Source organism: Saccharopolyspora montiporae (genome assembly GCF_015209505.1).
Taxonomy (GTDB): domain Bacteria; phylum Actinomycetota; class Actinomycetes; order Mycobacteriales; family Pseudonocardiaceae; genus Saccharopolyspora; species Saccharopolyspora montiporae.
On record NZ_JADEYC010000043.1, the window covers coordinates 1 to 57,533 of the forward strand.

A 57,533-nucleotide genomic window follows, 5' to 3' on the forward strand; every position below is an offset into this window, starting at 1 on the left:
CACCATCGGTGTCACCCATCACTGCACCAGCCCCCGGAAACCGAAGTCTCGGTGGTGTAGTAGAGACGGCCCGGCTCCTCAGGGCGGTCAATCGAGGAGAATGATACTCCATCGGCACGCATGCTGCTGCTCGATCACCGGAATCGCAAGTGAATTGCTCGGAATCGACGGGATAATTGAAAGCTGTTGATGGTCGGAGCGTCGGTGTTCACGTCCATGCGGTAGGATTCCGACATGGGCGTGGACACTGATTCCGATTACTCGTGGGATAGCAAATGAGCTGGGCGAACTATACCTTGATTCCTATCGCAGCCTGGTCTATTCTGGCAATGATAGCTTTCTCAATTGTTGAACTCAAAGCGATCATAAAATTGCTGCGAATGGAGCACAACGACGGCGCGAACCGTTCGGGGCGCAGCAGGATAACCAAGGAGGACCCTCGCGGAAGCGGCAAGGATAAGTTGTGGCTATTTCCGTTCGCGGCAGCCTTCCTTGTGGGGCACCTAGGTGGACAGTTGGCCGGAGGTACCGCACTGCCTCTTTTTGACGCCTCCCTCTACCTTGCCATATTCATGTTCGGAGCAATGGGTACGATGATACTGATTCAGGCAATCACCAAAAAGATCGGTAGCCTAGTTTACATTGCGCCCATCATGGGGATTACGCTCGCGTTTTTTGGCGGCCTCAATCTTGCGGCGGCTACTGAGATATTTTAAGAGTAGTGAGGTGATCTCACCCACTTTCACGTCGCGTGTTCGTATTGGGTGAGAGGGCTGGTGAATAACGGTCTTCGTAGTGCACGGGACCTATACGGAGCGCCGCTTTTGATCGCGGGTGCTTGTAGAGCAGCGGCACCAGACACGCCGACGATCATCAACCCGTGATCAGCATGAAGACTTGCCTGCCAACGCATCCGGACCCGGATGAAGGCTCAATGCTATAAAGCAGAAATCGTAATCGTAGAAATCCGGAAAGATGTTAAAACGAATACAGCTGAACGACTCATTCCTAATAAAGAGTGATCTGTGTGGGGCGATCACCGGCACGCTCGTCGGCGCGTTGAATCTAGTGGGCGCCGTGGGTGCATTCATAAGCAGCAACGGGCAAGAAATTGTCGCTTCGAATATTATGCTCGGAATTGTATTCTCTGCTATAGCAGCAGCATACTGGGTGTCGTACATTCGAAGGAAGCGTGATTACAGGAAAGAGTAGGGGTGCTGTGTCGTCGGGGAATCAGAACACCACCCAAGCACTCTTCGGCATCAGCGGCAGCTCCATCGGTGGCTACACCTACCTTCCCTACGGGTGGATCACGGTCATCGGCACGGTGGCCGGGCTGAACCCGTTCCGTTGGATCGGGCGACCGCAATTACCCGCCAGTGACTACTACCTCACCAACCGCTACTACTACCTCGGGCTGCTCCGCTTCACCCAACCCGACCCCAGCGGACAAGAACTCAACCCCTACACCTACGCAACCGGCGACCCCATCAACCGAAGCGATCCCAGCGGGCTCATTGCAGAGTGCACGGCAGCCATCCTCGGCCAGCAAGGCATGATTATTGTGACTGCCGCCGCAGTTGTAGCAGCTATTGCTCCAATAGTGATCGCTGGAGCTTTCATTGGGGTGCTCTCTTGATCGGATCAACTAACATTGACGTACTGAACGAATGCGTCCTAGGGTAGCCGGATGCAAAAACGTCGTTTGGTGATCTCCATTACTATGGTTGCAGCTGGACTCATGTTGATTCCAGTTGTCTATAGATTCGCGAGCAACGACGGACGGGTTTGGGATGTCTTCACGATCGCCGGATTCGCGCTGATTCTCCTTTGTCTGGAGATCGAAAGAAGGCGGATCTAGCAGAAGCGCGCGTGTGGACTGAAAGCCCTGGAGGGGCTGGTGCAGTGTAGGTGACACCGATGGTGGATCCTATCAGTGCATCAGCCCAGCACCTGGACCTCGAAGGGTATACCACGTTTTGCAGACTAAGCTAGTACGAAAGTGACTCATATAGTTATGAAGAAAGAACTTCCGGAGCAACCACGGCGTCGAACGCTGTGGCTATGGATCATTCGAGCATTAGGGTCATTACTTTCCTTATCGATGTACGCTGTTGCCATTTTCTTGGAAGTCTCCTTAGTTGTCAAAATACCCTTGGCAATAGCTATCGGAGCGGCGGCGCTCGCTGCCACCATGTGGTCCGAAAGGAAACTGAGGAAACGGCGACTGCAAGAACTTCAAATGCCCGGATAGTTGCGGAAGGCAGGCCCGCCCTCCGTGTCCTATTGTTGTGATCACGTGGTCGATTCGGTTCGTGCTGCTCACTGAAAGGATTCTCGTATGTTTAACTTGTATAGAGATTGACCGAAGGGGTGTGTGGTGAGCAATCGGATGTCGTCTTTCCGGTGTGGGGTGAGTCGTGCGTGGGAGATGCTGTTTCCCTCTGCTTCTCGCGGGGGTTTGAATATCTCCAGGAAAGCCAGAGTGGCACTGGAGTTACAATTCCGTTTGTGGCATTATTCATATTAAATCGTTTTGGTTATTTCTGGGGGTTGTGTCGGCGGCTGCAATGATATTCTTGGTTGTGGTAGTTGATCATCTGATCTGGGGGGACAGGAACGGCAACGAAAAGGGGCCGCAGGCGGGTTCGGCTGGTGGAAACACGTGACGCGAGGGATCGCTGGGCGTGCCCCGCGACCGGCACCGGTCAGCTGCGGGTGAACGTGCGGTGCAGCAGGTCGGTGAGCCGGTTCGCATCGGCGTCGACGGCCATGTGCGCGTTCGCCGGGCGGGTGCTGTTCGGGCGGTTGTCCACGACCGTGCGGCCGGTGGTGCGCGTGCCCGTCGTCTCCACGGCCACGTACCGCGGGCGGGTGGTGAGCAAGTCGGGCGCGACCAGGTGCGCGGTGCAGACCACGTCGTGCACCGGTGCGGCGTCCGAGCCGGTGATGACCGCGCGGTAGGCGTCGATGCGCCGCTCGACGACGTCGGCGGCCGCGGTGCCCGCCGGGGTCTGCAGCGCGCGCAGGTCGGTGCAGGTCTGCCGGGTGACCAGGGCGCGGTGCGTGGCGTCCAGCGGGACCAGCGTCCGGTGCGCGAAACCGGCGCCGAGCGCCACTTGGGCCGCTTCGGGATCGGCCCACATGTTGAACTCGGCCGCGGCGGTCACGTTGCACACCGCGTCCCCGCCGCCCATGATCACGATCTCGTCGACCGCGTCGACCAGCGCCGGGTTCACGTTCAGCGCGGTGGCGATGTTGCTCAGCGGGCCGACCGGGACCAGGGTGATCGGTTCGGTGGTCGCGCGCAGCGACTCGACGAGGAACTCCACCGCCCCGGTGTCCTGCGGGGCGGTGCTGGCCGGTGGTAGCGGCAGCGTGGTGCCGTGCGGATCGTCGGCGGTGTCCGTGCCGAAATTGCGCTCACCGGGCAGGTCGTCGCGGGCGATCGGCCCGGCCAGGCCCGGGAACACCGGGATGTCGCCGCGGTCGATGTGGTCGAGCACGCGCAGCGTGTTGTCCGTGGTGTGCGCGAGATCGACGTTGCCGCGGACCGTGGTCACCCCCAGCAGGTCGATCTCCGGGTGCAGCGCGGCGAACATGATCGCCACCGCGTCGTCGGTTCCGGTGTCGACGTCCAGGATCACCTTGCGCGGCACGGACTTTCCTCCCGGTCTCACCCTCGGCCCGCCAGCGCGGGACCCCGGCCGCCGTCCGCGCCGAGCGCCTGGAAGTGTGGCAGAGCCTGCGCAGGCCGTCGAGCACCCGGTTGAGCACCGCCACTCCGGCGCCCGCCGGGACGCTGCCGTCGAGCGCGTAGGGACGCACCCGCGCGGCCTGCGGAACGGCTCGTCCCGGGAGGTCCGTCCGGCGAGCGCGCCGGGAAGAGGGAGTGGGCACTGCCCGGGCCCGGTCGTTGCCGAGAGCAGCGTCTCGTGCGCCAGGATGCGTGCCTGCCGTGGATCGCGGTGCCGCGGCGGAAAATCGGTGCTGGTCGCGCGGCGGTTTCCCGGGCAAGCGGGGTCGGCTCGCGACCCGCCGCGCTGCTCTTCCGGCCGGCTCGCCGCGGTGGCGCGGAAACCCGGCGGCAACGTGACGTGCGGCCCACGGCGGTTGACGGTCCACGTATCGGCTGGAACGGTTGATCAAGCTGTTCAGACGACGGACCGCAGGAAGCCGGTGCGCAATCCGGCACGGTCCCGCCACTGTGAGTGGGGAGCCCGCCCCGACGACGCCACTGCCGGAGAACCGGCGGGAAGGCAGGGGAAGGCGACGAACCACGAGTCAGGAGACTGCACCGTCGTGACCGATTCGCACGGGGTCGCGGAGCCCCGGAGGAGGTAGCGGTGCACCACGAGTGCGTCAACCGGCAGCGGAGGTCGGCGCCCGGCGCGACCCCGCCGCACGTCCCGGCGGTTCCACACCCGGCGTGAATCCCCGTGCGCTCGGCCGTTTCCGAGCGCACTGGACGAGATCCTGTCCGATTCCTTCCATCCACGGGGAGATAGGTGTGTCTTCGTCATCTGCAATCCCGGCCGCGCGCCCGACCACCGCGCTGGACCGGCTGACCGCCCGCGTCCGCGACGAGGGCGACGCGCAGCAGAGCACCGCCTCGGTCGCGTTCCTGACCGTCCAGGGCTCCCAGCACGCCGGGCGGCGCACCGGCTACGTGAACACCGTGCTGAGCGTGCGCGTCGGCGCCGCCGTCGGATCCTGCGCCGTCGAACCCGGTGAGCTGCGCGACGATCACGTGCGCGAGATCGTCGGCGGGAACGTCGCCGACCTGCTCGCGCACCCGCATCCCGCGGTCCGGGTCGCGGTGCTGGACGCCTTCCTGGCCGATAGCGCCCCGCACGCCGCGGATCCGCGGGCGCGCACCGTGCGAGTGCCGGGCGGCAGTTCGCTGGACAAGTCCACCGCTCGCGCCCGCGCCGTCGTCGACCTGGTGCCGGGAACCGGCCCGGTGGCGGTCATCGGCGTGGTCAACTCGCTGCTCGTGCAGCTGCGCGAACGCGGTCTGGACTACTTGCCCTGCGATTTCAAGGGCGGTAGCACCGAGTGGGACGAACCGGTGCTCACCGACCACGAGCAGGCCATCGCCGGCGCCGGCAGCGTGCTGGCGTCCGGAATGGTGCTCGGCAACGGCAGTTTCGACCGGATCGCCCAGCTGTGCGCCGAACGCGGGCTGCCGCTGGTGATGTTCGCGCAGACGGGCAGCGCGGTGCTGCGCGAACTGCTCGGTGCCGAGGTCAGCGCGTTGTCGGCCGAGCCGTACCCGTTCTTCTGGCTGACCGGGGACGCCACCGATATCCACTGCTACCCGGGGGGCGTGTCGTGACCGTGGCGCGGCCCGTGCGCGCGCCCGGCGGGGCCGTGTGCGCGAGCCTGCTGGACCTCGTCGGCGATACCCCGTTGCTGCGCGTGGACACCCCGCTGCCGCACCGGCACCCGGGATTCTGGGCCAAGCTGGAGGGACTCTCGCCGGGCACGATGAAAGCCCGTGCGGCACTGTCCATGATCCGCGGTGCCCGCGAGCGCGGCGAACTGCACCCCGGCGGCACGATCGTCGAGTCCAGCAGCGGAACGCTGGCCGTGGGACTGGCTTTCGTCGGGGCCGCTCTCGGCCACCCGGTGGTGATCGTGGCTGACGACGAGCTGGACACCATGACGTACCGGCTGCTGCTGTCGCACCACGCGCGGGTGGAGATCGTGTCCCGCCCGCACCCGGTCGGCGGGTGGCAGCGCGCGCGGCTGGAGCGGGTGCACGAGCTCATCGCCGCGATTCCCGGCGTGTATTGGCCCGACCAGTACAACAACCCGGACAACCCCGCCGGGTACCACGATCTCGGCCGCGAACTGCTGGCGCAGTGCGCCGAGCTGGACGTCGTGGTGTGCAGTGTCGGCACCGGCGGGCACAGCGCGGGTATCGCGCGGGTGCTGCGTGAACAGCGGCCAGGCGTGCGCATCATCGGCGTCGACGCCACCGGGTCCAGCGTGTTCGGCCAACCCGCCCGCAAGCGGATCATGCGCGGGCTGGGCAGCAGCATCCACCCGGCCAACATCGCCTACACCGGATTCGACGAGGTGCACTGGGTCCCGCCCGCCGAAGCCGCCGACGCCTGCCGCAGGCTGGCCGCCGGCAGTTTCATCAGCGGCGGCTGGAGCACCGGGGCCGCGGCGCTGGTCGCCGCGTGGAGCGCCCGCGAGCTCGGCACCGACCGGGTCGCGGCCGTCTTCCCGGACGGCCCGCAGCGCTATTGGGAAACGATCTACGACGACGGGTTCTGCCGCGACCACGGACTCGTCCCGACATGTGCGGAACCGACCGAAGTCACCAGTCCCGCGGAAGCTCCCGCGGACCGGTGGAGCCGGTGCGCGGGGGTCGCGGACCCGTGCGGCCGGCGCACGAGCCCGGAGGGGCAGTGCGGCGTGTGCGGGGAGGGCGCCACCAAGTGATGAGCAAGAACTCTTTCGGGCAGTTGTCCGGACCGGCGAAACTGCTGGTGATCAACCAGTTCGGCATCAACATCGGCTTCTACATGCTGCTGCCGTTCCTGGCTTCCTACATGACATCGCTCGGCTACGGCGCCGCCGTGATCGGCCTGGTGCTCGGGGTGCGCAACCTCAGCCAGCAGGGCATGTTCCTCATCGGCGGCACCGCTGCCGACCGGATCGGCTGCCGCCCGATGATCATCCTGGGCTGCGCGCTGCGCGTGGTGGCCTTCGGGCTGTTCACCGTGCTGACCTCGTTGCCCGGGCTCGTGGTGGCGGTGGTGTTGACCGGTCTGGCCGGGGCGTTCTTCAACCCCGCGGTGCGCACCTACCTCATGCACGAGGCCGGGGACCGCCGGGCCGAGGTCTTCGCGGTGTTCAACCAGTTCTCGCACGCGGGAACCCTGGTCGGCCCGCTGGTCGGCGCGGCGCTGCTCACCGTCGACTTCCGGCTCGTGGCGCTGGTGGCCTGCATCGCCTTCGCCGTGCTGACCGCGGCGCAGATCGCGGTGCTGCCGCGCCGGGAAGTCGAGCCGCAGCAGCAGAGCGTGCTCGGCAGTTGGCGCGAGGTGGTCACCAACCGCCGGTTCGTGGTGTTCACCCTGGCGCTGTCGGCCTACTTCGGCCTGTACAACCAGCTCTACCTGACCCTGCCGCTGGAGGCCGAACGGGTTTCCGGGCTGTCCGGGGCGATCGCCGTGGTGTTCATCGTCTCCACCGGCATCGGCGTGTTCGGGCAGGTGCGCATCACCGGATGGTGCCGCAGGCGGTTCAGCGCGGGGCGGTCTGTGGTGATCGGGCTGGCCTGCATGGGCCTGTCGTTCGTGCCGGTGATGCTGTTCGGCCCGCTGCTGGACACGCGCACCGAACCGGGCGGGCAGTGGCTGACGATCGCGGTCGCGTGCCTGCCGATCGTGCTCACCACCGCGCTGTTCACGGTGGGCCAGGCGATCACCAACCCGTTCGCGATGGAGCTGCTGCCGGTGGTCGGCAGCGAGCGGTTGGCCGGCACCTACTACGGCTTCTACTACCTGGTGTCCAGCCTGGTGGCGGCCGGGGTCGGCTGGGTCGTGGGTGCGCTGCTGGACAGCGCCGCCGATCCGGTCTGGCGGTGGTTGCCGTGGCTGGCGCTGCTGCTGGTGGGCGTGGCCGGATCGGCCACCGCCGCGGTCATGGAACGCCGCGGTCTGCTGGCGCCGCGCGCCGAGGGCGAGCCCGAGCAGCAGGCCGCCCGCGCCTGACTCCGCGTCCGGGCGGTGCTGTCGTGCCGCCCGGACGCACTGATGCGGAAATCCCCGGACAGCGGGGATTTCCGCACAGGGTTCTCCCGTGCCCGGTCGCTCGCCCGTCAACCGCGGTCCGGGTGTGACGAAGACCGCAGTGCGGGTTCGGCGGGAACAGAAGTTGATCAACTCGGGTTGTGCCGTGCGGCTGCGACATCCACCTGTCGAGAGGAACCGCATGACATCCACCCCGGCCGAACGCGTCGCGCAGGCCGTCGACCGCCCGCTGCAGATCAACGGGATGCGCGTGCGCAACCGCACGGCCATGGCCCCGATGACCAGGCGTTTCTCCCCGGCGGGCATTCCGGGTGAGGACGTGGCCGACTACTACGAGCGCCGCGCGGCCGGCGGGGTCGGCCTGATCATCACCGAAGGCACCTACGTCGAGCGCGACGCGGCCGGGGCCGAGCCCGACGTGCCGTGCTTCTACGGCCCGCGGGCGCTGGCCGGCTGGGCCCGGGTGGCCGACCAGGTGCACAGCGCGGGCGGGCGGATCGTCCCGCAGCTCTGGCACGTGGGCGTCCAACGCCCGGCGGACAGCGCCTTCGCGCCCGGTGCGCCCGCCGAGGGCCCGTCCGGCGTCGGCCTGGACGGTTCGCCCAGCGGCCGGGAGATGACCGGCAGCGACATCGACGAGACCGTGCGCGCGTTCGCCGAGGCCGCGGCCGCCGCGCAGCAGAACGGGTTCGACGGCGTCGAGCTGCACGGGGCGCACGGCTACCTCATCGACGATTTCCTGTGGCACAGCACGAATCGGCGCACCGACGGCTACGGCGGTGACCACGCCTCCCGCACCCGGTTCGCCGCCGAGATCGTGGCGGCGGTGCGCGCCGCGGTGACCCCGGAGTTCCCGGTGCTGTTCCGGTTCTCGCAGTGGAAGGCCGACCACTACGGCGCACGCATCGCCGAGAGCCCGCAGGAACTGGAGGAGGTGCTCACCCCGCTGGCCGAGGCCGGTGTGGACGCGTTCCACGCCTCGACCCGCCGCTACTGGCTGCCCGAGTTCGACGACAGCGACCTCAACCTCGCCGGGTGGACGAAGAAGATCACCGGCCGCACCACGCTCACGGTCGGTTCCGTCGGGTTGGACAAGGAGTTCAACGGTCCGCAGGGCTTCACCCCGCAGGCCGGGGTCGCCGGCATCGACCTGCTGCTGGATCGGCTGGAGCGCGACGAGTTCGACGCCGTGGCCATCGGACGGGCGCTGCTGGCCGACCCGGACTGGGTGCGCAAGGCGCTGGCCGGGAAGCTCGACCAGGTCAAGCCCTACGACGCGGCCGAAGCGCTGCACGTGCTCAGCTGAGCCGCGCGGTGCGCATCGCCTGCGAGGAGTGGACGGAGCGCGGGCCGGGAACTCCCGGGAGCGGTGGGCGCGCGGCCCGCTTCGAACCGGGGGTGAGGTGAGGATGACCAGGACCGACTCCGCTGCCGAATCCGGTGCGCGCACGCGGCCCGGGCTGGCGCTGTTGGCGCTGGCGCTGGGCGGATTCGGCATCGGCACCACCGAGTTCGTCATCATGGGGCTGCTGCCGGAAGTCGCGGGCGGACTGGGGGTGGACATCCCCTCCGCCGGCCACCTGATCTCCTCCTACGCGCTGGGCGTGGTGATCGGTGCTCCGCTGCTGACCGCGCTGACCGTGCGGCTGCGCAGGCAGCCCGTGCTGGTGGGGCTGATGGTGCTGTTCGCCGCGGGCAACCTCGCCTCGGCGCTGGCACCCGGCTACGGGATGGTGATGATCGCGCGCTTCGTCTCCGGCATGCCGCACGGCACGTTCTTCGGCATCGGCGCCGTGGTCGCCTCCAGCGTGGTGGCCCCGGGGTATCGGGCGCGCGCGGTGTCCATGATGTTCCTGGGGCTGACCGTGGCCAATGTGGTCGGTGTGCCCGCGGGTACCGCGATCGGGCAGCTGGTGGGCTGGCGCTGGACGTTCGCGCTGGTCGCCGGACTGGGTGCGCTGGCCGCGGTGGCCGCTGCGGTGCTCATCCCGCGGGATGCGGGGGTCGCGGCCACGTCCAGTTCGCTGCGCCGCGAGTTCTCCGTGCTGCGGCGGCCGCAGGTGCTGTTGTCGCTGGGCGCCATCGTGCTCGGCTTCGGCGGCCTGTTCGCCTGCTACAGCTACGTGGCACCGATGATGACCCAGCTCGGCGGGTTCTCCCCGGCGATGATCACCCCGCTGCTCGTGGTCGTCGGCCTGGGCATGACGGTGGGCTCGCTGCTCGGCGGGCACTTCGCCGATCGCAACCCGCTGCTGACCATCCTGACCTGCATGTCCGGCGTCACGGTGGCGCTGGTCGCGCTGGCGATGTTCGTCCCGGTCCCGTGGCTGGCGATACCGCTGCTGTTCGCGGTCGGCATGTTCAGCCTCGCGCTGGGTCCGGCGGTGCAGACGCGGCTGCTCGACCAGGCCGGCGACGCCCCGTCCCTGGTCTCGGCCGGTCTGCAATCGGGCAGCAACCTCGCCAACTCCATCGGTGCCTGGCTGGGTGGGCTGGTCATCGCCGCCGGCTTCGGCTTCGCCGCCCCCAACCTCGTCGGCGCCGCGCTGGCCGCCGCGGGTGTGCTGCTCGTGCTCGCCTCGGCGGCCGTGGAACGGCGCGGCCCCGGTCGATCCCGAACATCGTCCTGACGCCGCGCAGCGCCAGATCTGACGGCAGGATGGCGAACCCGCGGGCGTGGGGGACGGGCACGTGCGCGTTGCCGTGAGCGGTCGGGTCCGTCGCTGATCAGCAACCAGCCGATGGTGACGGTGAAACCGGTTTCTCGACGCCCTGCGGCCCGTCCTTTGAAGCGGCAGCGCCCACCGGCCCCTGGAGGATTTCGCTGTGAGAACAAGGCATTCGCGGCAGTTCGACCAGTGTCCGGAGGTGGACACCGGACACTGGTCGATAGCGGGGGCGTGGACGCCCGACGCCGGTGCCGTTCGAGGTGATCCCGTGGTCGACGGACATCCGGTGGGCGATCGGCGGAGGTGAGAATGGACATCAGACCAGCGCACGTCAGGGATGCAGCGCGCATCGAGTCGATCTACCGGCATTATGCGCTGCATTCCGTGCTCACGGCCGATGTTGACGACTCGCCGACCGCGCGGGAGTGGGAGCTGCGCCTGGAACAGTTGGCTGCGTCGGGCTACCCCACCTTGGTCGCCGCGGCGGACCGCGATGTCGTGGGTTACGCCTTGCTCATGCCGTGGCTGGCCAAGCCCGCTTTCGCCCACACCGCGGAAAACTCGATCTACCTCGACCCGAACGCCGTTGGTGCCGGCATAGGCCGCCAACTTCTCGACCGACTTCTCGATGATGCGCGGGCCTGCGGTATCCGCGAGGTTATAGCCCTCGTGGCCGACGGCGAGCACGAAGGCCGTGCGTCCCGAGCGCTGCACCTCGGAGCGGGTTATCGACATGTGGGGCGGCTGCAGCGGGTGGGGAGCAAGCGCGGACGCATCACCGACGTCGAGCTCCTGCAACGTTCGCTGCAGCCCAGCGACTGACCCGTCATCGGCGTTGCCGCGGTTGTTCGGTGAGGTCCGCGATGCCGGACCCGAGCCCGAGGTGGCACAGATCGTCGTGTCGGCCATCGGGGACCAACGCGGTCGCCGAGGAGCTGGTGCCGCCCGACGCGCACGCGTCGTCGGTCGAGTCCCACCGGATCGAGCGCCCACCTCTACACCGACCGGCCGCGCGCAACTCCCGTGCCGAGGTGTGCGCCGCGGGGCATTCCGCATCGCCTGGTCGCGGCCGGACGCGGTGGCCCGGGGCGATCCGGGGCGTGTTGCCCGCGCTGAACCAGCGCCCCGGTTCCGGTGCCGCGTCGATGGAGCTGACGCCGGGCGAGCCGCCTATGCTCGGCGTGTGCAGGCACGCCCGGGCATCCAGTTGCTGCCGCCGGTGGCCGACGCCGCCATCGCGGTGGTCGTCGCGGGCGCGGTGCTGGTGGGCACGGTCATGGCCGGACGCGTGCAGGACGCCCATCCGGTGGACGTGCTGGGAGCCGTTCTCATCGTGGCGACGGGGTTGTCCCTGGCGTGGCGGCGTCGCGCCCCGGTGGTGGTGTTCACCGCCGCCGTGCTGCTCGTGTCCGTCTACCTGCTGCGCGGCTACCCGTTCGGCCCGGTCCAGCTGTGCATGGTCGTCGCCATGTTCGAAGTGGCCCGGCTCCGTCGACTGCGGATCTCCGCACCCGCTTGCGCGGCCGCGGTCGCGGTCAGCGGTGCCGCGGTGGTGCTGCGCGCCCTCGTGCCCGCTGCCAGTCCCGCGCTCATGCTGGCGCTGTGGGCCAGCTGGCTGCTCGTGCCGTGGTCGCTGGGCTCGTTGGTGCAGGCGCGGACCTCCGCGACCCGGCGAGCGCGCGAGGACCTCGCCGCGCGCGCTGCGCTGCAGGAGCGGGTCCGGATCACCGGCGAGGTGCACGACGTCGCCGGGCACGGGTTCTCCGCGGTGGCGATGCAGGCCGGGGTGGCGCTGCTGGTGTTCGATGAGCAGCCCGCGCAGGCCCGCCGCTGCCTGGAATCCATCAAGTCGACCAGCGACGAGGCGCTGGCCGACCTGCGCACCATCCTGGACGACTCGCGGGAACCGGGCGCCGAGGGCGGGCTGGACGGGTTGGCTCGGCTGGCCGAACGCACCCGCACCGCCGGAGTCCCGGTCCAGCTGTCGGTGTCGGCACCATCCGTTCCCGCGGACGTGGGCGGTGCGGTGTTCGGCGTGGTCCGCGAAGCCCTCACGAACGTGCTGCGGCACGCCGGATCGGCCACCGCGACGGTCGGCGTCCGGGTTGCGGGGGAGGAGCTGGAGGTCGAAGTGCTCGACGACGGGGCCGGGGGTGCCGTGGCACCGGACGGCGCGGGGATCTCCGGCATGCGCAACAGGGTCGAAGCGTTGGGCGGTGAGCTGTCCGCGAAACCCCGTGCCGGGCGCGGATTCCGCGTGCTGGCCCGCATTCCGTTGCCGGGAAGTGCGCGATGATCCGGGTCGCGGTGGCCGATGACCAGGCCGTGGTGCGGATGGGCCTGCGCGTGGTGATCGAGCGGGAATCGGACATGGCCGTCGTCGCCGAAGCGGGCGACGGACAGGCCGTGCTCGACCTGGTGCACGACATCGGGGTCGACATCCTGCTGCTCGACATCCGCATGCCCGGTCGCGACGGGTTGGACGTGCTCGCGACCATCGCGAGCAGTGGAGAGCTCAGCGGAATCCGCGTCATCGTGGTGACCACGTTCGAGATCGACGAGTACGTGTTCCGCGCCCTGGAGTCCGGTGCCAGCGGCTTCCTGGTCAAGGACACGCCGCCGGAGGACATCGTGCGCGCGATCCGGGTGGTCGCCGCCGGGGAGGCGCTGCTGTCGCCGTCGGTGACCCGGCGCGTCGTGGACCGGTTCGGGCGCGGGCCCGCCACCGGCGCGGCACCGGTGCCCGGGGTGGCCGAGCTGACCGACCGGGAACGCGAGATCACCGCGTGGGTGGCCACCGGCCGGTCCAACGAGGAGATCGCCGAGCAGCTGGTGATCAGCCCGGACACGGTGCGCACGCATGTCAGCCGCGCCATGGTCAAACTCGTGGCCCGCGACCGGGCGCAGCTGGTGGTCCTGGCGGTGCGGGCCGGGATCTCGCCGCCCGGCTGACTGCGCCCGCGCGCGCAGGCCGGCTGCGCCCGGCTGCGCAGGCGCGGTCACGTCGCAGCGCTGACGACGCGGCAGCCGGTACGGGCTGATCCTGGTGCGGTACGGACGACGACGGCACTGGACCGGATTCCAGGCCCGCGTGGACATGCGGAGGACATGATGAACACCGCGATGCTGATGGCGAATCCCGCCTTCCATGGCCCGCCCGGTGCGGGCTTCCTCCCCTTCGGACCCTTCCTGCTGCTGGTGCTGCTGCTCCTGGTGGGCACGGTCATCTGGCTGGTGGTGCGCGCCGTGCGCGGCCCGTCCACCGTCAGCCGCGCCCGGGACGTGCTGGCCGAGCGCTACGCGCGTGGCGAGATCGATTCCGAGGAGTACCGGCAGCGGCGCCGCGACCTCGGTTGACCGGCGGCTGCCGAGCGTCCCGCCGACCGCTTCCGCGCGGCCGGCGGGACCGCTGCATCGCGGCACGCCCGGAATCAGCACGCCCGGAATCGGTGCGCACGACCGGAAAGCGGCCACCGGACGGGACCGAATGGAGCAGCACCTACGGGACTGAACAGCACATCGGCTGCTCCGTCGGCACCAGTTCGTGATCGACGTCTGGACCCGGTTTCCCGGCGATCTCTACGCTGTTCGGGTTCCCAGCCGCCTGCCGAGGAGTCCTATGACCGCCCGGGAAGCCCCCGATATCCTGTCCCCGGAGTTCGCCGCGGACCCGTACTCGCACTACAAGGTCCTCCGGGACGACTTCCCGCTGCTGTGGCACGAACCCACCAATTCCTACATCGTGTCCCGCTTCGAGGATGTCAAGAAGGCGTTCAAGGATCCGGTTTTCACCACGCGCAACTACGATTGGCAGCTGGAACCGGTGCACGGGCGCACGATCCTGCAGCTGGAGGGGCGTGAGCACTCGGTGCGCCGGGCGCTGGTGGCCCCGGCGTTCCGCGGCAGCGAACTGGAGGAGAAGTTCCTGCCGGTGATCGAGCGCAACTCCCGCGAGCTCATCGACGGGTTCCGCGCAGCGGGCAAGGCCGACATCGTCGAGGACTACGCCAAGAAGTTCCCGGTGAACGTCATCGCCGACATGCTGGACCTGCCGAAGGAGGACCGGCCGCAGTTCCGCGAGTGGTACACCGCGATCATCGCGTTCCTGGGCAACCTCAGCCAGGATCCGGACGTGATCGAGGCCGGGATGCGCACCCAGCGGGAGTTCCAGGAGTACATGATCCCGGTCATCCAGCACCGCAGGCAGAACCTGGGCGATGACCTGCTCTCCGCGCTGTGCACCGCCGAGATCGACGGCACGCAGATGAGCGATGAGGACATCAAGGCGTTCTGCAGCCTGCTGCTGGCCGCGGGCGGCGAGACCACCGACAAGGCCATCGCCAGCCTGATGCTCAACCTGTTCAACAACCCCGAACAGCTCGCCGCGGTGCGCGAGAACCGGGAGCTGATCCCGCAGGCGTTCATCGAAACGCTGCGCTTCACGCCGCCGGTGCACATGATCATGCGCGAGCCGGCCGAGGACGTCGAGCTCTCCGGCGGGCTCGCCCCCGCGGGGGCGACGCTGACCTGCCTGATCGGTGCGGCCAACCGGGACGAGCGCCACTACGCCGATCCGGAGCGCTTCGACCTGTTCCGCGAGGACGTCAACACCCGCACCGCGTTCACCGCCGCGGCCGACCACCTCTCGTTCGCGCTGGGCAGGCACTTCTGCGTCGGGGCTCTGCTGGCCAAGGCCGAGGTCGAGGTGGGGATCAACCACCTGCTGGACGCCATGCCCGACGTGGAGCTGACCAACAGCGCCGACCAGCGCGAGCTGGGCGTGTTCACCCGAGGACCGGAGGCGGTCCCGGTGAACTTCGCACCGGCCGGGGTCTGATCACCGCGACCGGTCCCGTCCTGCGGATGCGGGCGGGACCGGCCGCATCCGCAACTCAGCGCACCGGGACCCCGGGGCTGAACTGCACCGGCAGTTCGGCCAGTCCGCGCATCCACACCGACGGCAGCCACACCAGGTCGTCGGCGCGCACCGACAGCGCCAAATCCGGCAACCGCTCCAGCAGCACCTCGATGGCCGTGCGGGCGATGACCTCGCCGGTCTGCGGACCGGGATAGGGGCAGCCGTGCTCGCCGTGGCCGAACGACAGGTGCGCGTCGTTGCCGATCGAGTCCGAGTAGAAGTCCGGCCGCACGTGCGGATCCGTGTTCGCCGCGGCGAATCCCAGCACCAGCATGTCCCCGGTGCGGATGCGCTGCCCGCCCAGGTTGGTGTCCCGGGTGGCGAAGCGCCCGATGAAGTTCTGCGTGGGCGTGTCCTCCCAGAGCACCTCGGTCAGCGCCTGGCCCACGCTGCGCCGGCCACCGGTGAAGGTGACCGCGAACCGGATGTCGGTGAGCATCAACCGGATCGCGTTGCCGATCCAGTAGGCCACCGGTTGCTGCGCCGCGGTGAGCACCACCAGCAGGTCCTGCAGCAGCTCCTCATCGCTGAGCCCGGCCGCGTGGTCGAGCATCCGCGAGGGCACGTCCGGGCCGCGGCGCTGCTTCTTGGTCTCCACCAGCGCGCGCATCCGGTCGTAGATGCGCTGGTAGGCCGCCACGCCGTCGTCGCTGGCGACCGTGTCGGTGAGGTCCTGCATGAGCGGCCCGGCTTCGTCGTCGGCCATCCCGTACAGCCGCGCCATCACCCGCAGCGGCATCGGATGCGCGAACTGGGCCATCAGGTCGGATTGCCCGCTGCCGGTGAACTCGTCGATGAGCCCGTCGGCGACCTGTTCGCACGCCGAGCGCAGCTCGAAGGGGTCCACGGCAGCCAGGGCGTCGCCGACCGCTCCGGTGCGTCGCCGGTGCTCGGCTCCTTCGGTGAACATCAGGCTGGGCGTGTAGCCCACGAACGGCATCAGCGGCCAGTCGTCCGGAACCCGGTCCCAGGCGTTCCACCGCCGCGTGTCCCGGGCGAACAGCCCGGGATTGGACTCGACCTGGCAGACCTCGGAGTAGCCGAGCACGAACCACGCGGGCAACCCGCCTTCGAGCTCGACCGGGGCCACCGGGCCGTGCGTGGTGCGCAGCTTGCGGTACATCTCGCCGGGGTTCTGCTGGAAACGCGTCCCGTGCAAGGGGATCCGGGCCTGCCGGGTGGGGGCCTGCGGATCGCTGGTGGGCCAGTTCTCCTCGCGGACGTGCGGTTCGTTCATCGCAACTCCAATCGGCGGAGACCCCGGCGTGCGCGGCGCACGGCGACCTCCGGGCTGAAACTGGATCCGGGACGTGCACGGCACCCGTCGTTGCGCACCGGCGCCCGGAAGCGCGTCACGCGACGGGCTTCCGCTCGGTCGACATGGTGCGGACGTGGTTGACGAGCTCGATGAGCACGTCCTTGCTGGACTCGCGCTGCCGCGCGTCGCAGTCGATCAGCGGGACCTCGGGGGGAAGGTCGAGCGCGGTGCGCACCTGGTCCAGCGTCTGCTCCGGCTCGCCGAAGCAGTTGCGCGCCACGATGAACGGCATCCCGTGCTCTTCCAGCCGGTCGATGGCGTACCAGCACTCCTCGATCTTGCGCGTGTCGACCATGACCACCGCGCCGAGCGAACCGCTGAACAACTGGTCCCACAGGAACCAGAAGCGCTGCTGCCCGGGCGCGCCGAACAGGTAGAGCACGTTGCGCGCGTCCAGCGTGATGCGGCCGAAGTCGAAAGCCACCGTGGTGGCGTGCTTGTCGCGCACCGAGCCCGGATCGTCGACACCGACGCCCGCGCGGGTCATGGTTTCCTCGGTACTCAGCGGGCGGATCTCGCTGACCGAACCCACCAGGGTCGTCTTGCCGACGGCGAAGCCGCCGACCACCACGATCTTCAACGCGTCGGCCGCGCTGCTGCGCAGCGGATTGCGGGGCTGTGCCGCGGTCGCCTCGTCCGAGGCGGTCCGCTCAGATGTTCTGGAGTCCAACGAGCACCTGTTCCAGGAGTTCGGGGGCGGGCAGTTCGTCCTTGCGGCGCGCGGCCGAGCTGGGTTGCCGTGCGGTGACCCGGTTCGTGTCGAGCAGGTCGCACAGCAGGATCTTCACCACGCTGATCGGCATGTTCAGGTGCGAGGCGATCTCGGCCACGGCCATCGGGTGGCGGCACAACTCCAGGATGCGCACGCTTTCCGACTGCATCCCGGGCGCCGGATCGCACTCGCTGACGATGAGGGTGACCACGTCCAGCGAGCTGCCCTGCGTGCTGGTGCGCCCGCCGGTGACGGTGTAGAAGCGGTCCGGGGTGTTGTCGTGCTCCAGCGGCCCGGCCATCAGGACCGCCCGATGCCTTCGGCGTCGCGCGGAGGTGAGATGAGGTGGCTGCCGATCTGCTCGACGAGCTCGGTCATCTTGTGCCCGAGGAAGCCCGGGTCGGACTCGGCTTCGGCGAGCACGGCCAGCAGGGTTCCGTCACCGGCGTCGATGATGACCAGCAGTCCGCCGTCGAACTCGCTCATGGACTGGCGCACTCCGCCGGACCCGTCGCCGAGCGCTCGGGAGGCGCTGGACGACAGGGACTGGATCCCGCTGGCCACGGCTGCGAACGTCTCCGCCTGGTCTTCGCTGAGCCCGCCGCTGTCGTAGAGCTTGAGGCCGTCTTTGGACAGCACGACGGCGTGCTTGGTGCTCGGCCTGGTGTCGTCCAGCAGGCGGTCCAGCAGCCAGGTGTGGTCGGTCTCGGGGGTCATGTCGGTGCGGACGGGTCCGCGCGGACCGCGCCCTTGCCTCCAATCTGTTCGCGTGCAAGGTGTTCCGGCCACGGGGGTGCGGGCCGGTGGGACTACGCGCCGGATCCGTCGTCCACATCGGACGCGGCGATGTCACGCCGGGTGACCGAGTTGCGGAACGAGCCCATGCGTCCGGGGTCGGGGCGGGTCCGGTTCGGGCGGTCCGGACCCGGGCTGGAACCGGGTTCGTGCGGGTGCGCCTGCTCCAGCGTGCGTCCGCGGCGGCGCCGGGGGAGGCCGCCGGTGGCCGAGTCGCCGGTGGCGGGCTGCTCGGCGCTGTGCCGCCCGGCCCCGGGCTGCTCGGGCACCGCGGGGTCCGCGGTCGCGGTGGGCGAGGCGGTCTCCGGGGTGGGCAGGGTGCCGCTGGTCCACGATTCCGCGGACCGCGCGGGCGTCGCCGGGGTGCCGCTGTCGCGAATGCCGGACTCCACCGGGCTCGGCGGGTCCTCGACCGGTTCGTCGCGCGGCGGGTCGGTGAGCAGGTCGCGCGGGATCAGCACCACCACGCCGGTGCCGCCGCGGGACGAGGGCCGGAACGAGACCGTCAGCCCGTGCTTGCGCGCCAGGCAGCCGACCACGGCCAGGCCCAGCCGGGTGCCGGCCAGCGTGGTGAGGTCCAGCGGGTCGGGGCCTACCGCCTGCACGGCCCGCTCCAGCACCGGTTCCTTCATGCCCAGACCGCCGTCCTCGATGGTGACCACCAGCCCGCGGTGGCCCTCCTCGGTGTAGACGTAGGCGGACTCCTTCGGCGGGGAGAACCGGGCCGCGTTGTCCATCAGCTCGGCCAGCGCGCGCATCACGCCTTCCGCGGCGTGGCTGACCACGGCCACGTCGGCGTTGGAGTGCAGCTTGATCCGCCGGTAGGCGTCGATGCGGCCCACGGCGCCGCGCAGGATGCTCTCCATCGGGATCGGCGTCGGCCACGGGCGGCCGGAGCGGGCGCCGGTCAGCACCGCGAGACCGTCGGCCACGCGCCCGATGCGGGACGTGCGGTGGTCGAGCTCGAACAGGTCGCCGAGCACCTTCTCCGAATCGCCGTGCCTGCGCTGCATGTCCCGGAGTTCGGCCAGCATGCCGGTCGCCAGCGCCTGCACCCGGCCCGCGGCGTTCGCGCACGCGGCCAGTGCCGCCGTGCGCCCGCGCTCGCTGTGCCCGAGTTCGGCGACCACGAGTTCCACCAGGTCCTGGTGTCCCGCGTGCGCGGACGGATCGGTCTCGGCCAGGACGGTCTGCGCCGACCTCCCGTCGCGCAGCCGCTGGACCAGCGCGGGCAGCGTCTCGTTGACCAGCGTCTCGTGCTCGGTGCGCACCGCGGCCACCTGCGCCTGCGCCCGCTGTTCGGCGTCGGCCACGGCCCGGCGCGCCTGTTCGGCGGCGTGCTGCTCGGCGGCATCGGCTCGCGCGCGCTGCACGCGGGCGGACAGCGCGCCGCGCACCGCGAGCGGGACCAGCAGGCACAGCAGGACGGCGGCACCGACGGCGATCCACGCCACCGGCTGCTGTGCTCCCGGTGGGGTGGTGAGCACCGCGGTCGCGGCCGCTGCCCCGGTGACCAGCGCGGTGATCAGCGCGGCGATCCCGGCCGGGCGGCCGGGGACCGGTGCCGGCGCGGGAGGGGTGAGTGCGTGATCTGTCATGCGAAACCAGGTCCTCGTGGCGGTCGGCGTCGTCGCGGCGGGGCCGCGTGGGGGTCGGGGTCGGGGGAGGGCGAGCCGGAACGGATCCGCTCGGCCACACGGCCCGGGCCGTGACTTCGCTGAGCAATCACCCGTGCACCCTCAGAAGGCGGATGCTATCGGACGTCGGGTGAGCAGTGACCCGGGTGGGGGATCATGGAACGGCTGTCGCGTCGACCTCCCGGGACGGTCTTGATCACGCTGAGTGGCCTACATCATGCCGGGTGCGCGATGTGCGGTGGCACGCACCCCCGACTGCGCGAGGTGCCCGGACGGCTACGGCGGGTACCGATTCTCACCGCGGGTGCCGTTGCGGATACCGGGGAGATTCGGGTGCGGTTTCCGCCACATGATGGATCCCCCGAATGCCCTGCAATTCCGTTAGCGGTGCCATTAGCCTCGTTGCCCGACTTGAACGGTTGTGCGCCAGTGCGCAGCCGGTCTGCTGCGGGCGGCCCAGCGCCGGCCGCGAGGAATTGTCCCCGAGGGCTAGAGGGTCCCGTGTTAACGAGATATCTGAAGAAGCACACCAACCCCCCGGTGTTCATCGTCTCCGCGCTGATCACCGTGGGGTTCGTGCTGTGGGGCGTACTCGCACCGGGCACCATGTCCGACGTCGCCACCGACGTGAACAGCGTCATCACCACGAACTTCGGCTGGTTCTACATCATCAGCGCCACGTTCTTCCTGCTGTTCGTGGTGGTGTTGCTGTTCACCCGGTGGGGCTCGGTCCGCCTGGGTCCGCAGGACTCCAAACCGGAGTACTCCAACACCGCCTGGTTCGCGATGCTGTTCACGGCGGGCATGGGCATCGGGCTGGTCTACTACGCGGTCAGCGAGCCGATCAGCCACTACCTGGAACCGCCGGTCGGCGAAGGCGGCACGCAGGATGCCGCGAGCAACGCGATGAACTACACGTTCTTCCACTGGGGCGTGCACCCGTGGGCGATCTACATCGTGCTCGGCATGGCGCTGGGCTACTTCGCCTTCCGCAAGGGGCTGCCGATGCGCCCCGCGTCCGCGTTCTACCCGCTGATCGGGGACCGGATCTACGGGTGGATCGGCAACCTCGTCGACGTGCTCGCCGTGTTCGGCACGTTGTTCGGGCTGGCCACCTCGCTGGGCATCGGCGGCCAGCAGGTCGGCGCCGGCCTGGAGACGCTGTTCGGCGTCGAGAACACCACCACGCTGCAGCTGGTGCTGATCCTGGGCATCACCGCGATCGCGATCGTGTCGCTGATGCTCGGGCTGGACAAGGGACTCCGCAGGCTGGCGCTGGTCAACCTGTGGTTGGCGATGGCGCTGATGCTGTTCGTGTTCTTCTTCGGGCCCTCGCTGGACCTGCTCAACTCGCTGGCCACCAACGTCGGCCACTACGTGCAGAACCTGCCGCAGACCAGTTTCGAGACGTTCCCGAACGATCCCTCCGGGCAGGAATGGCAGTCCGCGTGGACGCTGTTCTACTGGGGCTGGTGGATCTCCTGGTCGCCGTTCGTGGGCATGTTCATCGCCCGGGTCTCCTACGGCCGCACCATCCGGGAATTCGTGCTGGGCGGGCTGTTCGCCCCGGTCGGCGCTTCCATGGTGTGGCTGACCGTCTTCGGCGAGTCCGCGATGTCGCTGCTGCAGGATGACCCGCAGAACCCGCTGGCCCAAGCCGCCGACGAGACCGCCATGTTCGCGCTGCTGCAGCAGATGCCGGTCAGCGAGATCGTCACCATGCTGGCCTCCGCGCTGGCGATCATCGTGGTGGTGCTGTTCTTCGCGACCTCGTCGGACTCCGGTTCGCTGGTGGTCGACATCCTCACCAACGGCGGCGATCCGAATCCGAAGTGGCAGCAGCGGCTGTTCTGGGCCGTGTTGGAGGGGCTCGTCGCCGCGATCCTGCTGGTGGCCAGCGCCAGCAGCGGGGAGGACGCGCTCAGCGCGCTGCAGACCGCGGCGATCCTGGTCGGGCTGCCGTTCTGCGTGGTGCTGCTGGTGATGTGCGTCGGACTGGCCAAGGGTCTGGCCGGGGAGCGCGTCGTGGTGCACACCATTCCGCACCCGGCTGACGCGCTGCGCTCCAGCAGCGGCAAGCAGGAGGCCGAGCCGGAAGCCGAACCGGAGCAGCCGGTCGGCTCGGGCGCCGGTTCCTGACCGGGCTCCCGCGAAATCCGGGGCCCGCGGTCGCTGTCGACGACCGCGGGCCCCGTTCTCGTTCAGTCCGGCAGCAGCCGGGGAACGAGCCGCACGTACAGCGCCATGCCCAGCACCTCGACCAGCGTCTGGGCCACCACGACGACGGCGGCCACCGAGAGCGCATCCGGCAGCGCGAGGGCCAGCGGCAGCACCACCAGCGAATTGCGGGTGGCGCCGGTGAACACGATCGCCCGGCCCGCGGGTACGTCCAGCCGCAGCGACCGCGCCACCAGCACGCCCAGCAGCGGCATCAGCACGAGGAACGCCACGTAGAACGGCAGCACGCGCAGCGCCGCCACCGCCCCGGTGCCGAGCCCGGCGACCTGGGACGCGACCACCACCAGCAGCGTGGCCGCCATCAGCGGCACCATCGCCGAGCCCGCCGCAGCAGCGGTGATCCGGCCGCTGCGGTGCCGCCGGGCCCAGGACTGCGTCGCCCACGCCAGCGCCAGCGGGAGCACGATCAGCACCAGGAAGGCCCGCACGAACGGCCTCGGTTCGACGACGTCGCCGAGTCCCGGGCCCAGGAACAGCAGCAGGAACCCGGGCAGCAACGCCATCTGCGCGAGCAGCAGCAGCGGTGTCGCCGCCAGCAGCTGGCGGCTGCGCGCACCGGCCAGTCCGCTGAACACGATCACGTAGTCCACGCACGGCGTCAGCAGCACCAGCAGCACGCCCAGCCGCACCGCCCGGTCGGCGGGCAGCAGCGGCCACATCGCGGCCACCACCAGCGGCGCCACCGCGAAATTGATCACCAGCGCGGCGGCCAGGAACCGCCCGTCCCGCGCGGCCGCGACCAGTTGCGCGGCCGGTACCTGCAGGAACGTTGTGTAGAGCAGCGCGGCCAGCACCGGGTTGATCGTCGGTTCCAGTGCCGCCCCGGCAGCCGGTGCGGCCAGCCCGAGCACCGCTCCGGCGGCGATCGCGGCCAGGTAGGCGGTGACCTGGTGGTGTTCCACCCGCGCCACCAGTCGGCTGCCGAACGACACGTGCGCCCCCCGTCCGGGCGGGATCGGTTCCCGCCGCCCGGAGTCTCGCACCGGGTGGTCGTCAGCTCCCGGTCGACTCCACCGGGTGGCGCCGGTACGCGCGGTTGCGCAGGCCCAACACCACCGAGGCGACCGTGGCGGCCAGCACCGAGGCCACCAGCACCGCCGTCTTGACGTGATCCACCCGCGGATCGCCGGTGTCGAAGGCCAATTCGCCGATCAGCAGTGACACCGTGAAGCCGATCCCGGCCAGCAGCGACACCCCGAGGACGTCCCACCAGGACAGACCGGGATCCAGACTGGCGCGGGTGAACCGGGAGACGATCCAGGACGAACCGAGGATGCCGATCACCTTGCCCAGCAGCAGGCCGCACACGACGCCCAGCGCCACGGTGCTCGTCATCGCTTCCCGCAACGCGGGCCCGCTCAACGACACGCCCGCGGCGAACAGGGCGAACAGCGGAACGGCCAGGCCCGCCGAGAGCGGACGCCACAGGTGCTCGAAGTGCTCGGCGAGCCCGGGGCGGTCGCCGCGGGCGAGCACCGGGACGGTGAAGCCCAGCAGCACACCGGCGATCGTGGCGTGCACGCCCGATTCGTGCACGAAGTACCAGGCGAGCAGCGCCAGCGGCAGCAGCGCCCACCACCAGGTGCGACCGCGTTGCACGAGCAGCCCGAACAGCAGGATCGGCACCACCGCGACGCCGAGCAGGCCCGGGTGGAAGTCATCGGTGTAGAACAACGCGATGATGGTGATCGCCAGCAGGTCGTCCACCACGGCCAGCGTCAGCAGGAAACCGCGCAGCGATGCGGGCAGGTGCGAAGACACCACGGCCAGCACGGCCAGCGCGAAGGCGATGTCGGTGGCGGTGGGGATCGCCCAGCCGCGCAACGCTTCCGGTCCCGCGGTGACGTTCACGGCCACGTAGAACAGCGCCGGGACCAGCATGCCGCAGATCGCGGCGATGACCGGGACCGCGGCCCGCGCGGGATCGCGCAGGTCACCGGTGACGAACTCGCGCTTGAGCTCCAGGCCCACCACGAAGAAGAACACGGCCAGCAGCCCGTCCGCGGTCCAGTGCGCGATGTCCAGGTCCAGGCCCAGCGCTTCGCCGCCCGGCCACGGGACCCAGGTGCGCACGGCCTCATAGGTGTCGCCCCAGGGCGTGTTGGCCCAGATCAGCGCGAGCGCTGCCGCGGCGATCAGCAGGACACCGCCCACCGTCTCGGTGCGCAGGATGGAAGCAAGGGCGAGCCCGCCGCGGCTCGGGAACAGGGTGCGGCGGGAGGTGTCGTCGGGCATCGGTCCTCATCGGTCGGTCCACTGCGAATCGTGCGATGCCGACCAGACTTCCCGGCGCTCCGTCGGCCGATACTACGCGAACGCCGGAGGCCGTCGTGGGGAGGGGCGGTGCTCAGGTGAGCTCGGCGAATCGCTCGGTGTACGCCGAGCGGCCCGCCACGATGAGCAGGTCGTCCGGGCGGACCACGGTGTCGGCCGTGGCGTAGGTGAAGCCCTCCCCGGGGCGCTTGATGCTGACCACCGTGATGTCGTACTTCGACCGCAGCGCGCTCTCGCTCAGCGAACGCCCCACGGCCTCGGCGGGCGGGGAGGTCTTGACCATCGTGTAGTCGTCCTCGAACTCGATGTAGTCCAGCATCCGGCCCACCACCAGGTGCGCGACCCGCTCGCCCATGTCGTGCTCGGGCAGCACCACGTGATGCGCTCCCACCCGTTCCAGGATGCTGGCGTGCTGGCGGGACACCGCCTTGGCCCAGATGATCGGGACGCCGAAGTCGGCCAGCAGCGAGGTGGTCAGGATGCTGGCCTCCAGATCGGTGCCGATGGCCACCACCGCCCGCTTGAACCGGTGCACCCCGAGCTGGCGCAGCGCGTCGCCGTCGGTGGAGTCCACGACCGCGGCGTGCGTGACCCGGTCGGCGTAGCCGTCCACGACCTTGGGGCGCGTGTCGAGCGCGAGGACCTCGGTGTGCTGGCGCATCAGCTCGGTGGCCAGCGAACCGCCGAACCGGCCCAGCCCGATGATCACCGCGCGGTTGTCCGCCCAGTCGTTCTTAGCCAACGATCGGTCGCTCCTCGGGTAGTTCGTACTTGCGCGGGCGGTCCCGCAGGGCCAGCGCGGCGGCCAACGTGACAGGTCCGAGGCGCCCGATGAACATCAGGACCGACATCAGCACGTGCGCCACGGGCGGGAGGTCGGGGGTGATCCCGGTGGACAACCCCACCGTGGCCACCGCGGAGATCGATTCGAACAGCACTTCGTCGAGGGTGAACGGCGTCAGGAGCAGCAGAGTGAGCGTGGTGAGCATGACCAGCGCGACGCTGAGCAGCACGATGGTCAGCGCTTGGCGCTGCACCACGGCGGAGAGCCTGCGCCCCATGGCGTGCACGCTGGGCTCGCCGCGGATCTCGGCGACGATGACGAAAGCCAGGACCGCGAACGTGGTCACCTTGATCCCGCCCGCCGTGCCGGAGCTGCCGCCGCCGATGAACATGAGCACGTCCTGCACCAGCAGCGTCGCCGTGTTCATCTCGCCGATGTCCACGCTGTTCAGGCCGCCGGAGCGCGGCATGACCGCCGCGAAGGCACCGGCCAGCAGCTTGCCCGGCCAGCCCATTCCGCCGAGGGTGTCCCGGTTGTCCCATTCGCCGGCGGTGATGGCGGTGAACCCCGCGATCAGCAGCAGGCCGGTCACCGCCAGGGTGATCTTGGTGTGCAGCGACCACCGGCGCTGCCGCCCGCTGATGCGCCGCCCCAGTTCGAACCACACCGGGAAGCCGAGACCACCCGCCACGACGGCGACGATGACCGTCAGGCAGATCCACGGGTCCTCGGCGAACCGGGTCATGCTGTCGTTGTAGAGCGACAGGCCCGCGTTGTTCCAGGCCGAGACGGCGTGGAACCCGCCGGAGTACAGCGCCTCGGTCGGCGAGTAGCCGTAGGCCAGCGCCAGGCGGGTGGCCAGCACCGCGGTGATCGCCAGTTCGAACAGCAGGCTCAGCTTGATCACACCGGTGATCACCTTGCGCACCTCGCCCAGGCCCAGGCTCTTGGTCTCGCTCTGCGCGGTGAGTTCCATGCGCAGGCCGAGTCTGCGGGAGACCAGCAGCCCGAGCAGCGAGGCCAGCGTCATGATGCCCAGGCCACCGGTCTGGATGAGCCCCAGGATGACCATCTCGCCGAACAGCGACCAATGCTGCTCGGTGTCCACCACGGCCAACCCGGTGATGCACACCGCCGACGTCGCGGAGAACAGGGCCTGCACGAGATCGGTGTCCCGGCCCTCCGCCGAGGCCGCGGGCAGGCTCAGCAGCGCGGTACCGAGCACCACGGCCGCCCCGAAGCCGATGACGACCGTGCGCGCCGGGCGGCCGGCGGCGGGCACCATCCTGGGTTGCCGCTCCGGCGCGCTGTAGCGCCACCCCGGTGTTCCCGGCGCGTTCACCGCGGTGCTCGCACCTTCGTGGACCGCACTTCGGCACTCCTCGTTCTCGGCGTCGGCGATGCATCAGGCGGTCGGCCTGTCCGACGGCGCAGCATAATCCCGCCGAGGCGGTGGTCCCACCGGGGTCTGTGCAGCTCAGGACGGAATTTATCCCGTTTCCGGCTATTGCGCCGTTCGGTGTCGGCGCCCTCGCGCGAGAGACCGGACGAAGGGTGCGAAACCCGCTGCGGCGCCCGGCCGAACGGCGGGATCGCGGCGGCGCGGTCAGTCGGCCAGCCAGCGCAGCGCGAACCACAGGTTCATCCGCACGTCCGGATCGGCCAGGTCCACGCCCAGCGCTTTCTCCGCCTGGGAGATCCGGTGCCGCACGCTGTTGCGGTGCACGCCGAGCTCGGCGGCGGTGCGGTCCCAGCCGCCGTGGCAGGACAGCCAGGTGCGCAGCGTCGGTACCAGCACGTCGTCCCGCCGCTGCAGCAGCGGGGCCAGCAGGCGGTGCGCGAAACCGGCCGCGGCGTCCGGCGGAACCACCTCGGTCAGCGAGCCCTCGTCACCGGCCGCGACCGGGTGGCGCAACGTCCCCGCCCGGTCCAGCAGCAGCCGGACCTCGGGCACCGCGCCCGGCAGGTCGGCGGCCGGGACCGGACCGCCCACCGCGGCCAGCCAGCCGCGCGCCGCAAGCTCGTGCAACACGGCCTCGTCCGGGAGCTGGCGCACCACCGCGGTGAACCGCGCGCGGTCCAGCCGCACCAGCGGGGTGCCCAGCCGCGAGCACAGCCAGGACTGCTCGGTCTCCACGCCGATCCGCTCGTCGCCGCGCCACATCCCGGCCACCAGCCGGTAGCGCTCCGCCGGGAGCGCCGCGGCGGCCACTGCGGCGGGATCCGCGCCGGTCAGCGCAGCCGTGACCGCTGCGCCCAGTCGCGCGGCGCCGGTGAGCGCGTGCGCCACGAGCCCCAGCAGTGCCGCGCCGACCGACATGATCGCCCGGTCACTGCCGCGGAAGCGGGCGCTGCGCCCGGCCAGCAGCAGGTGCTCGGAGGTGGCCTGCGGGTAGACGGGTTGGGCGACCACGTAGGACCCGTCCAGTTCGGCGGTGGCGGTGCGCGTGCCCGTGCCGGCGCGCAACCGGGCGAAGAGCCCGGCGAGTTCGGCGGGCAGCGGATCCGGTGCGCGGCATCCGGCCAGCGGTCGGTCATCCGGCCCGATCAGCGCGCACCAGCCGGACAACCGCGCGGCGAGCTCGCGCAGCACCGCCTGGGGACCGTCGGCGGCGGCCCGGGTCAGCGCCTCGCGCGCCTCGGCGATGCGCTGCTGCTCGCGGTCGGCGGCCCGGGCCAGCGCGCGGGACACCGCCCGGTTGACGGCCAGGAACGGCGTCCGCGGATCGACCACCAGCAGCGGCAGGCCGTGCCGCACGCAGGCCGCCCGCAGCCGTTCCGGCAGCTGCTCGTGCAGGTCCGGTGTTCGGCCGAACGCCAGGGCGCTGACTCCGCACGCCAGCAGTCCGGCGACGTACCCGTTGACCTCCGCGGCGGATCGCGGCAGGTTCACTCCCGCGGTGAGCAGCAGTTCCCCGCCGACCAGGTACGGGCCCGGTTCGCGCAGTTCGCTGACGTGCGCCCAGCGGACCGGGCGCTGCAGCGCACCGTCCGGCAGCGATTCCGGCACCACGCGCACCGCGAGGTCAACGTCGTCGACAACCGCGCGCAACGGCACCGACACCTCGTTGTCCAGATCAACCACGTCGCCTCCGAATCCGGGACGGATCATCCCATTCAACCTGCTCGTGCGGCCGCCTACGGTGACCGCACCACCCGCCGGGAATTCGCCGGGGCCGGCTGGTGCGGCGCGAGAACACTTCCGGGAGGCCGGTTTTGGGTGCCGACTACGCAGTGGTGGGGTTGTACGTCCTGGCCATGCTGGCAGCAGGCTGGTACGGGATGCGACTGGCCCGCACCCGGACCGACTACCTGGTGGCCGGGCGCAGCCTCGGCCCGATCACCTACGCGGGCACCATGTCGGCGGTCGTGCTGGGCGGTGCCTCCACGATCGGTGGCGTCGGCCTGGGCTACGCGCACGGCATCTCCGGGGCGTGGCTGGTGCTCACCATCGGACTGGGGATCTTCGCGCTGCACGCCGTGTTCGCGCGGCGGCTGGTGCGGTTGCGGCTGCACACCGTGTCCGAGCTGCTGGACCTGCGCTACGGCGGATCCACCGGGTTCGTCGCCGGTGCGGTCATGTGGGGCTACACGTTGATGCTGACCGTGACCTCGGTGCTGGCGTTCTCCACCGTGTTCAGCGTCTTCTTCGACATGCCGCGCCCGGTCGCGGTCGCGCTCGGCGGCGGGATCGTGGTCTGCTACGCCTCGCTGGGCGGCATGTGGTCGATCACGCTCACCGATATGGCCCAGTTCTGGCTCATGACAGCGGGTTTCCTGTTCGTGCTGCTGCCGCTCTCGGTGTCCTCGGCAGGCGGGTTCGCCGGGATGCGCGCCGAGCTGGACGCGGCCTTCTTCGATCCGCTGGCCGTCGGCGGCGGCACGATCCTCACCTACGTGCTCGTCTACGGGTTCGGACTGCTCATCGGTCAGGACATCTGGCAGCGCGTGTTCACCGCCCGCAGCGAGGCGTCGGCGACCGGTGGCGGGATCGGTGCTGCGGTCTACTGCGCGATCTTCGCCGTGTCCGGTGCGCTCGTGGGCACCGCCGCGCGCGCCATGTACCCGGGGCTGGGCGATCCGGACGACGCCTTCGCCACGATCGTCGCCGACCTGCTCCCGGTCGGCGTACGCGGACTCGTGCTGGCCGCGGCGCTGTCCGCGCTGATGTCCACGGCCAGCGGCGCGCTCATCGCCTGCTCGACGGTCAGCACGCACGATCTGCTGCCCAAGCTGGGCGGACCGGCGGGCGGGGTGCGCACCGACCGGATCGCCACCGTCGTGCTCGGGGCGCTCGCCATCGGGATCTCGGCCGCGATCGGCGATGTGGTGGCGGCGTTGACCGTGGCCTACAACGTGCTCGTCGGCGGCCTGCTCGTGGCGGTGCTCGGTGGTCTGCTGTGGCGCCGCGGAACGCGCGCCGCCGCGCTGGCCTCCACCGCGACCGGCGCGATCGCGGTGATCGCGGCGATGATCGTGTCCGGTGTGGACGCCAACTCGCCGATCTACCTCGGGCTCGGCGCGAGCCTGGTGGTGTACGTGGTGGTCAGCCTGTGCACCCCGAGCCCGCCGGAGCACGTGCTGCGTGCCTGGGACGAACGGATTTCCGGCGTCCGCGAGCAGGACCCGACGGCGCGGACCACCGCGCCGGAATGAACCGCGGTGCACCGCGGAGGAGAGGAGCAAAGATGAACGACAGCCCGATCGGACCGGCCGATGCTTCGAAGTCCCCGCGGTACGGGGGTTTCGCGACCTTCGCCCGGTTGCCGCGCGCGGACCAGGCCGGGCACCCGGACATCGCGGTGGTGGGAGTTCCCTTCGACACGGGCGTTTCGTACCGCCCGGGTGCGCGGTTCGGGCCCGCCGGGGTGCGCGAGGGCAGCAGGTTGCTGCGCCCGTACCACCCGGGTCTGGACGTGTCGCCGTTCGCGGACAAGCAGGTCGTCGATGCCGGGGACATCGCGGTCAACCCGTTCGACATCGCCGAGGCCATCGAGACGCTGCAGCACGAGGCGGGCGCGCTGATGTCCGGCGGGACCCGGTTGGTCAGCGTCGGTGGCGACCACACCATCGCGCTGCCCCTGCTGCGCGCCGCGGCCGCCGAGCACGGGCCGGTGGCGCTGCTGCACTTCGACGCGCACCTCGACACCTGGGACACCTACTTCGGGGAGCCGTACACGCACGGCACCCCGTTCCGCCGGGCCGCGGAGGAAGGTCTGCTGGACACCAGCGCGCTGTGCCACGTGGGCACCCGCGGCCCGCTGTACGGGCGCTGGGACCTCTCCGAGGACCAGCGGCTCGGGTTCGGCATCCACACCTCGGCGGACGTGCTGCACGCGGGGGTGACCGGGACGGTGGACGCGCTGCGCCAGCGGGTCGGTTCCCGACCGCTGTACATCTCGGTGGACATCGACGTGCTCGACCCCGCGCACGCGCCCGGCACCGGAACCCCGGAAGCCGGGGGCATGACCAGCCGCGAGCTGCTGGAGATCCTGCGCGGCCTCCGCGACTGCAACCTGATCGGGGCCGATGTCGTGGAGGTGGCACCGGCCTACGACCACGCGGAGATCACCGCGATCGCCGCCGCGCACGTCACGTACGACCTGGTCAGCCTGCTGGCCTTGCGCGGAGCCTGAGGATGGGTACGGGCAGGACCGCGCTGGTGGGCGGCATCGAGCAGCACGGCATCGCGCCGATCCCGGTCGCCGAGCAGACGTCGCGCCCGCGCGACCTGTTCCGGTTGTGCTTCGGCGGCGCGAACACGTTCGCCACCATCGTGCTCGGCACGCTGCCGATCGCCTACGGGCTCGGCTTCTGGGCCGCACTGTCGGCCACCGCGGTGGGGGTGGTCGCCGGTGCGCTGGTGCTCGCGCCGATGGCGCTGTTCGGCCCGGTGACGCGCACCAACAACGCGGTGTCCTCCGGGGCGCATTTCGGGGTGGTCGGCCGGTGCATCGGATCGTTGCTGTCCCTGCTGACGGCGGTGACGTTCTTCGCGATCTCGGTGTGGGTCAGCGGGGACGCGATCGCCGGTGCGGCGCTGCGGTTGACCGGGTCCGACGGCGGGGCGGTGCTGCGGGCCGCGGCCTACGGGGTGATCGCGGTCGCGGTGGTGCTGGTGTGCGTGCACGGCTACCGGTTCCTGCTGCTGGTCAACCGGGTCGCGGTGGTGCTCGGCACGGTGATCGTGCTGCTGGGTGCCGTCGCGTTCGCCACCCGGTTCGACCCGGCTTATCCGGGCACCGGGGACTACGCGCTGGACGGGTTCTGGGCCACGTGGGTGTTGGCGGCGCTGACCGCGATGGCCAACCCCGTGTCGTTCGGGGCCTTCCTCGGCGACTGGTCGCGCTACATCCCCGCATCGGTGCCGCGCGGGCGGTTGCTGGGTGCGCCGCTGCTGGCGCAGCTGGCGACGCTGCTGCCGTTCGGATTCGGGATCGCCACCGCGACGCTGGTCCCGGACGTGGATGACTACGTCGCCGGGCTGACGGCCGTCGCCCCGCCCTGGTACGCCGCGGCGCTGGTCGTGGTCGCGCTGGTGGGCGGGCTGTCCACCGGCACCACCGCGCTGTACGGGACCGGGCTGGACTTCTCCTCGCTGATCCCGCGGCTCAACCGGGTGCGCGCCACCGCGGTGGTCGGAATACCGGCAGTGGTCCTGGTTTTCGCGGGAAGCTTCGCGCTGGACGTGGTCGGCAGCATCAACGCCTTCGCCACGCTCATCGTGCTGTGCACCTCGCCGTGGATGGTGGTGCTGATGACCGGGTACTGCATGCGCCGCGGCCACTACGATCCGGACGACCTGCAGGTGTTCAACGAGGGCCGCCGCGGCGGGCGGTACTGGTACGGCCGCGGGTGGAACTGGCGCGCGCTGACCGCGTGGCTGGTGGCCGCGGTGCTCGGGCTGCTCACCGCGCACACCCCGGTGATCGCCGGCCCGCTGCGCGATATCGCGGGTGGTCCGGACATCAGCCTGCTCTGCGCGCTGGCGACCGCGGCGCTGCTGCACCCGCTGCTGGTCGCGCTGTTCCCCGAACCCGCCGCGGTCTACGGTCCGGACGGGCCGAAGGGGGCGTTCGGGCGCCGGTCCGGCGAGCCGGTCACTCCCGGGCGGCGCGGATGATGGCCTCGATCCGCCGGGAGTGCGCGCCGCGCCAGTAGACCTTGCCGCACTCCGGGCAGCGCGCGTACTCGTCGTGGGTGCGCAGCGTCCCCGCTTCCAGTTCGGCCCGGACCTCGTCCTTGTCCGCCGGCCGCAGCAGTCCGTTGCACGCGGTGCACCGGGTCCACGGGGCGAGCTCCGGGCGGAACCGGTCGAGCACGTCGGCGAGCTGGTCGTCCGGGGCCGTGCCGCGCACGTGCGCACCCGCGGGCAGGGCCGCCCGCTGCAGCAGACCGCGGTCCCTGCTGAGCAGCACCCGGTCCTCGATCCGGGAGCGGTGCACGAGCTGCCGGTCGTCCGCGTCGTTGCGGTAGGCGGTGTCCAGCCCGAGCAGGCGCATCCGCCGGGCGAGCTTGCCGAGGTGCACGTCGAGCAGGAACCGTGTTCCCGGCTGAGGGCGCGGCACCGCGTCCACCTGCAGGACCGTGCCGGGCGCCGGGCGGTGCGCGGGCGCCACCGGTCCGCCTCCGGTGCGCAGCGAACCGACCTCGGTCAGCGGTACGCCCAGAGATTGGACGATGTGGCCCGCGGTGGCCGTGCCGTCGTGCGCGACCCGGACCGGCCCCGGCCGGTGCCTGCGGTCGAGGAAGAACTGCAGCGCGGGGTCCAGGTGCACCTGCACCGGCGTGTCCATGCCGACAGTGTGCCGGGCCGCGGGCAGCACCGCGGCAGCGCCGAACATCACCGCTTCGGGTGGCATGCCCCGACGGATCGACTCGCCACGATCTTGGCGGACAGGGGTTTTCGCGATCACAAGGCGCCGCACTGATCACCTGGATCGGGGATCCGAGGTCGGGGCGCGGCAGGGAGTTCGCCGGGTGCGCGCCCCGCGGCTCTGCCAGACTCCCTCGTCGCCAAACCTGATCAACACCAGACAGGAATTCGGTGTGCGAAGCCATCCGCGAAGTCTGTCCACGCCGGTGCACGTCGTCGGAGCCGGCGGCTTGGGAAGAGAAGTCCTCGACGCGCTGTTCGCCGTTCCGGTTCCCGCCGACGAGCTCGTGTTCGTCGACGACCACGTGCGCAACTCGCACCTGCACGGTGTTGCGGTGCTGCGCCCGGAAGACGTGCGCGGCGGCAGGTTCATCGTGGCGGTGGGCGATCCGCAGCTGCGCCGGGACCTGTGCGCGCGCATGGTCCAGCAGGGCGCCAGCGCGACCGCCGTGGTGCACCCGGCCGCGACCATCGCCCACGACGCCGTGCTGGCACCGGGATGCCTGGTGTTGGCCAACGCGTACGTCTCCACCGGAACGCGGCTGGAAGCGCACAGCCAGGTGCAGTACAACGCCACGATCGGCCACGACACCTCGTTGGGCGAGTTCGCCACGGTGCTGCCCGGCGCCAACGTCGCGGGTTCCGCGGCGCTCGGCGCGGATGTGCTGATCGGCAGCGGATCCAGCGTGCTGCAAGGGATCGAAGTCGGCGCCGCCACGACCGTCGGAGCAGGCGCGGTGGTCACCAAGCACCACCCGCCGGGCAGGGTGCTGGTCGGGGTTCCGGCGCGGTGAGCGAGGAAACGGAGGGTCGACGTTGACGTGGTCCGACCACCTGCGCGTCGTGCGCGAACGCTGGCGGTTCCTGGTCGCCGGGCTGTTGCTCGGACTCGTGGCGGCCTCGGCCGGGTTGTTCCTCGTGCCACCGAAGTACACGGCCGAAGTCGCCGTGTACGTCTCGGCGCGGGCACCGGACGACGCCGTGGCCGCCTACCAGGGCAACCTGCTGTCCGAGCAGAAGGTCAAGTCCTACGTCCAGCTGATCCGCAACGGCACGGTCGCCCGGGACGTGCTGCGCGAGCTGGAACTCCCGGAATCCGCGGACTCGCTGAGCCGGCGCACCGCGGTCACGTCCGAACCGGACACCGTGCTGTTGAGCATCGAGGTGACCGACCCGGACCCGCTGCAGGCCCGCCGGATCGCCGATAACACCGCGTCCTCGTTCACCGGGCTGGTCTCCCGCCTGGAGTCCGGACCGCGCCAGCAGCCCGACGTGTTGGCCGAAGTGGTGGAACCTGCCACCGCGGAGGGCGTCCCGGTCAGCCCGCGCCCGCTGCCCTGGGCGGCGACCGGACTGCTGGCCGGGCTGGTGCTCGGCTACGCGGCCGCGCTGCTGCGCCACCTCACCGACACCTCGCTGCGCACCCCCGAGCAGTTGGCCGAACTCGTCGACGCCCCGCAGCTGGGCATCACCGCGGCCAACCCGCAGGCCGATTCGGCCCCGCTGGTGGTGCACGCCGCGCCGCATTCGGCCTGCGCCGAGCATTACCGGACCCTGCGCACCAACCTGCAGTTCGTGGACGTCGACAGCCACCGCAAGACCGTCGTGGTCACCAGTCCCGGGATCGCCGAGGGCAAGACGACCACGGTGGTCAACCTCGGCGTGGCGCTGGCGCGCGCCGGGGTCGGGGTGGTGCTGGTGGACGCGGACCTGCGCAGGCCCGCCGTGGCCGACTGCCTGGGTCTGGAAGGTGCCGTCGGGGTGACCAGCGTGCTCAGCGGGCGTGCGGCGCTCGGGGAGGCGCTGCAGAGCTGGGGCGGTGAGCTCGACGTCCTCGCCGGCGGGCAGATCGCGCCGAATCCGAGCGAGCTGCTGCACTCCAGCCGGATGAGCGAGCTGCTCGACGCGTTGCGCAGCCGCTACGAGATGGTGCTGCTGGACGCTCCACCGCTGCTGCCGGTCACCGACGCCGCGGTGCTCACCGCGGCCTGCGACGGGGCGGTGCTGGTGGGCCGCTACAAGTCGACCTCGCGCAGCGACGTGCGCGCGGCCGCCGCGGCACTGGACCGGGTGAGCGCGCGGGTGCTGGGCACCGTGCTGTCCGTGGCCCCGCAACCCGCGCGCAGCTACGGCTACTACGGCTACCACGGGTACCGGTTGCAGGAGTCTCCCGGCCGGGGGGCCGCCCCGGTGCTTCGTGCCGAGCGGCCGGAACCCGCCGAAGCCGTGACGAGCGACTGAGCGGGGCAATCGTGCGCGATGAACAGCACGCGGAACCGGTGCGCCGCAGCGGGCGTCGGCGCCGGGTCCTGCTCGGCGCGGCGGCCGCGGGGCTGGTGCTGCTGCTGGTCGTAGCGGGCGGCGCGGTACTGGCCCTGAACAGCGCGCTGAGCGGGATTCGTCGCGATCCGCCGCGCGCGGACGCCCCCGCATCCGCCGCGCCCGGCGAGCCGGTGAACCTGCTCCTGGTGGGGGTCGACGCCGCGGAACCGGGAAGTCCGGCGGAGTTCGAGCCCGGCGCGCAGCGCAGCGATGTGGTCATGCTGGTGCACGTCAGCGCGGACCGCAGCAGTGTCGGCGTGGTCTCGCTGCCGCGCGATCTGTGGGTCGAGGTGCCCGGTGCGGGCCGCAACAAGCTCAACGCGTCGTTCGGCCAGGGCGGGATCGACGCGCTGCACCGCACCGTCGCCGCGCTGACCGGTGTGCGCCCGGACCACTACGCGGTGGTGGGCTTCGACGGCTTCCGCGCGCTGACCGATGCGGTCGGCGGTGTCGAGGTCGACGTCGACGAGCCGTCCGCGACCGGTGAGCACCGGTTCGACGCGGGGACCAACCACTTCGACGGGGAACGCGCGTTGGCCTACGTGCGGCAGCGCAGCGGGCTGGAAGGCGGCGATCTCGACCGCGCGCGCCGCCAGCAGGACGTGCTGCAAGCGCTGTCCGCGCAGGTGCTGTCCCGGGATACCGCCACCGACCCCGGCAGGCTGTTCGGCGTGCTGGAGGCGTTCGGGCGGCACGCGACGCTCGACGCGGGGCTCAGCAATGCCCGCATCCGCGATCTGGCCTGGCAGATGCGCGGCGTCCGGCCCGCCGACGTGCAGCTGCTGACCGCGCCGGTGGCGGGCAGCGGGCAGGAGGACGGACAGTCGGTGGTCCACCCGGACGAGGAGCGGGCCGGGCAGCTGTGGGACGCGCTGCGCGAGGATGCGCTGCAGGCCTACGCGGACCGGTTCCCGGACGCCGTGCGAGGCGGTGCCGGATGACCGCGGAGTTCACCGTGCTGTTCGTGTGCACCGGGAACGTGCGCCGCTCGGCCTTCGCCGAACTCGCCGCCGCGCAGCGGTTCGCCGCGGATCCGCGCTCGTGCGGGCGCATTCGCACCACCAGCGCCGGTACCCGTGCTGTGCCGGGCTTGCCGATCGATCCGCGCATCGCCGCCGAGTTGGACCGCCGCCGGGTTCCCGGTGCCGCCGCGTTCGCCTCGGCGCGACTCGGCACCGCGAGCATCGCGGCGGCCGACCTGGTGCTGACCGCGCACCGCGGGCACCGGTCGGCGGTGGTGGAGCTCGTGCCGACCGCCGTGGCAAGGACGTTCTGCCTGCTGGAGTTCGCCCGGCTCGCCGCGCTCTGCGCACCCGGCGTTCCCGATGTCGACCCGGTTTCCCGGATCGCGGAGTTGACGCGCGCGGCCGCGCGGGCACGCGGGACCGCGGGGTACATCACCGATGCCGACGACCGGATCGCGGACCCGGCGCCCGAGACGGGCGGTGCGTCCAGTCGCTCGCGGGTGATCGGCGGAGCGCTGTGCCGGATCGCGGCATCGCTGCGCGTTCCCGGTGCGAACGACCGAACCAGCCGCGATGCACCGGGTTTCGCATCGATGATCTTCCAGCGGGCGCCGGGTGCGAACCGGTGTTAGGTTCCGCATGCGGACAGCGGTTCCGGCTATTCCGCCCGGTCCCGCGCGTGGGTGCGAACCGCCCCGCGCGGGAGGGGTCTCCGTGCGGGAGTCGGCAGCGATCGGTGAAACAGGCGCATCGAACGGGATTTCGTTCGCCTGCGGGAGCTGCTGCGGGCACGACCACCGGGGTTCCTGCGCGCACTGCTGCGCAACCGTTCCGCATCCGACCGCGTTGTGACGCGCTTTTCGGGATGGGAAGAGGCGATGAGAGTTCTGGTGACCGGCGGAGCCGGTTTCGTGGGGGCCAACCTGTGCGCGGTGCTGATCGAGCGCGGCCACGAGGTGGCGGTGCTCGATGACCTGAGCACCGGGTTGATCGGCCAGCTCGACGGGTTGGACCTGGAGTTCCACTTCGGATCCGTGCTCAGCTCGGACGACCTGCGCCGCGCGGGCAGCGGTGCCGACGCGGTCGTGCACCTGGCCGGACGGCCGTCGGTGACGAGGTCGATCGACGACCCGCGCGCCACGCACGAGGCCAATGCGACCGGAACGCTGTGCGTGCTCGAATACGCCCGAAAAACCGGGAAATACGTAGTCATGGCCTCATCGAGCTCGGTGTACGGGTCCAATCCGGCCGAGGTGAAGAGCGAGTCGATGGCCTGCTCGCCGATCAGCCCCTATGCGGTGAGCAAACTGGCCGCCGAGTCCTACGCGCTGGCCTACGGCAAGTCGTTCGGCATGCCCAACCTGTGCTTGCGCTTCTTCAACATCTACGGCCCGCGTCAGCGATCCGATCACGAACACGCCGCGCTCATCCCGCGTCTGGTGAATTCGGCGCTGACCGATGCGCCGGTGACCGTGCTCGGCGATGGGGAGCAGAGCAGGGATTTCACCTACATCGACACGGTGGCCGAAGTGCTGGCTCAGGCCGTGGAACGCCGGGTGGTGCACGACCAGCCGGTCAACCTCGGCTTCGGTCGCACCACGACGATCAACCAGGTGGTCGACTGCCTGCGCGAGGTGCTGGCCACCGACGTCGAGGTGGTGCATGGCGAGTCGCGTCCCGGCGATGTGCGCATGTCGGCCGCGGACAGCACCGTGCTCCGCTCGCTGTTCCCCACGGTGCGGCCGGTTTCGCTGCGCGAGGGCATCGGCCGCACCGTGGAGTGGATGAGTTCGGTGCTGGCCGACGAGCGTCGCGCGCCGGAGGTCGCCAGATGAGCACGTCCGCGGGCGGCGGAAAGCTCGTGGTCGTCGGTCAGGGTTACGTGGGGCTGCCGCTGGCGGTGCGCGCCGCCGAATGCGGGCGCCGGGTGGTCGGTGTCGACTCGGACCGGGTGCGGGTGTGGAACCTGCAGGATGGTCAGTCCTATGTGGATGATGTCGACTCAGCCCGGCTGAAGGCGGTTCTCGAATCAGGAAACCTGATTCCCACCGATGATTACGACGATGCCGCGGAATTCGACACCGCCGTGATCACCGTCCCCACTCCGCTGCGGGATTCCGCGCCCGACCTCACCCACGTGCACGCCGCGGTCGCCGAACTGGGTGCGCGGCTGCGTCCCGGGGCGCTGGTGGTGCTGGAATCCACGACCTACCCGGGCACCACCGCGGAACTCGTGGCTCCGGTGCTGGAACAGCACAGCGGACTGCGGGCGGGCGCGGACTTCCACGTCGGCTACAGCCCGGAGCGCATCGATCCGGGGAACCGGCGGTGGAACCTGGTGAACACCCCGAAGGTGATCTCGGCGCTGCACCCGGAATCGCGCTCGGTGGTGCGCGAGTTCTACGCCGGTCTGGTCGACGAGGTGGTCGAGGTCAGCTCGCCGCGCGAGGCGGAACTGGCCAAACTGCTGGAGAACACGTTCCGGCACGTCAACATCGCACTGGTCAACGAGATGGCGGTGTTCGCGCACCGGCTCGGCATCGATATCTGGGAAGCCATCGATGCCGCGTCGAGCAAGCCGTTCGGCTTCATGCGGTTCAGCCCCGGTCCCGGTGTCGGCGGGCACTGCCTCCCGGTCGATCCCGGCTACCTGTCCTGGGCGGTACGCCGGGGGTTGGGCCAGGAGTTCCGGTTCGTCGAGCTGGCCGACGATGTCAACGCGCGGATGCCCGAGCACGTGCTGCACCGGCTGGCCGAGGGGCTCCGCGAGCGCGGGAAACCGCTGCGCTCGGCCAAGGTGATGGTGCTCGGGATCGCCTACAAGCCGAACACCGCCGATGTCCGGGAGTCGCCGGCGCTGCGGCTGCTGCACCTGCTGGGTGATGCCGGGGCCGCCCCGGTCGTCGTCGATGCGCGGGCCGAACCGCACCGGTGCCCGCCGGAGACCAAGTTCGTCGGGCTGTCCCGGGAGAGCGCGCGGGACGTGGACGCCGCCGTGCTCATCACCGACCACGACGATGTCGACTACGACCTCGTGCTGGAGGAGGTTCCATGGCTGCTGGACACGCGAAACCGATTGCGCGGGGCGAATGTGCAGACGCTCTGACCCACGAGTCCGCACCGGACGCCGGTGATCCGCAGCGGCACCGGATCGTGCTCGTGGCCAAGACGAACGAGGGGGCGTTGCGCTCGCTGGCGCACGCCGACGGCCTGGTGCGGCGCGGCCACCGGGTCAGCGCGGTGCTGCCCAGCGGAGACGGCCGGTTGCGCGAGGGGCTGCGGGCCCGCGGGATCCCGATCGCCGACTGCGGGTTCGACTTCCGGTTCCGCGATCCGCTGCGGACGTTGCGCGCCCTGCGCGAGCTGCGCGGGATCCTGCGCACCGAGCAGCCGGACGTCGTCAACAGCTACATGTACGGTGCGGCGCTGGCGAGCCGCCTGGCCGGGGTCGGCACCGGGATCCGGCGCACGCACATGGTCGGCGGACCGCTGCACCTGGAATCCGGCCCCGTCCGGTTCGCCGAGAAGTATCTGTCCGCACTCGACACGTTGACCATCGCCACGTCCGACCACGTCGCCCGGCGCTACCGCGCGCTCGGACGCGGTCCCGCCGATATCGCCACGGCCTTCCAGGGCTGCGATCTGGAGCGCTTCCGCCCGGCGAACCCGTCCTGGCGCAGCGCGGTGCGCGAGCAGCTGGGCATCGGCGACGGGGAGTTCGTCGCGGTGCTGGTGGGTTTCGTCTACGCGCCGAAACGCATCGTGCACCGCGGTCGGGGTATCAAGGGCCATGAACACCTGCTCGCCGCCTGGTCCGAGTTCCGCGTGCGGCACCCGAAAAGCCGGCTGCTGCTGGTCGGCGGCGGCTGGGACGAGGCGGGCGAGCAGTACCGGCAGCGGTTGCTCGCGCGATTCCCGGACGGACGGCGCGGGGTGCACTGGCTGGGCAGTCGGGACGACGTCCGCGACTACTACGCCGCGGCCGACATCAGCGTGTCCCCGTCACTGTCCGAGAACCACGGAGCGGCCATGGAAGCCTGCGCCATGGGCGTGCCCGTCGTCGTCAGCGATGCGGGCGGGCTGCCCGAGGCCGTGGACGGCAACGGGTGGGTCGTCGCCCGCGGGGACGAGCGCGCGCTGGCCGACGCCCTGGAACACGCGTGGCAGGAGCACGAGGGCGGTCGGCTCGGGGCGCTTGGTGCGCGCGCCCGGGACGTCGCCGAAGCGAAGTTCGACGCGCGGGCCAACGCCGACCGGGTGGCCGAGATCCTGGAATCCTGCGCCCGCCCCGCTCCCGCGCTGTTCGCCGAAACGCGCTGCACGGCCTACACCGGCGGGGGCTGGGAGTGCGGTGACGGTACCGCGGACGTCGTGGCCGGGGAGCTGCTGCCGGCCGGCGACCGCGTCCGGTTGGTCGCGCGCACCCGGCAACAGGAGGGCGCCGGTCCGCAGCAGCACCGCTTCGACCTGGTCGCGCTACCGGACTACCGCGGTCCGGCCGGGCTGTTGCGCGCGCTGCCGCGGCTCGTTCCGGCGGTGCTGCGCGCCGTGCGCGATTCCGGCCCGGTGGTGGCCCGGCTTCCCGGCCCGGTCGGCGCGCTGGCGTGCGCCTGCTGCGATCTGCTCGGCAGGCCCTACGCCGTCGAGCTGGTCGGCGACCCGGAGGGAGTGCTGCGCTCGGGTGCCGCGGGGCGGACCGGGAGGTGGTTCGCCCGCCCGGCGGCGGCGCTGACCCGGCGCGCGGTCCGGCGCGCCGCCGCGGTGCGCTACGTGACCGGTCAGACCCTGCAGCAGCGCTATCCGGCGGGTCCGGGCAGCGACGTGTTGGCCGCCTCCCGGGTGCGGCTGGACCGGGCCGATCTCGCGGGCCCGCGCCGCTTCCCGACCGGACCGGTGCAGGTGGCGGCGGTGGGCAGCCAAGCCAACGCGTACAAGGGCCACGACGTACTGCTGCGTGCCGTGCGGGTGCTGCGGGATGCCGGCGTCGATGCGCGCGCCATCCTCGTCGGCGGCGGTGCGACGCAGCCCGAGCTGGTCAACCTGGCCGCCGCGCTCGGGCTGACCGGGTTCGTGCGGTTCGCCGGCCGGATCGCCGACCGCGGCGAGCTGTTCGGGGTGCTGGACTCCGCGCACCTGCTGGCCATGCCCTCGCGGACGGAGGGCATGCCCCGAGCGCTGCTGGAAGGCATGGCGCGCGGACTGCCCGCGGTGGGGACCGCGGTCGGCGGTATTCCCGAGCTGCTCGACGCGGAGTGCCTCGTGCCCGTCGACGATCACGTCGCCGTCGCCGTGGCCGTGCGCAGGCTGCTGGACCGGCCCGACCGCTGGGAGCAGCAGTCCGCCCGCAACGCCCGGATCGCTGCCGAATACGCGGATCCGGCCCGCCACGCGCAGATCCGGGACTGGGCGGCGCGGCTGCCCGAGCGCTGCGCAGGTGCGCGATGACACCGCCGACCGTCGTGCACGTGCTCGGCAGTCTCGGCCGGGGCGGTGCCGAGCACGTGCTGCTGGACGTGCTGCGCACCCTCGACGACGGGGAGTTCCGCACGGTCTGCCTCACCCTGGCCGGGCGGCAGGGCGAGTTGGCGCCGCGCTTCCGGGAAGCCGGAGCCGAGACCGCCGACGTCCCGCTGCACCCGGTGCCGACCTTCCCGGTGCGGCTGTTCGCGCGGCTGCAGGCGGTGCGTCCGGACGCGGTCGTCTCGCACGTGGGGCTGCCCAGCGGGCTGGTGCTGGCCGTGGCCGCGCTGGCGCGGGTACCGCACCGGGTCGCGCACGTGCACAGCGAGGGCGACGGCAGGACCAGCACCCGGGCACGCATCCTGCAACGCCGTGCGCTGCGCCGGCTGCTGCGGTGCGCCGCGACCCGGATCACCGGGGTCACCCCGGGTTCGGTGACCTTCGCCGGCGGTGCGCTCGGCGCGCCGCACTGCGCGGTCGTGCCCAACGGGGTGGACCTGGACCGGTTCGCCTTCGCCGGCCCGCGCCCGGATGGACCGCCGGTGCTGGTGCACATCGGACGAGCCGCGCCGGAGAAGAACCGGGGTTTCCTGCTGCGGATGCACGCGGCGCTGGACGGCCGGGCCGTGCTGCGCCTGGTCGGCCCGGGTGGCACCGCGGACCTGCAGGCCGCCGACCCGGACTTCGCCCGCAGGCCCGGTCTCCTGGTGCACGGGGCGACCGACCGGGTCGAGGACGTGCTCACCGGTGCCGCCGTGCTCGTGCTGCCCTCGCTGCGTGAAGGGCTGCCCGGTGTGGTGTTGCAGGCCCTGGCCAGCGGTGTCCCGGTGCTGTCCGCGGATCTGCCCGGGGTGCGGGGTGTCGCCGAGGTGACCCCGGGCGTGCGGGTGCTGCCGCTGTCCGCGGGGCCGCGGGCGTGGGCCGCGGCCGCACTGGAACTCGCGGCGTGCAGCGCCGAACGGCGCGCGGAGATCGCCGCGGCGTTCCGCGCTTCGCCGTTCGACCTGCGCGATTGCGCGACCGCGTGGCGGCGGCTGTGGACGGCGTGACGGCCCTGCGCGCCGGTGCGCCCGCGGTGGTCGCCGCCGCGGCCGCGCTCGCGATCGGCGACGACACCGGGATCGGGTCGCTCGCCGCGCTGTTCGCCGCGGTGTGGGTGGTGTCGCTGGCCTGCCTGGTGCACGGCAGACCGGAGGGCGTGCTGCGCCCGGCAGCGGCCTACCTGGTCGTCTTCGGCCTGTTCCACGGCGGACTGCTGGTCGCCGTCGGTGTTTTCGGCCAGGACGTCTACCCGGTGTCGGACACCTCGTGGCTGCACACCGGGTACGCGCCCGAGGCCGTGCGGCTGGTGGTCCTGGCGATGGGTGCGTTCGCCGCGGTCGCCGGCCTGCGTCGGGCACCGGCGCCGGTCGGACCCGTCGAGCCCGGGCAGCGGGAACGCCGGGCGCTGGCCACGGTGGGCCTGGGCCTGCAGTTGGCCGGTACGGCGCAGTTCCTCGCCGCGGTCCCCGGGCTCGGGTCGGGGCTGCTGGCCGGTGGCAACTACCAGGACTACGTCGCGGCCAACCAGTCCAACGGCGGCCTCGGCTACGGGTACCTGCTGCTGGCCCTAGGGCCGGTGCTGGCCGTGGCCGCGGGCGGGCGGGCCCGCAGCTGGTCGTGGGCGCTGTTCGGTGCGTTCGCGGTGCTGGCCCTGGCGATCGGCAACCGCGGTGAGGTGCTGTTCCCGCTGGTCGCGCTGCTGGTGGTGGAGGCCCGGCGCGGTAGGCGCGTGCCGCGGTCCTGGCTGTGGCCGGGCGCCGCGGCGGTGCTGGTCCTGATCACACTGGTTCGCCAGTTCCGCGGTCAGCTCGGGGTTTCCGCCGCATCACCGCTGGATGCCGTTGCCGAGATGGGCTTTTCGCTGCGCCCCACGACGATGGTGCTCGGTTGGCACGCGGCCGGTGAACCGTTCCGCGGCGGTATCACGTTCATCGGTGTGCCGGTGCGCGCGCTGGAGAAGCTGTTCGGGGCGCCGCCGGACGCGGAGTCCTATGACGACCGGCTGTTCAACGTGGAGATCATGGAGCGGGTCGGGCCGATCGGCGGCTCGCCGGTCGCCGAGGGGTACCACAACTTCGGCGTGCTCGGACCCGTGCTGGTGCTGATGGTGATCGCGCTGCTGGTCACCGTCGCGGAACGCGGTGCCGGGAGGGTGTTCGCCGACGCGCGGCTCGGCGTGGTGCTGGTCCCGCTGCTGGAGAACGTGCGCAACAGCGCGGCCAGCGTCGCCGTGCACATCGGCATCGGTGTGCTGCTGTTGGCGGCCGTGCACGCCTGGGTCGGTCTCCGCGGCGGGCCCGCCGCGCGGCCGCCGGACCACCCGCTCACCGGGGTGGTGGGGACCCGATGACCGGAGTGCGCCCGGGAGTGCTGGCGCCGGTGGTGGCCGCGAACGCGGTGCAGCTCGTCTCCGGATCGTTGGCCGCGCTGGTGTCCACCCTCGTGCTCGGTGCCGAGCAGCGCGGTGTGGTCGTGCTGGGGGTGACCATCGGCGGTGCGGCGGGGCTGCTCGGTGGGCTGGGCACCGGGAACGCGGTGCGCCACGCGTTGCCCCGCTGCCTGCCGGAGGAACGCGCGGGCCTGGTCGCGACGTACTCGTGCTGCCTGCTGGTCGGCACGGTGCTCGGCGCCGCCGGGGCGTGCATGGCCGCCGCGGCGTCGGGTGCGCTCATCGGCGCGGGACTCGGTGATCCGGCCGTGGTGCTGGCCACCGGGTTGTTCGGCGCCGGGCAGGTCCTGCTGCAGCAGATCAACGACCTCTGGTACGCCGACGGGCTGTTCCGCCGCGGCAGCGCCGGTTCGGCAGCCGCCCGGTTCGCCGGGCTGTGCGCCGGGGTGCTCGCGCTGCTGGCGTCCGGTGGTGCGGCCGCGTTCCTGTTCGCCCAGGCCGCGGGCACGGTCGCCGTCGGGATCGGGCAGCTGGTGCAGCTGCACCGCGCGGGGCTTTTCGCGCTCTCCCGGCCGGATCCGGGGCGGCTGCACCGGTTGCTGCGCCGCGGTGCGGCCTCGCTCGGCATGTCCGGCGGCCTGCTCGTGGCGTCGCGGGCCGACCGCTACCTGCTGGGCGTGTTCGCCGGTCCCGCCGCGGTCGGCGTGTACGCGCTGGCCGGCACGTTGGCCGAATTGGCGCGGGTGCTGCCGACCGGGGTGGGGCAGCTGTTCCTGCGGGATGCCGCCGTGGGTTCGGGATTGCGGGCCAAGCGGGCGGCGCTGCGGACCGCGATGCTCGGCGGGGTGCTCACCGCCATCGGGGTGGGCATCGCCGGGTGGCTGCTGATCGTGCCGATCTTCGGCGCCGAGTACGGCTCCGCACGCCGGCTGCTGCTCGTGCTGCTGGTCGCCGAGCTGTGCTTCGCCCCGTTCGCGGTGGCCGGGCGCGGTCTGCTGGGTGCGGGTCTGCACCGGGCGGCTGCGCGGATCGGGCTGGTCGCCGCGCTGGTGTCCGGCGGCGTCTACCTGATCGCGGTGGGCGCGGCCGGTGCCGCCGGTGCCGCGGTCGCGTCCGTGCTGGTCTACGCCTGGCTGTCCGGCTGGTCGTGGTCCCGGCTCACCCCTCGCACGACCGCATCGGCCGCTGAAGCCGGTGTGCCGACGAGCGCGCAGGAGGACCGATGAACGAACTCGCTGTCGACGGTGCCGCGCCGGTGCGCAGCACCGCTTTCCCGACGTGGCCGGTGTTCGGCGCCGACGAGATCGCGGCGGCCTGTGAGGTGCTGCGTTCCGGCAGGGTCAACCGGTGGACCGGGGAACACGGCGCGGCTTTCGACGCCGAATTCGCCGCGGCCGCGGGCTGCCACTGGGCGGTATCGGTCGCCAACGGGACGCTGGCCCTGGAGATCGCGCTGCGGGCGCTCGGCGTGTCAGCCGGCGACGAGGTGATCGTGCCGGCTGCGACGTTCGTGGCCACCGCCTCGGCGGTGGTGCAGTGCGGTGCACGCCCCGTGTTCGCCGACGTCGACCTGCGGACCCAGTGCCTGCCGGTGGAGGCCGTGGAACGCGTGCGCACCCCGCGCACGGTCGCGGTCATCGCGGTGCACCTGGCGGGCCACCCGGCGCCCGCGGACGAACTGGCCACCTATGCGCACGATAGAGGCCTGTGGCTGGTCGAGGACTGCGCGCAGGCGCACGGCGCCCGGCTCGGCGGGCGCGGGGTGGGCACGTTCGGGCACGTGGCGACCTGGTCGTTCTGCCAGGACAAGATCATCACCACCGGTGGCGAAGGTGGGGCGGTCACCACCGATGACGCCGCGCTGGCCCGCCGCTGCTGGGAGATCAAGGACCACGGCAAGAGCTGGCAGCGGTGGACGGAGTCGTCCTCGCCGGGCGCGTTCCGCTGGCTGCACGAGCGCATCGGCACCAACGCCAGGATGACCGAACTGCAGGCGGTGATCGGACGCGTTCAGCTGTCCAAAATGGATGGTTGGGTGAAGCGGCGGCGCGCCAATGCCGCGTTCCTGCACGATCAGCTGTCCGGTATCGACGCGCTCCGCCTGCTGATCCCGGAACCGGGCGTCGAGCACAGCTACTACCGCTACTACGCGCACGTCCGGCCGGAGCGGCTGCGCCCCGGTTGGGACCGCGACCGGATCGCGGCCGCGCTGCTGGCCGAGGGGGTGCCCAGCGGTGCGGGCGGTTGCAGCGAGGTCTACCGGGAAGGCGCGTTCCGCCGCGGGAACCGCGCCCGGCTGCCGCACGCCGCGCAGCTCGGCCGGACATCGCTGGTGCTGCCGGTGCACCCCGCGCTCGCGCAGCCCGACCTGGTCGACGTCGTGACCGCGGTGCGCCGGGTCTTCGCGGGGGCCCAGCGATGATCGCGCGGCGGAGACCGGGCGACGGTCCGGTGCGGCGGGTCTGCGACGTGTTCGGTGCGGCGGGCTTGCTGCTGGTGCTGTCCCCGCTGCTGGCGCTGACCGCATCAGCCGTGCTGGTCGTGCTGGGGCGGCCGGTGTCTTTCCGCCAGCAGCGGTGCGGGCGCGGGGGAGGGGAGTTCACGATCCTCAAGTTCCGCACGCTGCGCGCCGCCGAGCGCCCGGACCAGCCGGACGCGGAGCGCACGACGCGGCTGGGTGCCGTGCTGCGCGCCACCGGCACCGACGAACTTCCCCAGCTGGTCAACGTGCTGCGCGGCGAGATGAGCTTCATCGGGCCGCGTCCCGCGTTGCCCGAGCACGTCGGCAACTACGATCGCAGGCAGACCGGCAGGCTGGCCGTGCGTCCGGGCATCACCGGCTGGGCCCAGGTCCGCGGGCGCAACGCGCTGAGCTGGCCGGAGCGCATCGAACTCGACCTCGACTACATCCGGCGCCGCGGCCTGCTGTTGGACCTGCGGATCCTGATGCTGACCGCGGTGGTCGTCCTGGTGCCGCGCGGCGTGGTCGGCCCGGGCGGGGTGAACCGCGGAATGCCCGCCCCGGGCGAGGATTCCGGCCCGCGGGACCCGCATCGGGCGGGACGGCACCGCGCCGATCTCCGGGACGGGTGGACCCCGGCCGCACCGGGCGGTGCCGACATCGCCCGGCACCGCCGCGATGACGAGCCCGCGGTGCGCTGAGCTACTCCGCGGCGCGGGCGCGGGCCGTCCGTGCGTCCGGGGCCGACCGGGCCCGCTGCGCGGTAGCCGCCCACTGCTGCGCGGTGCGTTCGGCCAGGCCTGCACCGACCGCGGGCAGCGCGGCCGAGGTCATGGACAGGCTCGTCGCGCCCATCCCGGTGAACACCCCGGCCAGCAGCGGATCGGCCGCGGCTTCCCCGCAGATCCCGACCGGCTTGCCCAGCTCGCGCCCGGCCCGGCACAGCCCGTCGACCAGGCGCAGCAGTGCGGGCTGCCACGGATCGTTGAGCTCGGCCAGCGCTCCGCAGAGCCGGTCGGCCGCAGTGGTGTACTGCGCCAGGTCATTGGTGCCGATGCTGACGAAATCCACCGCGTCCAGCAGCTCCTCGGCGCACAGCGCCGCGGCGGGTGTCTCCACCATGACCCCGGCCCTGCGCAGGCCGGCGGCGCGGGCGCGCGTGGCGAACCAGGCGGCTTCGTGTGCGGTGGCGACCATCGGTGCCATGACCGAGACCTCGGCGTCGGCATCGCCCGCCGCGGCCGCGATCGCCGCCAGCTGCGCGTCCAGCAGCTGCGGGCGCTCGAACGCCGCCCGGAGCCCGCGCACGCCCAGCGCCGGATTGGGTTCACCGCCCGCGTCCAGGAACGGCAGCGGCTTGTCCGCCCCGGCGTCCAATGTTCGCACCACGACCGGCTTTCCGGCGAACTCGCCCAGCACCGCGGCGTAGGCGACGCGTTGTGCCTCGGCGTCCGGTTCGCGGGCGGCGTCCAGGAAGCAGAACTCGGTGCGGAACAGCCCGGATCCGTGTGCGCCCGCGCGCACCGCGGCCGCGGCGTCCTCGGCCGAGCCCACGTTGGCCAGGAGCGTGACCGGTCGGTCGTCGGCGGTGCGCCCGGCGCCGGTCCACTGCGGCCGATCGACGGTCTCCACCCCGGGCTCGACCCGGTCGTCCAGCAGTTGCACGGCCCCGGACGAGCCGTCCACGCGGGCCGACGCGGCCTGCTCGGCGAGCAGGCCGCGGGCGGCGACCACGGCCGGGATGCCGAGCGACCGCGCCAGGATCGCGGTGTGCCCGGTGGGCCCGCCCTCCTCGGTGACCAGCGCCAGGACCTGCTCGGGGTCGAGCTCGGCGGTGTCGGCGGGTGCCAGATCACGCGCGAGCAGCACCGCGGGGCCGGTCAGCGGGCCGATCCCGCGGCGGCCGGTCCCGTCGAGCTCGGCGATCACCCGGTCGCGCACATCGCGCAGGTCGGCGACGCGTTCGGCGAGATATCCGCCGGTGGCTTCGAGCAGCTCGGCGAACTCCCCGGCCGCCTCGAACAACGCCCGGGCCGCGGGCAGCGCACGGCGGTCCACGAGCGCTTCGGCCTTGTCCAGCAGGGAGGGATCGGTGGCCAGGGTGGCCGTCATCGCCAACACCTCGCCGAGTTGGCCGTCGGCCGCGGACGCCCGGTCGTGCAGGTCGGCGGCCACGGACTCGGCGGCCGGGCGGATGCGCGCCGCCTCGGCGGCGGGGTCGGCCGGGGCGGGTCCGGACGGTGGTTCCGGCGCCGCGTCCGCGTCGATCCGCACCACCGGGCCGGTCGCCCGGCCCGGACTGACGCCGACACCCCGCAGCGTGGCGCCGGTGTCCGTGCTGGAGCCCGGCACCGGTTCGGCGTCCGGGGTCGGGTGGGTCATCTGCACTCCTCGTTCCTGCCGTGGCCGCTCTGCCGTGCTTGACAATATGGCAACAACGGGCAGAATCAAGCAACAACAAACACGGACCGGAGGACAACGGGCATGTACGGGGCCGAGCGCCAGCAGCGCCTGGCGCAGCGCACACGCCGCGACGGGCGCATCGACGTCGCCGCGGCGGCCGCCGAGTACGACGTGGCGCCGGAGACCATCCGCCGCGACCTCGCCGCGCTCGAACGCCAGGGCCTGGTGCGCCGCGTCTACGGCGGGGCCATCCCGGTCGAGCGGCTCGACTTCGAACCCGGCGTGTCCCAGCGCGACCGCACCAACGCCGCGGAGAAGGAGCGCATCGCGCGGGCCGCGCTGGAAGCGGTGCCCGAGCGCGGGACGGTGCTGCTCGACGCCGGGACCACCACGGCGCGGCTGGCGGGTCTGCTGCCCGCCGAGCGTGAACTGTCCGTGGTCACCAACTCGCTGCCGGTGGCCACTGCGCTGGCCCCGCGCGGCAACTACCGGGTGCACATGCTCGGCGGCCGCATCCGCGGCACCACGCTGGCCGCCGTCGAGTCCTGGGCGCTGGACGTGCTGCGGGGGCTGACCGTCGATGTCGGGTTCTTCGGCACCAACGGCTTCTCCGCCGAGCGCGGGTGCACGACGCCCGATCCCGCCGAGTCCGCGGTCAAGGCCGCCATGGTCGCCGCGTGCCGCAGGCGGGTGCTGCTGGCCGACCACAGCAAGTACGGCGACGACCAGTTCAGCCGGTTCGCCGAGCTGGACGCGGTGGACGTGGTGATCACCGACAGCGGGCTGGATGCGGCCGCTCAGGAGGAACTCGGCGGGGCCGCCGGGGAGGTGGTGCTCGCGTGATCGTCACCGTCACCCCCAACCCGAGCCTGGACCGCACGCTGCACGTGCAGCACCTCGTGCCGGGCGCGGTGCACCGGGCCGGGCACGCGCACCTGGATCCGGGTGGCAAGGGCGTCAACGTCGCCCGCGCGCTGGTGGCTGCGGACGCGCCCGCCACCGCGGTGCTGCCCTCCGGCGGCGTCGAAGGAGCCCGCGTGGCGGAGCTGCTGGCGCCGGAGTCGGTCCCGGTGGCGCAGGTGCCGATCGGGACCGCCACGCGCAGCAACCTGGCCGTCGTCGAATCCGACGGCACCACAAGCAAGTTCAACGAATCCGGACCGCAGCTCACCCCGGCGGAGAGCACCGCGTTGCAGGACCGCGCCGGTGAGCTCGGTGCCGGCGCCGAATGGGTCGTGACCTGCGGCAGCGTGCCGGACGGCTGCCCGCCCGACCTGCACGCGCGGATCGTGCGGGCCGCGCGCGACGCCGGAGCGGCGACCGCGGTGGACACCTCCGGCGCCGAACTGCGGCACGCGTGCCTGGCCGGGCCCGACCTGGTCAAACCCAACCTGACCGAGCTGGCGGAGCTGGCCGGGTCCCCACTGCACGACCTCGGCGACGTGCTGCGCGTCGCGCAGCGCCTCCGGGACGGAGGAGTCGGCGCGGTGCTGGTCAGCCTCGGCGCCCTGGGCGCGGTCCTGGTCGACGGCACCGGCAGCAGGCATGCGACCTGCCCGCCCGAGCAGGTGCGCAGCACCGTCGGCGCCGGTGACGCCACGCTCGCCGGGTTCCTGCTCGGCGGTGGAGGAGGGGACCGGGCGCTGCGCACGGCGGTGGCCTACGGCGCGGCGGCGGTCGGGTTGGCGGGCACCCGGATGCCCCGACCGGCGGACGTGCACCCCGACCGGGTGCAGGTGCGGGCAGTGGACGAAACGGCAAGTCTCAGCGGAGTGGCGGCATGACAACCCTCATCACCCCCGAACTCGTGGACCTGGACGCGCAGGCGGCCGACCGCGGCGAACTCGTCAGGTCCATGGCCGAGCGACTGCGCGCGGCCGGACGCCTCTGCGACATCGAGCAGTTCCTGTCCGATGTGGAGGCTCGCGAGCAGCAGATGCCCACCGGGCTGGAAGGCGGCGTGGGCATCCCGCACTGCCGGTCGACCGCGGTCACCGAACCGTCCCTGGTGTTCGCGCGCAGTCCGCACGGCGTCGACTTCGGGGCCGCCGACGGTCCGGCCACGCTGATCTTCCTGATCGCTGCACCGGAAGGGGGCGGCGAGGAGCACATGACCGTGCTGGCCGCCCTGGCCCGGCGGTTGATGCGCACCGAGTTCAAGCAGGCGCTGCGCGAGGCCACCGACCCGGCCGCGGCCGCCGAGCACATCAGCTCGGAGGTGGCGCCATGAAGGTCGTCGCGGTGACCGCGTGCCCGACCGGTATCGCGCACACCTACATGGCCGCCGAGGCGCTGGAGCAGGCCGCCGCGGACCGCGGTGCGCAGATCCAGGTGGAGACCCAGGGGTCGGCCGGATCCGCGGAACTGTCCACTGCGGACATCGCCGCGGCCGACGTCGTGGTCTTCGCGGCCGACGTCGGTGTGCGCGACCGGGACCGCTTCGCGGGCAAGCCGATCGTGGAAGCGGGCGTCAAGCAGGCCATCAACGACGCCGCCGGGCTGTTGGAGCGGGCGGCCGACGCCACCCGGCAGGAAAGCGCCGATCCGGCACCGGAAACCGAACCCGAGGATGAAACATCCGGCACAGCAGCCGAATCCGCGCCCGGTTTCGGTTCACGGCTGCGCCAGTGGCTGATGACCGGGGTCAGCTACTTGATCCCGTTCGTATCCGCGGGCGGATTGCTCATGGCGCTGAGCTACGCGCTCGGCGGGTACCAGATCACCGATGCGCCGCCGGTCACCGAGCACTTCGACGCCCTCGAACTCGCCAGCTGGGCCGCGCTGGCGAACCAGACCGGACAAGCCGCCTTCGAGTTCCTGGTCCCGGTGCTGGCGGGCTTCATCGCCTATGCGATGGCTGATCGTCCCGCTCTCGCACCGGGTTTCGTCGGTGGCGCGATCGCGGTGACCACCGGCGCCGGATTCCTCGGCGGCCTGGTGGCCGGTCTGCTGGCCGGAGCCGTGGTCGTCGGCCTCAAGCGCGTCCCGGTCCCGCGCGGGATCGCGGGCATCATGCCGGTGGTGGTGCTCCCGCTGTTGGGTTCGCTGGTGGTCGGCGTGCTCATGTTCCTCGTCGTCGGCCAGCCCATCGCGGCGATCATGGCCGGGCTGACCGCATGGCTGACCGGGCTGTCCGGTGCCAACGCGGTGCTGCTCGGCGCATTGCTGGGCGCCATGATCGCCTTCGACATGGGCGGTCCGGTGAACAAGGTCGCCTACACCTTCGCGGTCGGCGGGCTCAGCATCGCGACCACCGCATCGCTGGAGATCATGGCGGCGGTGATGGCGGCGGGAATGGTTCCGCCGCTGGCCCTGGCGCTGGCCACGACGGTGCGCGGCAGCTCGTTCACCCCCGCCGAGCGCACCAGCGGGCGCACCGCCTGGCTGCTCGGAGCCTCGTTCATCACCGAGGGCGCCATCCCGTTCGCCGCCGCGGACCCGCTGCGGGTGATCCCGCCGATGGTCGCCGGATCGGCCACGGCGGGCGCCGTGTCGATGGGCGCGGACGCGACGCTGCGCGCCCCGCACGGTGGGCTGTTCGTGCTGCCGCTGGTGGGCGGACCGCTGCTGTACGCCGCTGCGATCGCCGCGGGTGTGGTCGTCGCCGCCGCCGGCGTGCTGGTGGCCAAGCGCATCGGCGACCCGACCGGCCTCGACCGCACCACCGCGGCCTGAACCGCACCGACCCCGCCAGGGTCCCGTCTTGCACTCGTGATGAGGAGCGATCCCGATGAACCGACGTGTGACCATCGCGTCCACCGTGGGCCTGCACGCCCGGCCCGCGGCGCTGTTCGCCAAGGCCGCCGCCGCGCAGCAGTCACCGGTGACGATCGCCAAGGTCGCCGACGGACAGGCCGGCGAGGCCGTCGACGCCGCCAGCGTGCTGGCTCTGATGGGACTCGGCGCGATGCACGGCGACGAGGTGGAGCTGACCTGCGCCGACGAGTCCGCGTTGGCGGAACTGGCCGAGCTGCTCGCCCGCGATCATGACGCCGAACCGGCCTGAGCGGCACCGGACGACTCCGCGCGCAGCTCGTCGATCGCTGCCCGGATGCCGTCGCGGTGGTGCGCCAGCACGACCACGTGCAGCGGATCCCCGCGCGAGCCGAGCTGCTGCGCCTCGCCGATCCGGAGCATGATCGCCGGTTCAGGCGCCGAGCAGGAGCCCGGCGATGTGCTCGTACGCCTGCCCGCGTGACGGACCGAGCGCCTGCACCGCGACGTGGTCGGCCCCGGCCTCCAGGTGCGCGGTGATGCCCTCGACCACCGCTGCGGCAGCACCGTGCACGGCCAGCGCGTCGATCAGCCGGTCCGTCCCGCCGCCGTCGAGCTCCTGTTCCGGCCAGCCGAGTCGGATCAGGTTGCGCCGGTAGTTGACCAGCGACAGGTACGGGTTGCGCACGCCCTCCCGGCCGACCTCGCGGGCCCGTGGGGCGTCGGTGTCCAGCACGACCTTCTGCTCGGGGGCCAGCACCGGCCCGTCACCCAGGATCTCGCGCGCCCACCGGGTGTGCTCCGGCGTCACCAGGTAGGGGATCGCGCCCGCGCAGCGCTCGCCGGCCAGCCGCAGCACCTTCGGGCCGAGCGCGGCCAGCACCCGCCGGTCCGCGGGCACCCCGGCCCCGTCCAGCTGGTCCAGGTAGTCGACGACCTTGTCGTAGGGCCGCACGTACTCCTGCGCGGCTTCCGGGTGGCCCACGCCCACCCCCAGCACGAACCGTCCCGGGTGCGCGGCCTCGATGCGGTGGAACGACTCGGCCACCACGCCTGCCGCGTCCTGCCACATGTTCACGATGCTGGTGCCGACGGTGATCCGCTCGGTCGCGGCCAGTAGCCGGTCCGCCACCTGCAGCGAGCCCTCGGGCGAACCGCCGACCCACGCGGTGCCGTAGCCGAGCTCCTCCAACCGGACCGCGACGTCCGGGTCCCACTCGTCCGAACGGCGCCAGACCCCGACCCTGCCCAGGTTCACCGCCACGGTCGATCACCCCACACACCGGCACCTGCGCATTGCTCGGCGCAGCCATCGTCCGCGCGCACCGCAGCCGGGCGCAAGCGGACCCGCGCGTTTCGCGTGGACGGTGCCGGGAAACACCGCGGTGGCAGCGAATCCCCGTCGGGAGGACGGATGAAGGTCGTCTACGTCTCCTACCCGCGCGGTGCGGCGCCGGGCGACGGTGCCACCGCCGACGCCGGCAACGCCCTCGGGCTGCGCGACCAGCTCGACCAGCACGGCCACCGGCTGGTGTCCACCAGCGACACCGGATCCGGCCTCGACGAGGAGCTCGCTGATGCCCAGGTGCTGGTGACCACGCCGTTCTGGCCGGTCTACCTGGACGCGGAACGCCTCGACCGGGCCCCGCAGCTCGGCCTGGTGATCACCGCGGGCATCGGCTCCGATCACGTGGACTTCTCCGCTGCTCGTGAGCGTGGCATCCACCTGGCCGAGGTGACCGGGTCCAACGTGGTCAGCGTCGCCGAGCACAACGTGTTGCAGATCCTCGCGCTGGTGCGCAATTTCGTCCCCGCGCACCGGCAGGTGCTGGACGGGCGGTGGGACGTGGCCGAAGCCGCCGCACCCGCGCACGACCTGGAGGGCAAGACCGTCGGCATCGTCGGCCTGGGCGCGATCGGAGCCCGGACCGCCCTGCGCCTGCGCGGTTTCGACGTGCGGATGCTCTACCACGCCAGGCACCGGAAGAGCCCGGCGGAAGAGGCCACGCTGGGCGTGCGCTACGCGCGGTTCGACGACCTCGTCGCCGAGTCCGATGTGATCTGCCTGGCGCTGCCGCTCACCGGGGGCAGCCGGGCCATGTTCGACCGGGAACGCCTGGCCGCGATGAAACCGGGCGCGTGGCTGGTCAACACGGCCCGCGGCGCCATCGTCGACCGCGACGACCTGGTGGTCTCCCTGGAATCCGGCCATCTCGGCGGGTACGCCGGCGACACCTGGTACCCGCAGCCCGCACCGGAGGACCACCCGTGGCGCAGCATGCCGAGCCACGCGATGACCATCCACTACTCGGGGATGACCGCCGAAGCCCAGCAGCGCATCGCGGCCGGGGTGCGCGAGATCCTCGGCGACTGGACTGCGGACCGCCCGCTACCGGAGGACTACCTGCTGCTGGACCCGCAAAGGCTGAGTAGCGCGGACGCGACCGGATCGGGTGGCGATCGTTTCACCCGGCCCGGCGCGGGGTAACCCGGCACCGGGCCGGTGCGCCCCCGGTCCTACGCGCCCCGCTGGAGGTCGCCATGCCGCAGTCCGTCGCGCACAAGCTCATCGCGTCGCATCTCGTGGACGGGTCGATGCGGCCCGGCGACGAGATCGCGCTGACCGTGGATCAGACGCTCACCCAGGACGCCACCGGGACGCTGGTCATGCAGGAGCTCGAAGCGCTGGACCTGGACCGCACCCGAGCGCAGCTCAGCGTGCAGTACGTGGACCACAACCTGTTGCAGGCCGACGAGAAGAACGCCGAGGACCACGCCTTCCTGCGCTCGGCCGCGCAGCGCTACGGGATCTGGTACTCCAAACCCGGCAACGGGGTCTCGCACCCCACGCACATGCAGCGGTTCGGCATCCCGGGCGCGACGATGGCGGGTTCGGACTCGCACACCTGCGCGGCCGGGTCGTTGGGCATGCTGGCGATCGGCGTGGGCGGGCTCGAAGTCGCCATGGCCATCGCCGGGCAGCCGCTGCACCTGCGGATGCCGGAGATCTGGGGCGTGCGGCTGACCGGTGAGCTGCCGCCGTGGGTATCGGCCAAGGACGTGGTGCTGGAGATGCTGCGCAGGCACACCGTGCAGGGCGGGGTGAACCGGATCATCGAGTACACCGGGCCGGGCCTGGACGGGCTGACCGCGATGGACCGGCACGTGATCGCCAACATGGGCGCCGAACTCGGCGCCACCACCACGGTCTTCCCCGCGGACGGCGCGGTGCACGAGTTCCTGCGTTCGGAGGGCCGCGCGGACGACTTCCGCGAATTGCTGCCCGACGCGGACGCGGCCTACGACCGGCACGAGGAGATCGACCTGTCCGCGCTGGAGCCGCTGATCGCGATGCCCTCGGCGCCGGACAACGTCGTCCCGGTGCGTGAGGTGGCCGGCCGCCCGGTCAACCAGGTGGTGGTCGGTTCCTCGGCGAATCCGGGGCTGCGGGATTTCGCGGTGACCGCGGAGATCGTGCGCGGGCAGCAGACCGATGACGCGGTCAGCTTCGACATCAACCCGACCTCGCGCGAGATCCTGGAGGACATGGCCAAGACCGGCGCGCTGTTCGACCTGATCGCCGCCGGTGGGCGGATCCACCAGTCCGGCTGCATGGGCTGCATCGGCATGGGCCAGGCCCCGGCTGTCGGGCACAACTCGCTGCGCACGTTCCCGCGCAACTTCCCCGGCCGCTCCGGTACCGAGGAGGATTCGGTGTGGTTGTGCTCGCCGGAGACCGCGGCCGCCGCGGCGCTGACCGGCATGATCACCGATCCCCGCGAGCTGGCGGGGGAGCGCGGCATGCAGCCGCCGCGACCGACGCTGCCCGCCGACGCCTCGGTGAACACGTCGATGCTGGTCGCGCCGCTGCCGCCGGAGCAGGCGCGCGAGCAGCAGCTGGAGCGCGGGCCGAACATCTCCGAACTGCCCGACTTCCCGCCGCTGCCGGGCCGCATCGAGGCGCCGGTGCTGCTCAAGACCGGGGACAACGTCTCCACCGATGAGATCTCCCCGGCCGGTGCGCGGGCGCTGCCGTACCGGTCGAACATCCCGCAGCTGGCGGAGTTCACGTTCACCCGCATCGATCCGCACTACCCGGAGCGCGCCCGGGAGCTGATGGGCGGTAGCGGGCACGTGGTCGTGGGGGGCTCGAACTACGGTCAGGGCTCGTCCCGCGAGCACGCCGCGATCACCCCGCGGTACCTGGGTCTGCGCGCCGTGATCGCGAAGTCGTTCGCGCGGATCCACTGGCAGAACCTCGCCAACTTCGGGATTCTCGCGCTTGAGTTCAGCGATCCAGGCGACTACGACCGGATCGGGCGGGATGACGTGCTGGTGCTCGACGATCTGACGGACTCGTTGCGCGCGGGTGCGGATCTCGTGGTGCACAACCGGACGCGCGACGAACGGTTCCGGGTGCACCACTCTCTGTCGCAGCGACAAGTGGATTCGGTGCTGGAGGGCGGGCAGATCCCGCTGCTGGCCCGGACGCGGCAGGCGTCGCGATGAGCAGCGGGCGCGCGGGCGTGCGGCGCGCGGACCCCGGGGGCCGGGGCCGATCAGGTCGGTTTCGTCGGGATTTCCCGCCGTGCGGATCGTTTCGGCGGACCGCGGCGCGCGCACTTGATCGGTCCCCGGAACGATGTAGCGGCGCCGAAGGGGGAATTCGGGCCGCGGTACCGGTTTTCCGGCGTTACGCTCGGTCGGTCCGCGTTCGAGCGATCCGGATCCCGACGTGCGAGGAGGCACGACGAGATGACCGCGTTGACGATTCCCGGTCTTGA

Annotated in this window: 50 protein-coding genes and 1 riboswitch; of the genes, 35 read left to right on the top strand and 15 right to left on the bottom strand. The window is 71.6% G+C overall.

Features of this window, described 5'->3' with window-relative positions:
• Positions 1–275 precede the first annotated feature (275 nt).
• The gene (locus IQ251_RS18595) at positions 276–716 is read left to right on the top strand and encodes a hypothetical protein (protein ID WP_193930159.1); all 441 of its coding nucleotides are present in this window, start codon (positions 276–278) and stop codon (positions 714–716) included.
• Positions 717–1,192: 476 nt separating this feature from the next.
• A complete protein-coding gene (locus IQ251_RS18600; RefSeq protein ID WP_193930161.1) occupies positions 1,193–1,639 on the top strand; it encodes an RHS repeat-associated core domain-containing protein in 447 nt (148 codons plus the stop codon).
• Positions 1,640–2,708: 1,069 nt separating this feature from the next.
• Here IQ251_RS18600 and IQ251_RS18605 read toward each other — a convergent pair.
• Positions 2,709–3,659 carry a nucleoside hydrolase gene (locus IQ251_RS18605; RefSeq protein ID WP_193930163.1) on the bottom strand — a complete coding sequence of 317 codons (951 nt, stop codon included), beginning with the start codon at positions 3,657–3,659 and terminating at the stop codon, positions 2,709–2,711.
• Positions 3,660–4,121: 462 nt separating this feature from the next.
• A riboswitch (cobalamin riboswitch) is annotated at positions 4,122–4,316 on the top strand.
• A 194-nt stretch (positions 4,317–4,510) separates the two neighbouring features.
• Between IQ251_RS18605 and IQ251_RS18610 the strand changes: the two genes are divergently transcribed.
• The 10 genes from IQ251_RS18610 to IQ251_RS18655 all read left to right on the top strand — a co-directional run bounded on the left by IQ251_RS18610 (position 4,511) and on the right by IQ251_RS18655 (position 15,278).
• Complete coding sequence (locus tag IQ251_RS18610) at positions 4,511–5,338, top strand: hypothetical protein (protein WP_255526627.1); 828 nt, start codon at positions 4,511–4,513, stop codon at positions 5,336–5,338.
• Positions 5,335–6,456, top strand: a complete 1,122-nt coding sequence (locus tag IQ251_RS18615; protein ID WP_370591499.1) for a PLP-dependent cysteine synthase family protein — start codon at positions 5,335–5,337, stop codon at positions 6,454–6,456. Before IQ251_RS18610 ends, IQ251_RS18615 begins: the two co-directional genes overlap by 4 nt.
• Positions 6,456–7,733, top strand: a complete 1,278-nt coding sequence (locus IQ251_RS18620) for an MFS transporter (protein WP_228047587.1) — start codon at positions 6,456–6,458, stop codon at positions 7,731–7,733. The genes IQ251_RS18615 and IQ251_RS18620 overlap by 1 nt, the downstream gene beginning before the upstream one ends.
• Before the next feature lie 220 nt (positions 7,734–7,953).
• A complete protein-coding gene (locus IQ251_RS18625) occupies positions 7,954–9,078 on the top strand; it encodes an NADH:flavin oxidoreductase (protein WP_193930165.1) in 1,125 nt (374 codons plus the stop codon).
• 103 nt (positions 9,079–9,181) lie between these two features.
• Entirely contained in the window at positions 9,182–10,402 is a 1,221-nt protein-coding gene (locus tag IQ251_RS18630) for an MFS transporter (RefSeq protein ID WP_193930167.1), read from the top strand.
• A gap of 348 nt (positions 10,403–10,750) precedes the next feature.
• Complete coding sequence (locus IQ251_RS18635) at positions 10,751–11,263, top strand: GNAT family N-acetyltransferase (protein WP_193930169.1); 513 nt, start codon at positions 10,751–10,753, stop codon at positions 11,261–11,263.
• Between the two features lie 361 nt (positions 11,264–11,624).
• Positions 11,625–12,737, top strand: coding sequence for a sensor histidine kinase (locus IQ251_RS20350; protein ID WP_193930171.1), 1,113 nt, complete (start codon positions 11,625–11,627; stop codon positions 12,735–12,737).
• Positions 12,734–13,393, top strand: coding sequence for a response regulator (locus IQ251_RS18645; RefSeq protein WP_193930173.1), 660 nt, complete (start codon positions 12,734–12,736; stop codon positions 13,391–13,393). Before IQ251_RS20350 ends, IQ251_RS18645 begins: the two co-directional genes overlap by 4 nt.
• 156 nt (positions 13,394–13,549) lie before the next feature.
• Complete coding sequence (locus tag IQ251_RS18650) at positions 13,550–13,798, top strand: SHOCT domain-containing protein (RefSeq protein WP_228047589.1); 249 nt, start codon at positions 13,550–13,552, stop codon at positions 13,796–13,798.
• Positions 13,799–14,060: 262 nt separating this feature from the next.
• Entirely contained in the window at positions 14,061–15,278 is a 1,218-nt protein-coding gene (locus tag IQ251_RS18655; protein WP_193930182.1) for a cytochrome P450, read from the top strand.
• A 55-nt stretch (positions 15,279–15,333) separates the two neighbouring features.
• Here IQ251_RS18655 and IQ251_RS18660 read toward each other — a convergent pair whose 3' ends face one another.
• The 5 genes from IQ251_RS18660 to IQ251_RS18680 form a co-directional block, all read right to left on the bottom strand.
• A complete protein-coding gene (locus IQ251_RS18660; RefSeq protein WP_370591500.1) occupies positions 15,334–16,596 on the bottom strand; it encodes a cytochrome P450 in 1,263 nt (420 codons plus the stop codon).
• A gap of 115 nt (positions 16,597–16,711) precedes the next feature.
• The gene (locus IQ251_RS18665) at positions 16,712–17,347 is read right to left on the bottom strand and encodes a GTP-binding protein (RefSeq protein ID WP_193930185.1); all 636 of its coding nucleotides are present in this window, start codon (positions 17,345–17,347) and stop codon (positions 16,712–16,714) included.
• Entirely contained in the window at positions 17,328–17,690 is a 363-nt protein-coding gene (locus tag IQ251_RS18670) for a DUF742 domain-containing protein (protein WP_193930187.1), read from the bottom strand. Before IQ251_RS18670 ends, IQ251_RS18665 begins: the two co-directional genes overlap by 20 nt.
• Positions 17,690–18,106 carry a roadblock/LC7 domain-containing protein gene (locus IQ251_RS18675; RefSeq protein WP_193930189.1) on the bottom strand — a complete coding sequence of 139 codons (417 nt, stop codon included), beginning with the start codon at positions 18,104–18,106 and terminating at the stop codon, positions 17,690–17,692. Before IQ251_RS18675 ends, IQ251_RS18670 begins: the two co-directional genes overlap by 1 nt.
• Positions 18,107–18,198: 92 nt before the next feature.
• Positions 18,199–19,782, bottom strand: coding sequence for a sensor histidine kinase (locus IQ251_RS18680; RefSeq protein ID WP_193930191.1), 1,584 nt, complete (start codon positions 19,780–19,782; stop codon positions 18,199–18,201).
• Between the two features lie 540 nt (positions 19,783–20,322).
• Between IQ251_RS18680 and IQ251_RS18685 the strand changes: the two genes are divergently transcribed.
• Positions 20,323–21,960, top strand: coding sequence for a BCCT family transporter (locus IQ251_RS18685; RefSeq protein WP_193930192.1), 1,638 nt, complete (start codon positions 20,323–20,325; stop codon positions 21,958–21,960).
• Between the two features lie 62 nt (positions 21,961–22,022).
• Here IQ251_RS18685 and IQ251_RS18690 read toward each other — a convergent pair whose 3' ends face one another.
• The 5 genes from IQ251_RS18690 to IQ251_RS18710 form a co-directional block, all read right to left on the bottom strand.
• Positions 22,023–22,991: a bile acid:sodium symporter gene (locus IQ251_RS18690; protein WP_193930194.1), complete on the bottom strand. Its 969-nt coding sequence runs from the start codon at positions 22,989–22,991 to the stop codon at positions 22,023–22,025.
• A gap of 61 nt (positions 22,992–23,052) precedes the next feature.
• Positions 23,053–24,267 (bottom strand): Na+/H+ antiporter NhaA, encoded by a 1,215-nt coding sequence (nhaA, locus tag IQ251_RS18695; RefSeq protein WP_370591502.1) that lies wholly within the window; start codon positions 24,265–24,267, stop codon positions 23,053–23,055.
• Between the two features lie 139 nt (positions 24,268–24,406).
• Positions 24,407–25,075: a potassium channel family protein gene (locus IQ251_RS18700; protein WP_228047591.1), complete on the bottom strand. Its 669-nt coding sequence runs from the start codon at positions 25,073–25,075 to the stop codon at positions 24,407–24,409.
• The gene (locus IQ251_RS18705) at positions 25,068–26,459 is read right to left on the bottom strand and encodes a TrkH family potassium uptake protein (RefSeq protein WP_441007494.1); all 1,392 of its coding nucleotides are present in this window, start codon (positions 26,457–26,459) and stop codon (positions 25,068–25,070) included. Before IQ251_RS18705 ends, IQ251_RS18700 begins: the two co-directional genes overlap by 8 nt.
• Before the next feature lie 264 nt (positions 26,460–26,723).
• Positions 26,724–28,202 carry a PucR family transcriptional regulator ligand-binding domain-containing protein gene (locus tag IQ251_RS18710; protein ID WP_370591501.1) on the bottom strand — a complete coding sequence of 493 codons (1,479 nt, stop codon included), beginning with the start codon at positions 28,200–28,202 and terminating at the stop codon, positions 26,724–26,726.
• Positions 28,203–28,333: 131 nt separating this feature from the next.
• On the opposite strand from IQ251_RS18710, the gene IQ251_RS18715 reads away from it, so the two are divergent.
• The 3 genes from IQ251_RS18715 to IQ251_RS18725 are packed head-to-tail and all read left to right on the top strand — an operon-like array spanning position 28,334 to position 32,240.
• Positions 28,334–29,773 carry a sodium:solute symporter family protein gene (locus IQ251_RS18715; protein ID WP_193930200.1) on the top strand — a complete coding sequence of 480 codons (1,440 nt, stop codon included), beginning with the start codon at positions 28,334–28,336 and terminating at the stop codon, positions 29,771–29,773.
• Positions 29,774–29,805: 32 nt separating this feature from the next.
• Positions 29,806–30,753 (top strand): agmatinase, encoded by a 948-nt coding sequence (gene speB, locus IQ251_RS18720; RefSeq protein WP_193930202.1) that lies wholly within the window; start codon positions 29,806–29,808, stop codon positions 30,751–30,753.
• 2 nt (positions 30,754–30,755) lie between these two features.
• Entirely contained in the window at positions 30,756–32,240 is a 1,485-nt protein-coding gene (locus tag IQ251_RS18725) for a purine-cytosine permease family protein (protein WP_193930204.1), read from the top strand.
• Here the strand turns inward: IQ251_RS18725 and IQ251_RS18730 are convergent.
• The gene (locus IQ251_RS18730) at positions 32,218–32,979 is read right to left on the bottom strand and encodes a Mut7-C RNAse domain-containing protein (RefSeq protein WP_228047593.1); all 762 of its coding nucleotides are present in this window, start codon (positions 32,977–32,979) and stop codon (positions 32,218–32,220) included. The genes IQ251_RS18725 and IQ251_RS18730 overlap by 23 nt on opposite strands.
• On the opposite strand from IQ251_RS18730, the gene IQ251_RS18735 reads away from it, so the two are divergent.
• The 12 genes from IQ251_RS18735 (at position 32,978) to IQ251_RS18790 (ending at position 47,333) form a co-directional block, all read left to right on the top strand.
• Positions 32,978–33,787: a NeuD/PglB/VioB family sugar acetyltransferase gene (locus IQ251_RS18735; protein ID WP_228047595.1), complete on the top strand. Its 810-nt coding sequence runs from the start codon at positions 32,978–32,980 to the stop codon at positions 33,785–33,787. The genes IQ251_RS18730 and IQ251_RS18735 overlap by 2 nt on opposite strands.
• Before the next feature lie 22 nt (positions 33,788–33,809).
• On the top strand, positions 33,810–35,234 hold the full coding sequence (locus IQ251_RS18740; protein WP_193930208.1) for a tyrosine-protein kinase domain-containing protein: 1,425 nt from the start codon (positions 33,810–33,812) through the stop codon (positions 35,232–35,234).
• 11 nt (positions 35,235–35,245) lie between these two features.
• The gene (locus tag IQ251_RS18745; RefSeq protein ID WP_193930210.1) at positions 35,246–36,256 is read left to right on the top strand and encodes an LCP family protein; all 1,011 of its coding nucleotides are present in this window, start codon (positions 35,246–35,248) and stop codon (positions 36,254–36,256) included.
• Positions 36,253–36,912: an arsenate reductase/protein-tyrosine-phosphatase family protein gene (locus tag IQ251_RS18750; RefSeq protein ID WP_193930212.1), complete on the top strand. Its 660-nt coding sequence runs from the start codon at positions 36,253–36,255 to the stop codon at positions 36,910–36,912. Before IQ251_RS18745 ends, IQ251_RS18750 begins: the two co-directional genes overlap by 4 nt.
• A gap of 246 nt (positions 36,913–37,158) precedes the next feature.
• Positions 37,159–38,115 (top strand): NAD-dependent epimerase/dehydratase family protein, encoded by a 957-nt coding sequence (locus IQ251_RS18755; RefSeq protein WP_193930214.1) that lies wholly within the window; start codon positions 37,159–37,161, stop codon positions 38,113–38,115.
• Positions 38,112–39,386, top strand: a complete 1,275-nt coding sequence (locus IQ251_RS18760) for a nucleotide sugar dehydrogenase (protein WP_193930223.1) — start codon at positions 38,112–38,114, stop codon at positions 39,384–39,386. Before IQ251_RS18755 ends, IQ251_RS18760 begins: the two co-directional genes overlap by 4 nt.
• Positions 39,332–41,725: a glycosyltransferase gene (locus IQ251_RS18765; RefSeq protein WP_193930225.1), complete on the top strand. Its 2,394-nt coding sequence runs from the start codon at positions 39,332–39,334 to the stop codon at positions 41,723–41,725. Before IQ251_RS18760 ends, IQ251_RS18765 begins: the two co-directional genes overlap by 55 nt.
• Positions 41,722–42,789 (top strand): glycosyltransferase, encoded by a 1,068-nt coding sequence (locus IQ251_RS18770; protein WP_193930227.1) that lies wholly within the window; start codon positions 41,722–41,724, stop codon positions 42,787–42,789. Before IQ251_RS18765 ends, IQ251_RS18770 begins: the two co-directional genes overlap by 4 nt.
• The gene (gene wzy, locus IQ251_RS18775) at positions 42,777–44,132 is read left to right on the top strand and encodes an O-antigen polysaccharide polymerase Wzy (RefSeq protein WP_193930229.1); all 1,356 of its coding nucleotides are present in this window, start codon (positions 42,777–42,779) and stop codon (positions 44,130–44,132) included. The genes IQ251_RS18770 and wzy overlap by 13 nt, the downstream gene beginning before the upstream one ends.
• The gene (locus IQ251_RS18780; RefSeq protein ID WP_193930231.1) at positions 44,129–45,397 is read left to right on the top strand and encodes a lipopolysaccharide biosynthesis protein; all 1,269 of its coding nucleotides are present in this window, start codon (positions 44,129–44,131) and stop codon (positions 45,395–45,397) included. The genes wzy and IQ251_RS18780 overlap by 4 nt, the downstream gene beginning before the upstream one ends.
• Positions 45,394–46,593, top strand: a complete 1,200-nt coding sequence (locus IQ251_RS18785; RefSeq protein ID WP_193930233.1) for a DegT/DnrJ/EryC1/StrS family aminotransferase — start codon at positions 45,394–45,396, stop codon at positions 46,591–46,593. Before IQ251_RS18780 ends, IQ251_RS18785 begins: the two co-directional genes overlap by 4 nt.
• Complete coding sequence (locus tag IQ251_RS18790; RefSeq protein ID WP_193930235.1) at positions 46,590–47,333, top strand: sugar transferase; 744 nt, start codon at positions 46,590–46,592, stop codon at positions 47,331–47,333. Before IQ251_RS18785 ends, IQ251_RS18790 begins: the two co-directional genes overlap by 4 nt.
• 1 nt (position 47,334) lies before the next feature.
• On the opposite strand, the gene IQ251_RS18795 is transcribed toward IQ251_RS18790, so the two are convergent.
• A complete protein-coding gene (locus IQ251_RS18795; protein WP_193930237.1) occupies positions 47,335–49,014 on the bottom strand; it encodes a putative PEP-binding protein in 1,680 nt (559 codons plus the stop codon).
• A 102-nt stretch (positions 49,015–49,116) separates the two neighbouring features.
• Here IQ251_RS18795 and IQ251_RS18800 point away from each other — a divergent pair, with 102 nt between their 5' ends.
• The 5 genes from IQ251_RS18800 to IQ251_RS18820 are packed head-to-tail and all read left to right on the top strand — an operon-like array spanning position 49,117 to position 53,041.
• Positions 49,117–49,878 carry a DeoR/GlpR family DNA-binding transcription regulator gene (locus tag IQ251_RS18800; RefSeq protein ID WP_193930239.1) on the top strand — a complete coding sequence of 254 codons (762 nt, stop codon included), beginning with the start codon at positions 49,117–49,119 and terminating at the stop codon, positions 49,876–49,878.
• Positions 49,875–50,819 carry a 1-phosphofructokinase gene (pfkB, locus tag IQ251_RS18805; protein WP_193930241.1) on the top strand — a complete coding sequence of 315 codons (945 nt, stop codon included), beginning with the start codon at positions 49,875–49,877 and terminating at the stop codon, positions 50,817–50,819. Before IQ251_RS18800 ends, pfkB begins: the two co-directional genes overlap by 4 nt.
• A complete protein-coding gene (locus tag IQ251_RS18810) occupies positions 50,816–51,265 on the top strand; it encodes a PTS sugar transporter subunit IIA (RefSeq protein WP_193930261.1) in 450 nt (149 codons plus the stop codon). Before pfkB ends, IQ251_RS18810 begins: the two co-directional genes overlap by 4 nt.
• On the top strand, positions 51,262–52,710 hold the full coding sequence (locus tag IQ251_RS18815) for a PTS fructose transporter subunit IIC (RefSeq protein WP_193930263.1): 1,449 nt from the start codon (positions 51,262–51,264) through the stop codon (positions 52,708–52,710). The genes IQ251_RS18810 and IQ251_RS18815 overlap by 4 nt, the downstream gene beginning before the upstream one ends.
• A 55-nt stretch (positions 52,711–52,765) precedes the next feature.
• A complete protein-coding gene (locus tag IQ251_RS18820; RefSeq protein ID WP_193930264.1) occupies positions 52,766–53,041 on the top strand; it encodes an HPr family phosphocarrier protein in 276 nt (91 codons plus the stop codon).
• Here the strand turns inward: IQ251_RS18820 and IQ251_RS18825 are convergent.
• Both IQ251_RS18825 and IQ251_RS18830 read right to left on the bottom strand, forming a co-directional pair.
• Complete coding sequence (locus IQ251_RS18825) at positions 53,020–53,172, bottom strand: hypothetical protein (protein ID WP_193930266.1); 153 nt, start codon at positions 53,170–53,172, stop codon at positions 53,020–53,022. The two genes, IQ251_RS18820 and IQ251_RS18825, sit on opposite strands and share 22 nt — an antisense overlap.
• Before the next feature lie 10 nt (positions 53,173–53,182).
• A complete protein-coding gene (locus tag IQ251_RS18830) occupies positions 53,183–54,013 on the bottom strand; it encodes an LLM class F420-dependent oxidoreductase (protein ID WP_193930268.1) in 831 nt (276 codons plus the stop codon).
• A gap of 150 nt (positions 54,014–54,163) precedes the next feature.
• Here IQ251_RS18830 and IQ251_RS18835 point away from each other — a divergent pair, with 150 nt between their 5' ends.
• Entirely contained in the window at positions 54,164–55,237 is a 1,074-nt protein-coding gene (locus IQ251_RS18835) for an NAD-dependent formate dehydrogenase (RefSeq protein ID WP_193930270.1), read from the top strand.
• A gap of 53 nt (positions 55,238–55,290) precedes the next feature.
• Positions 55,291–57,258 carry an aconitate hydratase gene (locus IQ251_RS18840; protein WP_193930272.1) on the top strand — a complete coding sequence of 656 codons (1,968 nt, stop codon included), beginning with the start codon at positions 55,291–55,293 and terminating at the stop codon, positions 57,256–57,258.
• The last annotated feature ends 275 nt before the right edge of the window (positions 57,259–57,533 follow it).

Bases quoted from the DNA above. Each gene is read 5' to 3' on its own strand.
- IQ251_RS18670 (WP_193930187.1), bottom strand. From the start codon at position 17,690: ATGGCCGGGCCGCTGGAGCACGACAACACCCCGGACCGCTTCTACACC.
- IQ251_RS18725 (WP_193930204.1), top strand. From the start codon at position 30,756: ATGGGTACGGGCAGGACCGCGCTGGTGGGCGGCATCGAGCAGCACGGC.
- IQ251_RS18760 (WP_193930223.1), top strand. From the start codon at position 38,112: ATGAGCACGTCCGCGGGCGGCGGAAAGCTCGTGGTCGTCGGTCAGGGT.
- IQ251_RS18800 (WP_193930239.1), top strand. From the start codon at position 49,117: ATGTACGGGGCCGAGCGCCAGCAGCGCCTGGCGCAGCGCACACGCCGC.
- IQ251_RS18735 (WP_228047595.1), top strand. From the start codon at position 32,978: ATGCCCCGACGGATCGACTCGCCACGATCTTGGCGGACAGGGGTTTTC.
- IQ251_RS18635 (WP_193930169.1), top strand. From the start codon at position 10,751: ATGGACATCAGACCAGCGCACGTCAGGGATGCAGCGCGCATCGAGTCG.
- speB (WP_193930202.1), top strand. From the start codon at position 29,806: ATGAACGACAGCCCGATCGGACCGGCCGATGCTTCGAAGTCCCCGCGG.
- IQ251_RS18650 (WP_228047589.1), top strand. From the start codon at position 13,550: ATGATGAACACCGCGATGCTGATGGCGAATCCCGCCTTCCATGGCCCG.
- IQ251_RS18655 (WP_193930182.1), top strand. From the start codon at position 14,061: ATGACCGCCCGGGAAGCCCCCGATATCCTGTCCCCGGAGTTCGCCGCG.
- IQ251_RS18810 (WP_193930261.1), top strand. From the start codon at position 50,816: ATGACAACCCTCATCACCCCCGAACTCGTGGACCTGGACGCGCAGGCG.
- IQ251_RS18675 (WP_193930189.1), bottom strand. From the start codon at position 18,106: ATGACCCCCGAGACCGACCACACCTGGCTGCTGGACCGCCTGCTGGAC.
- IQ251_RS18645 (WP_193930173.1), top strand. From the start codon at position 12,734: ATGATCCGGGTCGCGGTGGCCGATGACCAGGCCGTGGTGCGGATGGGC.
- IQ251_RS18770 (WP_193930227.1), top strand. From the start codon at position 41,722: ATGACACCGCCGACCGTCGTGCACGTGCTCGGCAGTCTCGGCCGGGGC.
- IQ251_RS18825 (WP_193930266.1), bottom strand. From the start codon at position 53,172: ATGCTCCGGATCGGCGAGGCGCAGCAGCTCGGCTCGCGCGGGGATCCG.
- IQ251_RS18755 (WP_193930214.1), top strand. From the start codon at position 37,159: ATGAGAGTTCTGGTGACCGGCGGAGCCGGTTTCGTGGGGGCCAACCTG.
- IQ251_RS18840 (WP_193930272.1), top strand. From the start codon at position 55,291: ATGCCGCAGTCCGTCGCGCACAAGCTCATCGCGTCGCATCTCGTGGAC.
- IQ251_RS18795 (WP_193930237.1), bottom strand. From the start codon at position 49,014: ATGACCCACCCGACCCCGGACGCCGAACCGGTGCCGGGCTCCAGCACG.
- IQ251_RS18680 (WP_193930191.1), bottom strand. From the start codon at position 19,782: ATGACAGATCACGCACTCACCCCTCCCGCGCCGGCACCGGTCCCCGGC.
- IQ251_RS18780 (WP_193930231.1), top strand. From the start codon at position 44,129: ATGACCGGAGTGCGCCCGGGAGTGCTGGCGCCGGTGGTGGCCGCGAAC.
- IQ251_RS18660 (WP_370591500.1), bottom strand. From the start codon at position 16,596: ATGAACGAACCGCACGTCCGCGAGGAGAACTGGCCCACCAGCGATCCG.
- IQ251_RS18620 (WP_228047587.1), top strand. From the start codon at position 6,456: ATGAGCAAGAACTCTTTCGGGCAGTTGTCCGGACCGGCGAAACTGCTG.
- IQ251_RS18815 (WP_193930263.1), top strand. From the start codon at position 51,262: ATGAAGGTCGTCGCGGTGACCGCGTGCCCGACCGGTATCGCGCACACC.
- IQ251_RS18730 (WP_228047593.1), bottom strand. From the start codon at position 32,979: ATGCCACCCGAAGCGGTGATGTTCGGCGCTGCCGCGGTGCTGCCCGCG.
- IQ251_RS18820 (WP_193930264.1), top strand. From the start codon at position 52,766: ATGAACCGACGTGTGACCATCGCGTCCACCGTGGGCCTGCACGCCCGG.
- IQ251_RS18785 (WP_193930233.1), top strand. From the start codon at position 45,394: ATGAACGAACTCGCTGTCGACGGTGCCGCGCCGGTGCGCAGCACCGCT.
- IQ251_RS18835 (WP_193930270.1), top strand. From the start codon at position 54,164: ATGAAGGTCGTCTACGTCTCCTACCCGCGCGGTGCGGCGCCGGGCGAC.
- IQ251_RS18625 (WP_193930165.1), top strand. From the start codon at position 7,954: ATGACATCCACCCCGGCCGAACGCGTCGCGCAGGCCGTCGACCGCCCG.
- IQ251_RS18790 (WP_193930235.1), top strand. From the start codon at position 46,590: ATGATCGCGCGGCGGAGACCGGGCGACGGTCCGGTGCGGCGGGTCTGC.
- IQ251_RS18765 (WP_193930225.1), top strand. From the start codon at position 39,332: ATGGCTGCTGGACACGCGAAACCGATTGCGCGGGGCGAATGTGCAGAC.
- IQ251_RS18595 (WP_193930159.1), top strand. From the start codon at position 276: ATGAGCTGGGCGAACTATACCTTGATTCCTATCGCAGCCTGGTCTATT.
- IQ251_RS18750 (WP_193930212.1), top strand. From the start codon at position 36,253: ATGACCGCGGAGTTCACCGTGCTGTTCGTGTGCACCGGGAACGTGCGC.
- IQ251_RS18630 (WP_193930167.1), top strand. From the start codon at position 9,182: ATGACCAGGACCGACTCCGCTGCCGAATCCGGTGCGCGCACGCGGCCC.